The sequence below is a fragment of the Nonomuraea sp. NPDC049649 genome (assembly GCF_040675175.1).
Taxonomy (GTDB): Bacteria; Actinomycetota; Actinomycetes; order Streptosporangiales; family Streptosporangiaceae; genus Nonomuraea.
This window is the reverse complement of record NZ_JBFAOH010000047.1, coordinates 1-45777: the sequence shown is the minus strand read 5'-3', so window position 1 is coordinate 45777 and position 45777 is coordinate 1. Positions and strand designations below refer to the sequence as shown.

At 72.8% G+C, this 45777-nt stretch carries 46 protein-coding genes, 2 pseudogenes and 1 riboswitch; of the genes and pseudogenes, 29 read left to right on the top strand and 19 right to left on the bottom strand.

Going from position 1 to position 45777, the window contains the following annotated elements; translation table 11 throughout:
* Positions 1–195, top strand: a pseudogene (locus tag AB0J42_RS33630) (IS5/IS1182 family transposase); the annotation flags it as partial.
* An 18-nt stretch (positions 196–213) separates the two neighbouring features.
* Here AB0J42_RS33630 and AB0J42_RS33625 read toward each other — a convergent pair.
* Both AB0J42_RS33625 and AB0J42_RS33620 read right to left on the bottom strand, forming a co-directional pair.
* Complete coding sequence (locus AB0J42_RS33625) at positions 214–660, bottom strand: hypothetical protein (RefSeq protein ID WP_364301737.1); 447 nt, start codon at positions 658–660, stop codon at positions 214–216.
* Between the two features lie 45 nt (positions 661–705).
* Positions 706–1464: an alpha/beta fold hydrolase gene (locus AB0J42_RS33620; protein WP_364301735.1), complete on the bottom strand. Its 759-nt coding sequence runs from the start codon at positions 1462–1464 to the stop codon at positions 706–708.
* Positions 1465–1612: 148 nt separating this feature from the next.
* On the opposite strand from AB0J42_RS33620, the gene AB0J42_RS33615 reads away from it, so the two are divergent.
* Positions 1613–2320 carry a lysophospholipid acyltransferase family protein gene (locus tag AB0J42_RS33615; RefSeq protein ID WP_364301733.1) on the top strand — a complete coding sequence of 236 codons (708 nt, stop codon included), beginning with the start codon at positions 1613–1615 and terminating at the stop codon, positions 2318–2320.
* A 9-nt stretch (positions 2321–2329) separates the two neighbouring features.
* On the opposite strand, the gene mmuM is transcribed toward AB0J42_RS33615, so the two are convergent.
* From mmuM to AB0J42_RS33600, 3 genes are all read right to left on the bottom strand, one after another.
* Entirely contained in the window at positions 2330–3187 is an 858-nt protein-coding gene (gene mmuM, locus AB0J42_RS33610) for a homocysteine S-methyltransferase (protein ID WP_364301741.1), read from the bottom strand.
* 100 nt (positions 3188–3287) lie between these two features.
* Entirely contained in the window at positions 3288–5564 is a 2277-nt protein-coding gene (locus AB0J42_RS33605) for a VIT domain-containing protein (RefSeq protein ID WP_364301731.1), read from the bottom strand.
* Positions 5561–6508 (bottom strand): helix-turn-helix domain-containing protein, encoded by a 948-nt coding sequence (locus AB0J42_RS33600; protein WP_364301729.1) that lies wholly within the window; start codon positions 6506–6508, stop codon positions 5561–5563. Before AB0J42_RS33600 ends, AB0J42_RS33605 begins: the two co-directional genes overlap by 4 nt.
* A gap of 109 nt (positions 6509–6617) precedes the next feature.
* Here AB0J42_RS33600 and AB0J42_RS33595 point away from each other — a divergent pair, with 109 nt between their 5' ends.
* Entirely contained in the window at positions 6618–7061 is a 444-nt protein-coding gene (locus tag AB0J42_RS33595) for a DNA starvation/stationary phase protection protein (protein WP_364301727.1), read from the top strand.
* 143 nt (positions 7062–7204) lie between these two features.
* Positions 7205–8227: an alkaline phosphatase PhoX gene (locus AB0J42_RS33590; protein ID WP_364301725.1), complete on the top strand. Its 1023-nt coding sequence runs from the start codon at positions 7205–7207 to the stop codon at positions 8225–8227.
* 4 nt (positions 8228–8231) lie between these two features.
* On the opposite strand, the gene AB0J42_RS33585 is transcribed toward AB0J42_RS33590, so the two are convergent.
* On the bottom strand, positions 8232–9155 hold the full coding sequence (locus AB0J42_RS33585; protein WP_364301723.1) for a helix-turn-helix domain-containing GNAT family N-acetyltransferase: 924 nt from the start codon (positions 9153–9155) through the stop codon (positions 8232–8234).
* Between the two features lie 30 nt (positions 9156–9185).
* Between AB0J42_RS33585 and AB0J42_RS33580 the strand changes: the two genes are divergently transcribed.
* Positions 9186–10097 (top strand): beta-propeller fold lactonase family protein, encoded by a 912-nt coding sequence (locus tag AB0J42_RS33580; RefSeq protein WP_364301721.1) that lies wholly within the window; start codon positions 9186–9188, stop codon positions 10095–10097.
* Here AB0J42_RS33580 and AB0J42_RS33575 read toward each other — a convergent pair.
* Together AB0J42_RS33575 and glpK are read right to left on the bottom strand one after the other, a co-directional pair.
* Positions 10094–10813, bottom strand: coding sequence for a Clp protease N-terminal domain-containing protein (locus tag AB0J42_RS33575; RefSeq protein ID WP_364301719.1), 720 nt, complete (start codon positions 10811–10813; stop codon positions 10094–10096). The two genes, AB0J42_RS33580 and AB0J42_RS33575, sit on opposite strands and share 4 nt — an antisense overlap.
* Before the next feature lie 31 nt (positions 10814–10844).
* Positions 10845–12317, bottom strand: coding sequence for a glycerol kinase GlpK (glpK, locus tag AB0J42_RS33570; RefSeq protein WP_364301717.1), 1473 nt, complete (start codon positions 12315–12317; stop codon positions 10845–10847).
* Between the two features lie 116 nt (positions 12318–12433).
* Here glpK and AB0J42_RS33565 point away from each other — a divergent pair, with 116 nt between their 5' ends.
* Positions 12434–13459, top strand: a complete 1026-nt coding sequence (locus AB0J42_RS33565; protein ID WP_364301715.1) for a 6-phosphofructokinase — start codon at positions 12434–12436, stop codon at positions 13457–13459.
* Between the two features lie 401 nt (positions 13460–13860).
* A complete protein-coding gene (thiI, locus tag AB0J42_RS33560; protein ID WP_364301713.1) occupies positions 13861–15057 on the top strand; it encodes a tRNA uracil 4-sulfurtransferase ThiI in 1197 nt (398 codons plus the stop codon).
* Between the two features lie 60 nt (positions 15058–15117).
* On the opposite strand, the gene aroF is transcribed toward thiI, so the two are convergent.
* Positions 15118–16149 (bottom strand): 3-deoxy-7-phosphoheptulonate synthase, encoded by a 1032-nt coding sequence (aroF, locus tag AB0J42_RS33555; protein WP_364301711.1) that lies wholly within the window; start codon positions 16147–16149, stop codon positions 15118–15120.
* Between the two features lie 247 nt (positions 16150–16396).
* Between aroF and AB0J42_RS33550 the strand changes: the two genes are divergently transcribed.
* The 3 genes from AB0J42_RS33550 to AB0J42_RS33540 all read left to right on the top strand — a co-directional run bounded on the left by AB0J42_RS33550 (position 16397) and on the right by AB0J42_RS33540 (position 18976).
* Positions 16397–16993 carry a molybdopterin-dependent oxidoreductase gene (locus AB0J42_RS33550; protein WP_364301709.1) on the top strand — a complete coding sequence of 199 codons (597 nt, stop codon included), beginning with the start codon at positions 16397–16399 and terminating at the stop codon, positions 16991–16993.
* A gap of 49 nt (positions 16994–17042) precedes the next feature.
* Complete coding sequence (locus tag AB0J42_RS33545) at positions 17043–18170, top strand: histidine kinase (RefSeq protein WP_364301707.1); 1128 nt, start codon at positions 17043–17045, stop codon at positions 18168–18170.
* Between the two features lie 65 nt (positions 18171–18235).
* The gene (locus AB0J42_RS33540; RefSeq protein WP_364301705.1) at positions 18236–18976 is read left to right on the top strand and encodes a LytTR family DNA-binding domain-containing protein; all 741 of its coding nucleotides are present in this window, start codon (positions 18236–18238) and stop codon (positions 18974–18976) included.
* Positions 18977–19493: 517 nt separating this feature from the next.
* Here AB0J42_RS33540 and AB0J42_RS33535 read toward each other — a convergent pair.
* On the bottom strand, positions 19494–20336 hold the full coding sequence (locus AB0J42_RS33535) for a deoxyribonuclease IV (protein WP_364301703.1): 843 nt from the start codon (positions 20334–20336) through the stop codon (positions 19494–19496).
* A 157-nt stretch (positions 20337–20493) separates the two neighbouring features.
* Between AB0J42_RS33535 and uraD the strand changes: the two genes are divergently transcribed.
* The 9 genes from uraD to alc all read left to right on the top strand — a co-directional run bounded on the left by uraD (position 20494) and on the right by alc (position 28430).
* Complete coding sequence (uraD, locus tag AB0J42_RS33530) at positions 20494–21003, top strand: 2-oxo-4-hydroxy-4-carboxy-5-ureidoimidazoline decarboxylase (RefSeq protein WP_364301701.1); 510 nt, start codon at positions 20494–20496, stop codon at positions 21001–21003.
* Entirely contained in the window at positions 21000–21299 is a 300-nt protein-coding gene (gene uraH / locus AB0J42_RS33525) for a hydroxyisourate hydrolase (protein WP_364301699.1), read from the top strand. The genes uraD and uraH overlap by 4 nt, the downstream gene beginning before the upstream one ends.
* Positions 21300–22166, top strand: a complete 867-nt coding sequence (gene pucL / locus AB0J42_RS33520) for a factor-independent urate hydroxylase (RefSeq protein WP_364301697.1) — start codon at positions 21300–21302, stop codon at positions 22164–22166.
* A 5-nt stretch (positions 22167–22171) separates the two neighbouring features.
* Positions 22172–23032: an FAD binding domain-containing protein gene (locus AB0J42_RS33515; RefSeq protein ID WP_364301695.1), complete on the top strand. Its 861-nt coding sequence runs from the start codon at positions 22172–22174 to the stop codon at positions 23030–23032.
* Positions 23032–23502 (top strand): (2Fe-2S)-binding protein, encoded by a 471-nt coding sequence (locus tag AB0J42_RS33510; protein ID WP_364301693.1) that lies wholly within the window; start codon positions 23032–23034, stop codon positions 23500–23502. The genes AB0J42_RS33515 and AB0J42_RS33510 overlap by 1 nt, the downstream gene beginning before the upstream one ends.
* Entirely contained in the window at positions 23499–24893 is a 1395-nt protein-coding gene (locus AB0J42_RS33505) for an 8-oxoguanine deaminase (RefSeq protein ID WP_364301690.1), read from the top strand. Before AB0J42_RS33510 ends, AB0J42_RS33505 begins: the two co-directional genes overlap by 4 nt.
* Positions 24894–24939: 46 nt before the next feature.
* The gene (locus AB0J42_RS33500) at positions 24940–26082 is read left to right on the top strand and encodes a glycerate kinase (RefSeq protein WP_364301688.1); all 1143 of its coding nucleotides are present in this window, start codon (positions 24940–24942) and stop codon (positions 26080–26082) included.
* 92 nt (positions 26083–26174) lie between these two features.
* Positions 26175–27485: an allantoinase AllB gene (allB, locus tag AB0J42_RS33495; protein ID WP_364301686.1), complete on the top strand. Its 1311-nt coding sequence runs from the start codon at positions 26175–26177 to the stop codon at positions 27483–27485.
* Complete coding sequence (gene alc / locus AB0J42_RS33490) at positions 27486–28430, top strand: allantoicase (RefSeq protein WP_364301684.1); 945 nt, start codon at positions 27486–27488, stop codon at positions 28428–28430.
* A gap of 4 nt (positions 28431–28434) precedes the next feature.
* Here the strand turns inward: alc and pknB are convergent, their stop codons facing one another.
* The 5 genes and pseudogenes from pknB to AB0J42_RS33465 all read right to left on the bottom strand — a co-directional run.
* Positions 28435–30345 carry a Stk1 family PASTA domain-containing Ser/Thr kinase gene (pknB, locus tag AB0J42_RS33485; protein ID WP_364301682.1) on the bottom strand — a complete coding sequence of 637 codons (1911 nt, stop codon included), beginning with the start codon at positions 30343–30345 and terminating at the stop codon, positions 28435–28437.
* Positions 30346–30548: 203 nt separating this feature from the next.
* Complete coding sequence (locus tag AB0J42_RS33480) at positions 30549–31304, bottom strand: thiazole synthase (RefSeq protein WP_364301680.1); 756 nt, start codon at positions 31302–31304, stop codon at positions 30549–30551.
* Positions 31297–31497, bottom strand: coding sequence for a sulfur carrier protein ThiS (thiS, locus tag AB0J42_RS33475; RefSeq protein WP_364301678.1), 201 nt, complete (start codon positions 31495–31497; stop codon positions 31297–31299). The genes AB0J42_RS33480 and thiS overlap by 8 nt, the downstream gene beginning before the upstream one ends.
* Positions 31494–32570, bottom strand: a complete 1077-nt coding sequence (locus tag AB0J42_RS33470) for an FAD-dependent oxidoreductase (protein ID WP_364301739.1) — start codon at positions 32568–32570, stop codon at positions 31494–31496. The genes thiS and AB0J42_RS33470 overlap by 4 nt, the downstream gene beginning before the upstream one ends.
* 255 nt (positions 32571–32825) lie before the next feature.
* A pseudogene (locus AB0J42_RS33465) lies at positions 32826–33029 on the bottom strand (FAD-dependent oxidoreductase); the annotation flags it as partial.
* A riboswitch (TPP riboswitch) is annotated at positions 33019–33135 on the bottom strand. Its footprint overlaps the pseudogene before it by 11 nt.
* A gap of 119 nt (positions 33136–33254) precedes the next feature.
* Here AB0J42_RS33465 and AB0J42_RS33460 point away from each other — a divergent pair.
* The 3 genes from AB0J42_RS33460 to thiE are packed head-to-tail and all read left to right on the top strand — an operon-like array spanning position 33255 to position 35439.
* Positions 33255–34418, top strand: coding sequence for an FAD-dependent oxidoreductase (locus AB0J42_RS33460; protein ID WP_364301676.1), 1164 nt, complete (start codon positions 33255–33257; stop codon positions 34416–34418).
* A 30-nt stretch (positions 34419–34448) separates the two neighbouring features.
* The gene (locus AB0J42_RS33455; protein WP_364301674.1) at positions 34449–34823 is read left to right on the top strand and encodes an Rv2175c family DNA-binding protein; all 375 of its coding nucleotides are present in this window, start codon (positions 34449–34451) and stop codon (positions 34821–34823) included.
* Entirely contained in the window at positions 34801–35439 is a 639-nt protein-coding gene (gene thiE, locus AB0J42_RS33450) for a thiamine phosphate synthase (protein ID WP_364301672.1), read from the top strand. The genes AB0J42_RS33455 and thiE overlap by 23 nt, the downstream gene beginning before the upstream one ends.
* Before the next feature lie 34 nt (positions 35440–35473).
* On the opposite strand, the gene AB0J42_RS33445 is transcribed toward thiE, so the two are convergent.
* The gene (locus AB0J42_RS33445) at positions 35474–36541 is read right to left on the bottom strand and encodes a polyprenyl synthetase family protein (RefSeq protein WP_364301670.1); all 1068 of its coding nucleotides are present in this window, start codon (positions 36539–36541) and stop codon (positions 35474–35476) included.
* Between the two features lie 84 nt (positions 36542–36625).
* Here AB0J42_RS33445 and metF point away from each other — a divergent pair, with 84 nt between their 5' ends.
* Complete coding sequence (gene metF, locus AB0J42_RS33440; protein ID WP_364301668.1) at positions 36626–37549, top strand: methylenetetrahydrofolate reductase [NAD(P)H]; 924 nt, start codon at positions 36626–36628, stop codon at positions 37547–37549.
* A gap of 31 nt (positions 37550–37580) precedes the next feature.
* On the top strand, positions 37581–38183 hold the full coding sequence (locus tag AB0J42_RS33435) for a DsbA family protein (protein WP_364301666.1): 603 nt from the start codon (positions 37581–37583) through the stop codon (positions 38181–38183).
* Positions 38184–38550: 367 nt separating this feature from the next.
* Here the strand turns inward: AB0J42_RS33435 and AB0J42_RS33430 are convergent, their stop codons facing one another.
* Positions 38551–39114: a GNAT family N-acetyltransferase gene (locus tag AB0J42_RS33430; protein ID WP_364301664.1), complete on the bottom strand. Its 564-nt coding sequence runs from the start codon at positions 39112–39114 to the stop codon at positions 38551–38553.
* A 19-nt stretch (positions 39115–39133) separates the two neighbouring features.
* The gene (locus AB0J42_RS33425; RefSeq protein WP_364301662.1) at positions 39134–39610 is read right to left on the bottom strand and encodes a YbaK/EbsC family protein; all 477 of its coding nucleotides are present in this window, start codon (positions 39608–39610) and stop codon (positions 39134–39136) included.
* A gap of 89 nt (positions 39611–39699) precedes the next feature.
* On the opposite strand from AB0J42_RS33425, the gene AB0J42_RS33420 reads away from it, so the two are divergent.
* The 4 genes from AB0J42_RS33420 (at position 39700) to AB0J42_RS33405 (ending at position 43343) form a co-directional block, all read left to right on the top strand.
* Complete coding sequence (locus tag AB0J42_RS33420; RefSeq protein WP_364301660.1) at positions 39700–40500, top strand: L,D-transpeptidase family protein; 801 nt, start codon at positions 39700–39702, stop codon at positions 40498–40500.
* Positions 40501–40599: 99 nt separating this feature from the next.
* A complete protein-coding gene (locus AB0J42_RS33415) occupies positions 40600–41898 on the top strand; it encodes a hypothetical protein (protein ID WP_364301658.1) in 1299 nt (432 codons plus the stop codon).
* Positions 41899–41942: 44 nt separating this feature from the next.
* Positions 41943–43142, top strand: coding sequence for a cytochrome P450 (locus AB0J42_RS33410; protein WP_364301656.1), 1200 nt, complete (start codon positions 41943–41945; stop codon positions 43140–43142).
* Positions 43143–43151: 9 nt separating this feature from the next.
* Complete coding sequence (locus AB0J42_RS33405; protein ID WP_364301654.1) at positions 43152–43343, top strand: (4Fe-4S)-binding protein; 192 nt, start codon at positions 43152–43154, stop codon at positions 43341–43343.
* A gap of 203 nt (positions 43344–43546) precedes the next feature.
* On the opposite strand, the gene AB0J42_RS33400 is transcribed toward AB0J42_RS33405, so the two are convergent.
* Complete coding sequence (locus AB0J42_RS33400) at positions 43547–43933, bottom strand: SdpI family protein (protein WP_364301652.1); 387 nt, start codon at positions 43931–43933, stop codon at positions 43547–43549.
* 770 nt (positions 43934–44703) lie between these two features.
* On the opposite strand from AB0J42_RS33400, the gene AB0J42_RS33395 reads away from it, so the two are divergent.
* Positions 44704–45150: an SAV_6107 family HEPN domain-containing protein gene (locus AB0J42_RS33395; protein WP_364301650.1), complete on the top strand. Its 447-nt coding sequence runs from the start codon at positions 44704–44706 to the stop codon at positions 45148–45150.
* Positions 45151–45777 lie beyond the last annotated feature (627 nt).

Here is a 45777-nt window from a genome sequence, read left to right as displayed (position 1 = left end):
AAGCCGATCATCGCTCGCCGGGGCACCCCGCACGGCAGCGGCCTGGGCGTGCATCGCTACGTGGTCGAGCGGACGATCGCGCTGCTGCACTGGTTCCGCCGCCTACGCATACGCTGGGAGATTCGCGATGACATCCACGAGGCCTTCATGACGCTGGCCGCTGCCATCATCTGCTGGCGCCGCCTCGTTCGCTGATCATTCTGTTAGGAGTTCTTAAAGCCGGGCTCCGTCGTCCCAGCCCGAGTCGTTGGGCGGGCCGTCGCCCATACGCACCACCAGCGCCACGAACCCGCCGATGAACGCCGCCACCGCGGTGAACAGCACCCAGCCCTCCAGGTTCCAGCCGATCAGCGCGGCGAACAGGAGGTAGGCGGGGCCGCCGAACAGCGCCAGCCAGGCCAGCTTGGCCGGCAGGTCGAGCTTCGGCAGCGGGGGAGGCGGCGGCGGCACGTAGTGGCCCTCGTCGTCCTCCTCGCGGGCGTCGTCCTCGTGCTCGTCGTCCTCGGCGAACTCCTCCGGCGGCTTCACCACCCGCCGCGACGGCTCGACCGGCACGTTCTCGCTGTCCGGCCAGGGCTGATCCGCCGAGTCGCGCTCGGCGGTTTCGTTGAAGGACGCGACGATCTGCCGCCAGACCTCGTCCTCACTCTGGGGCGTCACCTAGATGGGCCTCTCCACGTGATCGCGACTTCCCCCTGGGTGCGATCAGTCCCTCTGCAAGGGTACCGAGGCATGGGTCCGGATGAAGTCGAGGCTCCCGGCAAAGATCCTGTCGGCATCGTTGTCCAGCGTCGCAACATGGTAACTATCGGCAAGCTCCTCGATCACGGCCTGCGGGACCTTCTCCCGGATGACGGCCACACTGGCGGGTTTCACCACGTGGTCCTCGGTGCTGTGGAACACCAGCAGCGGCTGCGTCACCCGGTCCAGGTCGGCCTGCACCAGTGACCAGAGCCCGGGCAGCGACGCGGCCGCCTTCACCGGCGTGCGAGTGTAGGCCAGCTCGGTGACCCCCGGCTTCTTCACGTCCCCGGCCACCCCGGGCACCGACGGGACGAACCACTTCAGCAGCGGCGCCAGCTTCAGCAGCCACACGTCGTTGGTGATCGACGGGTTGACCAGCACCAGGCCGCGCACCCCGTCGCCGTGCATCTCGGCCAGCCGCAGCGCCAGGCAGCCGCCCAGCGACAGCCCCCCGATGAACACCTCCTCGCAGCGGCCCCGCAGGTCCTCGAACGCCTTCTCCACCTCGGCGTACCAGTCCTGCCAGCGAGTGCGGTTCATCTCCTGCCAGGTGGTGCCGTGCCCGGGCTGCCGGGGCAGCGACACCGTGATCCCGTGCGCGGCCAGATACTCGGCCCACGGGCGCAGCGACTGCGGGCTGCCGGTGAAGCCGTGGCAGAGCAGCACGCCGACCGGACCTGCTCGGTGGTAATAGGGCTCGGCGCCTGGCATGAGCGGCATAACAGCTCCTCCACGCTTTTTCATCCCGGAACTGCCCGATCGTCGCACGATCCAGGGCATTTGTGCGAGAGGTGGTGTAGGAGCATCCATCGCGGGATGGGAAGATGACTACGCGTTGCCGACCGTCGCATGAGGAAGAGGTGGCCGGGTGTTCTACTGGGTGGTCAAGGCCATCTTGGGGCCGATCCTCCACATCGCCTTCCGCCCCACGGCAGAGGGCGTCGAGAACGTGCCCAGGGAGGGGCCGGCCATCCTCGCCGGCAACCACCTGTCGTTCGCCGACCATTTCTTCGGCCCGCTCCACCTGCCGCGCAAGGTCATCAGCCTGGGCAAGTCCGACTACTTCACCGGGCGCGGCGTCAAGGGCTTCTTCACCCGCCTGTTCTTCAGCGGTGTCGGCACCGTCCCCATCGACCGCTCCGGCGGCAAGGCCAGCGAGGCCGCGCTCCGCACCGGGCTGCGCGTGCTGAGCGAAGGCCACCTGCTCGGCATCTATCCCGAGGGCACCCGCTCGCCCGACGGCCGCCTCTACAAGGGCAAGACCGGCGTGGCGCGGCTCGCCCTGGAGTCGCGCGCGCCGGTCATCCCCTGGGCCATGGTCAACACCTTCGAGATGATGCCGCCCGGCCGGCCGCTGCCCAAGCTCGGCATCCGGCCCGTGGTGCGGTTCGGCAAGCCGCTCGACTTCTCCCGCTACTACGGCATGGAAGACGACCGCCTGGTGCTCCGCGCGGTGACCGACGAGATCATGTACGCGCTGATGGAGCTGTCGGGCCAGGAGTACGTCGACAAGTACGCCGCCAGCGCCAAGGTGGAGATGGAGCGCGCGGCCAGGGCCGCCGCCAAGGGCGAGTGACGGCGCACGTCAGGCCAGGTGGGCGCGGATCTGCCTGATGTGCTCGGGAGTGGTACGGCAGCAGCCGCCGATCAGCGAGGCCCCCGCCGCCTGCCACTCCTTGGCCGCCTGACCGTACTCGATCGGATCCGTCAGGCCGCGCCAGCGGCGGCTCGCGGCGTCCCACGTCTCACCGGAGTTCGGGTAGACGACCACGGGCAGGCCGCCGCGGAGCTCGCCGATGAGACCCGGGATGTGCCGCGGCGCGGTGCAGTTGACGCCTGCCGCCACCACCTGCGGGTTGCCCGAGAACAGCGCCGCGGCCTCCGCGATCGGGGTGCCGTCGCTGATGCGGGCCGAGTCGCGGCAGGAGAAACTTACCCATACCTTGACCGACGGCGTCTCGTCCAGCAGCCGGGCCAGCGCCCGCGCCTCCGCGAACGACGGGATCGTCTCGCAGGCCAGCAGGTCGGCCTCCGAGGCGGCCAGGAGCTCCCAGCGGGGCCGGTGCCAGGCCACCAGGCCGTCCTCGTCGAGGTCGTAGTCGCCGGTGTACTCGGCGCCGTTGGCGAGACAGGCGCCGTAGGGGCCGACCGAGGCGGCCACCAGCCCGCCGCCCGCCTCGTCGCGGGCCTGCGCGGCCACCTCCACCGACAGGCGGATCAGCCGCTCGGCCTCCCCCCGATCGAGACCCTTGCGCAGGAAGCCGGGGATGGACGCCTGGTAACTGGCCGTCGTCGCCACGTCGGCGCCGGCCGCGAAGTAGGCGGCGTGCGCCTCCCGGATCAGCGCGGGGTCCTCCAGCAGCAGCCGCGCCGACCAGAGCTCGCCGCCGAGATCGGCGCCGAGCCTTTCGAGCAGGGTGGCGAGCCCGCCGTCCAGAACCATCGTGGTCACGCGTCCAGGATATGACCCGTACGCGCGACCCGAGATCCCCGGTGACGTGCCCCCACGGCCTGCTCTCCGCGGGCCTGCCTGCGGACGGGCGTCAGGCTCGCTTCCAGAACGGGCGGCGCTGCCCGCCCCCTTCGCCGGGCCCGGAGCTGCCGGTCAGGGAGGTGAGCACCTCGACGGCCCGCCGCATGAGCGCGCCGAGGTCGGCGCCCGGCCGCCCGGCCTCCTCCAGCTCGCGCGCCAGCGCCGCCAGCTCGGTGTGCCCCCCGAGGTACGCCGAGAGCGTCGCCAGCCGGGACCCGAGATCGGCGAGATAGATGGCGTCCGGCGCGGGCAGCGCCTTCAGCCGGTCCAGCTCGGCCACGAGCTGCGGCTTGACCGTGTCCAGGCTCCGCATCGCGCGCGGCGCGGGCGCGGGCCGCGCGAACATCGGCCCCCGCGCCATCCGCGGCGCGGCCGCGTCCTCGCCGCCCAGCAGGGCCGCGAAGCCGCCCGCGGGCGCGATGCCGGTGAAGGTGTCAGGGGCGGGCGCGGGCGAGGACATCGCGGCGAGACCGAACGCCATCGGCGACGCCGGCTGCTCCCACCCGCTGGGCAGCTCCACCGGCTGGATCACCTGGTGCTCCGGCCCGCCCTCGGCCACCTGCCGGGTGTCGGCCGCGACGTAGGCGGTGAACCGGCAGAGCACCCCGTTGTCCAGCGAGACCCGGACGATCTCCTGCTCCAGCTCCCGCTCGCCCATCGCGTACCGGTCCTCCAGCTCGCGCAGGTGGGCCCGCGCCCAGACGGCGCGCAGAGCCGGGTTGTCCACGACGGCGCCGGTCACCCGCTCCTCCCACGGGGCGCCGGACGCCAGCCCGCGCACCGTGGCCGACGAACCGCCCCGGCATCGCCCGTACACCCGCAGCGGCACGCCCGGGAAGATCGAACCGAGGTGGGTGACCGTGCCGGGCTCCACGTCCAGCCCCTTCAGCGACAGGTCCGTCACCAGCGGCGCGCCGATCCGGCGGTGGATCTGGTCCATCGCCGCGTCCAGCCGGTCCTCGGACTCGACCAGCTCGCTCCGGCCCGCGCCCAGGCTCGCCAGCCTGCCCAGGAACCCGGCGTTCACCGCCCGGTCGATGCCGACCGTGTGGACCCGCATCGCCGACAGCGCGCCGCCGGTCAGCTCCAGGATCTGGTCCTCGTTGCCCACCTGCCCGTCGGTGACCAGCACCAGGACGCGTTCCCTGCCCTGCTCGCCGTCCAGCAGCGCGATCGCCCGGCGCAGCGGCTCCAGCAGCTCGGTGCCGCCGCGGGCGTCCACCCTGGACAGGTGCTCGACGGCGCGGTAGCGGTTGCGGTCGGACCCCTCGGCCAGGCCCTCGAACGCCTCCTCCACCACCGAGTCGAACGCCAGCACCGCGAACCGGTCGCGCGGCGTCAGCGTGTCCACGATCCGGGCCGCCGCCCGGCGCGCGGCGACCATCTTCCAGCCCGTCATGCTGCCCGAACGGTCCAGCAGGAGTACGAGGTCGCGCGGCTGCCGGTCCGTCTCCAGCTCGGGCGGGACCACGAACAGGGCGAACGTGCCCGCCCCGTCGAACCGCAGGGACGTGGAGGCGGCGAACGACAGCCGCAGGATGAAGTCCCGGTCCAGCCGCTCACCCGGGCGCAGCCGTACCGTGCCGTTCTCCTCCTCGACCACGTGCAGGCTGGAGGCCAGCTCGCGCAGCTCCAGCCCCGCCGCGTCGACGTCGGCCGACAGGGACAGCCGGACCGGGTTCGGGAAGCCCGGCAGCAGCACCGGCGGGGTGATGCGGGAGGCGTCCGGCACCGCCCCGGTGTCGGGCGCGGTGCCCGAACCGGCCGGCGGGCCGTCGATCGGCTCGCCCGGGATGTAGCGCGGCGCCACCACCAGCGGGAACCGGAACGTCGCCGCCCCGTCCTCGTACGGCAGCGGCTGGCTCATCGTCAGCCGGACCGTCACCCGCTCACCGGGCAGGATGTTGCCCACCCGGATGGTGAACACGTCCGGCCGGTCCTCCTCGGCGATCGCCGCCCGCCGCCCCTCGCGCAGCGCCCGGTCGTAGTCGGCGCGGGCCTGGCCGCGCTCCTTCAGCACGCCCTCGACGACCCGGTCGTCCGCCTCCATCCGGAACCCGGTGACGGCCGCCCGGTCGGGCAGCGGGAAGACGTAGGTGGCCTCCAGCGTGACGTCGTACGGGTTGCGGAAGCCCTGCGCCACCTCCACCCCGGCGATCAGGCCCGAGATCGCGGCGTGCACGTCGACGCTCTCCAGCGGCAGGTTGCCGCGCTCGGTCCGCAGCGCGCCCAGCCCCGCGTCGGGGTCGGGCACGCAGCGGGCGGGCTCGAGCGATGTGATCTTCATGTGAGTCCCCTCTGTTCGAGCACCGCGAGCAGCGGCGCCGCCGCCTCGAGTACTGCCCGCACGTCGTCTTCTCCGGGCGCCCGGCCCGTCCCGTCGAGCACCAGCACCGCGCCGTCCGCCAGCCGCACCCCGTGCACGGCGCCGGGCACCTTCTCTTGTACGGGCTCTTGTACGGGCCGGCCCGCCTCCTGCGCGGCCCGATCCGCCCAGAACCTTTCCCGGCCCGTCGCCTCCCCGTCCCCTGGGTTCCCCTTTACCTGTCCATCCCCAAGGTTTTCCGGTGCTGCTCCGTCCCTGAGGTCCGGCGGGGGAGCGGGCGGAACCGTGCCTTCACGGCGGCGGCCCGTCTTGAGACCGGAGCGCACCCCAGCACGCGTCACCCCGGAGACCTGCGGGGTGCCGGGGTCCGAAGCGTGTGTCGCCGGGCCGCAGGGTGCGGCGGGTTCCGGGATGTTCGGCGAGTCCGTTCCCGGGCCGTGCGGTGGGCCGTGGTCCGGGATGTCCGGCGAGTGCGTTCCCGAGTCGTACGGCGTGCCGCCGTCCGCGACGGGCAGGCGGTCCGTTCCCGTGTGCAGCGAGGTGCCGGGGTCCCCGATCTTCGGTGAACGTGGAGCAGGGGCGGCGGTCCGATGGCCGGGCAGGCCGACGGTGGCTTCGAGCGCGGCGTCGGTGGCGCCGGCGAGGGCGACCTGGATGCGGGCGATCGACATGCCCTGCGCCTGGAGCCGTTTGACGGCGACCAGCTGCAGCAGGTGGCGCCGTCCGTAGCGGGCGATCCGGCCGCGGCGGGTCAGCGGCGGGTCGACCAGCCCGATCGTGGTGTACCACCTGATGAGCCGCGCGCCCGGCACCTCGCGGACCCGGCCGTTGACGGGCTGCGCGTGGCCGCGCAGGGCGTCGGCCGCGCGCTCGGCGAGTTCGCCGATGGTCCAGGTGTCGCTCATACCTCGACGATGACAGTGTCAAAGTTACAGTGTCAAGGAATTGGGTACGACGAATGAAGGTTGGATTCACGGGGAGGAGGACACCATGGCTACAGTTACCGGCCCACTTATGGGTGATGCTAAGAACACGACCGCGACGGCCCTGCAAGGCGCCCTCGTGGACCTGATCGACCTGTCCCTGGTCGCCAAGCAGCTGCACTGGAACGTCATCGGGACGAACTTCCGCTCGGTCCACCTGCAGCTCGACGAGGTCGTCACGCTGGCCCGCACGTACACCGACACCATCGCCGAGCGCCTGTCCGCCCTCGGGGTGAACGCCGACGGCAGGTCCGCGACCGTCTCCAAGAACACCAAGCTCACGCAGCCGGAGTCCGGCTGGATCGAGTCGGGCAAGGTGGTCGCCACGATGACGGACATCCTCGGCGGCATCAGCGCGAGGATGCGCGAGCGCATGGACCTGACGGAGAAGTCCGACCAGGCGACTCAGGACATCATCATCTCGGTGATCCAGGACATCGAGAAGCAGCACTGGATGTTCCAGGCCATGAGCTGATGGGTGCGGCGACGAGCCCGGGAGCCCGGCGGCCCCGGGCTTTCGCATGCCCAGAGCAATTTGCGCACTGTTTGATCTCGGGAGTCCTCCCCATTCATGTCGGTGCGGTCCACTAGCGTGGCACCCAGAGGGAGGCCCCAACGATGTCCCGCAAGACTCTTGTCCGTACGGGCCCGCTCTGTGAGGGCGGCCCGAGCCCGTACGGCCCGATCGAGGAGCCGGGCGACGGCGGGCTGGTCCTGCCCGCCGGGTTCCGTGGCAGGGTGGTGGCCCGTTCCGGGAGCAGGGTGGCCGGGCTGACGTGGCACGCCGCGCCCGACGGGGGAGCGTGTTTCCCCGACGGCGACGGCTGGATCTACGTGTCCAACTCGGAGTTGTCGCTGCTCGGCGGCGCGGCCGCGATCCGGTTCCGGCCCGACGGCTCGATCGCCGACGCCTACCGCATCCTGTCCGGCACCGAGCTCAACCGGGCGGGCGGCGCCACGCCGTGGCACACCTGGCTGTCGTGCGAGCTCGGCCACCGGGGCCAGGTGTTCGAGTGCGACCCGTACGGCGCCCGCGCGGCGCGGCCCCGGCTGGCGATGGGCCGGTTCCGGCACGAGGCGGCGGCCTGCGACCCCGACCGGCAGGTCGTCTACCTGACGGAGGGCGAGCACGACGGCTGCTTCTACCGGTTCCGCCCGCACGACTGGGGCGACCTGACCGAGGGCACGCTCGAAGTGCTCTGCGACGGGGGCCGGTGGGAGCCGGTGCCGTGGCCGGCGGCGCTGCTCAAGGGCACCCGTCACCAGGTGCGGGGGGCGTGCAGGTTCGACCGCGCCGACGTCTGTCACTACGCCGGCGGCGTCTGCTTCTTCACCACGAGGGGCGACGGCGCGCTGTGGGCGTACGACGCGCAGACCTCGGCGCTGGAGCGGCTCTGCGACGGCGTGCGGGCGGTCACCGCCGCGCCCTCCGGCGATCTGTACGTGGCCAGGCGCACCACGAGGATCGACGTGATCACTCCTGATCGGGAGATGGTCCCGTTCCTCCGCCTGAGCGGCCATGCGGGAGCCGAGCTGACCGGGCTGGCCTTCGCGCCGTGCGGCGACCGGCTCTACTTCTCCGCCCGGCAGGGGTCGGCCGCGGGCCAGACGTTCGAGGTCGCCGGCCCGTTCCGCGGGTAAAGCGTCAGCCGGTGGTTGTGAGGTCGAGCGACCACATCTGCTCGGTGACCTCGATCCCGTTCTCCATGCCCTTCTCCTCGGAGTCGAGCCGGAACCCGGCGGCCTGGTAGATGCGGCGCGCGCTGGTCAGGCAGTCGCGCGTCCACAGCACGACCCGCTCGCGCCCGTCCGCCCTGGCGTGCCGCAGGCACTCGTCGACCAGCAGGCGGCCCAGGCCGAGGCCGCGCGCGAACGGCTCCACCAGCAGCATCCTGAGCTGTCCCGTGGTGTCGTCCTTGCGCACGTAGAAGACGCAGCCGGCGCGCCGCCCGTCGACCTCGGCGATCCAGCCGGTGTCGCGCGGCGGGTCGTAGTCGGCGGCGATGCGCGCCACGGTCTGCTCGAACTCCCTGCCCCAGCCGTACTCCTGGGAGTAGAGCGCGCCGTGCCGGTAGACCGCCCAGCTCAGGTCGCCGTCCCGGAGCGGCCTGATCAGGCAGGACCGGGGACCGGCGGGCGGGCCGAGCACGTCCCTGATCGCGCGCATGCCCGCGACCAGCCGGTCCCTGCCCTCCTCGGGCAGGCCGGCGAGCAGGCGCGCGACCTCTTCGGACGAGGTGCGGTCGAGCGCTCCGAACGCCTCCCGGCCCGCGGGGCTGAGCCGTACGACGTGCTTGCGGGCGTCGGTGGCCGAGCGTTCCCGGACGATCAGCCCGTCGTCTTCGAGCTTGGCCAGGACGCGGCTCAGGTAGCCCGCGTCCAGGTCGAGCAGCGCCCGCAGCTCGCCCGTCTCCATTGGCTCGGCGTGCGCGACCTCGTACAGCACCCGTCCTTCGGTGAGCGAGTAGGGGGACTGGTGCACACCCGCCTGCAGCACCCCGATGACCTTGGTGTAGAAGCGGTTGAAGGCGCGGACCTCCGAGATCGTTGCTTCCGTCAATGAACTCATTGCCCCAGTCAACCATGAGAGGATGACGGGGTGAAGAGGCACCTCTACGTAGGCGGCTACGGCCCCGGCATCATCGAGCCCGGCGGTGAGCTGACCCGCCTCGCCGCCCCGTCCTTCCTGGCGCGCCATCCCTCGCTGCCCGTGATCTACGCGGTGGGGGAGCTGGCCCAGGGCTGGATCACGGCCTTCGGCGCCGGGGGCGACCGGCTGTCGCCGTGGGACGAGCGCTCCAGCGGGGGCGACAGCCCCTGCCACGTGGCGGTCCACCCGTCCGGGGAGCTGCTCGCGGTGGCCAACTACGGCGACGGCACCGCCAGCCTGCACCGCCTCGACGCGCGCGGCGTCTTCGACGGCGACCCGATCGTGCTCCGCCACCGGGGCTCCGGGCCGCACCCCGAGCGCCAGCGCGGCCCGCACGCCCACCAGGCCGTCTTCCACGAGGACCTGCTGTACGTCTCCGACCTCGGCACCGACCAGATCCGCCGCTACACCCTGGAGGGGAAGGCGCTGGAGCCGATGGCGCTGCCGCCGGGCACCGGCCCGCGCCACTTCGCCTTCGCCGGCCCGGCCCTCTACGTGGCGGGCGAGCTCGACGGCACCGTCACCCGCTTCGCCCCCGGCGCGGCCCCGATCCGGGTGCGCGCCTCGACGTCCGTGACGGAGAACTTCCCCTCCCACCTGGAGCTCGCCGGCGAGCTGGTCTACGTGGCCAACCGCGGCCCCGACACCATCGCGGTGCTGCGGGCCGATGACCTGTCCCAGGTGGCGGAGGTGCCCTCGGGCGGCGCCTGGCCGCGCCACTTCGCCATCGACGGCGACCATCTGTACGTGGCGAACCAGAACTCGGGGACCGTGGCGGAGTTCGCGCTCGCCGGCGGCGTCCCCGAGCCGACGGGCGAGACGATCGAGGCCGAGAGCGCGGCCTGCGTGCTGCCCGCCTAGGCGGTCCCGCCGGTGATCTCCGCCAGCATCCGCTTGACCTGCTCCTCGGTGGCCTCCTTGGTGAGGCCGAGCCCGGTCAGCGCCTGCGCGGCCGGGTCCTCCTCCAGCGAGAGCAGGGCGAGCAGCAGGTGCTCGGTGCCGACGTAGTTGTGGCCGAGCCGCAGCGCCTCGCGGAGCGTCAGCTCCAGCACCTTCTTGGCCTGCGCGGAGAACGGCGTGGTCGCCGGCGCGGTGTCGCCGCCGGGGCCGAGCGCGCTCTCGGCCGCCTGCCGCACCTCGGCGAGCGGCGCCCCGAGCGCGACCATGGCCTTGGCCGCCAGCGCCTCGGGCTCGTGCAGCAGGCCGAGCACGAGGTGGCCGGGTTCGATGAGGCCGTGGCCGAGGCGGCGGGCCTCCTCCTGTGATTTGACGATGACCACCCGGGCGCGCGGGGTGTAGCGGGTGTAGGTGCTCAGGTCGTCGGCGAGCGAGCCCTCCTTGGGCACGAACCGCTTCTGCGCGGCCTGCTTGGAGACGCCCATGCTGCGGCCGATCTCGGTCCAGGACGCGCCGGAGCGGCGGGCCTTGTCGACGAAGTGGCCGATCAGGTGATCGGCCACCTCGCCCAGGTGCTCGCCCAGGGTGACCGCGTCGGACAGCTCGCCGAGCGGGTCGCCGTCGGGGTGGCGGCTCTTGATGGCCTCGATGAGGTCGTCGAGACGGACGGTGTGTTCCATGCGTCAACCATAGGTTGACGTGCAAGGCTCGTCAACCGGCGGTTGACGATCCACGCATGGCCAGCGCCACCGCCTCGCGCCAGCGGTCGTAGGCCGCGTCGTCGCGCTCGCCCGGCTCGAACCGCCGATCCAGCCGCCAGGTCTTGCGCAGCTCGTCCGGCGAGGCCCACACCCCGGCCCCCAGCCCGGCCAGGAACGCCGCGCCCAGCGCCGTCGTCTCCTGGATCACCGGCCGCTCCACCGGCGTGCCGAGCTGGTCGGCCTGGAACTGCATGAGCAGGTCGTTGCCGCTGGCCCCGCCGTCGGCCCGCAGCGCCGTCGGCCACCCGTCGGCGGAGGCCTCCACCACGTCGCGCACCTCGAACGCGATCGCCTCCAGCGTCGCCCGCACCAGATGGGCCCGGGTGGTGCCGCGGGTGAGGCCGGTGATCAGCCCGCGCGCGTCCGGATCCCAGTGCGGCGCGCCCAGCCCGGTCAGCGCGGGCACGAACACCACCCCGCCGCTGTCGGGCACCGTGCGCGCGATCGCCTCCGACTCCGCCGCCGTGCCGATCAGCCCCAGCCCGTCGCGCAGCCACTGCACCGCCGCGCCGGTCACGAACACCGACCCCTCCAGCGCGTAGGTGCGCTCGCCCGACGGCGCCTGCCAGGCCACCGTGGTCAGCAGCCCCGACTCCGACCGGACGATCTCCCCGCCGGTGTTGGTGAGGATGAACGAGCCCGTCCCGTAGGTGCACTTGACCTCGCCCACCGCGTAACAGGTCTGCCCGAACAGCGCCGCCTGCTGGTCGCCCGCCACCCCGCTGATCGGCAGGTCGAGACCGAGAAAGGCCTCCGGGTCCGTACGTCCGAGCTCCCCGAAGTTGGGCACCACCTCCGGCAGCGCCGCCTCCGGCACCCCGAACAGCTCGCACAGCTCCGGCTCCCACGTGCCGGACTCCAGCCCGTACAGCAGCGTGCGCGAGGCGTTGGACGGGTCGGTCACGTGGCGCGCGCCCGCCGTGAGCCGGGCGATCAGGTAGGAGTCGACCGTGCCCACGACCACCCGGCCCGAGGTGACGCCCTCCCACGCCCGCGGGTCGTGCTCGGCCAGCCAGGTGAGCTTGGATCCGGTGAAGTACGGGTCGAGCCGGAGCCCGGTCAGCTCCGACACCCGAGGTTCGTGCCCGGCCGAGCGCAGCCGCTCGCAGACGCCGGCGGTGCGGCGGTCCTGCCACACGATCGCCCGGCGCGGCGCGGCCAGCGTCCGGCGGTCCCAGAGCACGGCCGTCTCCCGCTGGTTGGTGATGCCGACGCAGGCGGGCGTCCCCCGCGTGCCGCGCAGGGCGGCGGCGCAGGCGCTGAGGGTGGCCTGCCAGATGTCCTCCGGGTTGTGCTCCACCCAGCCGGGCCGCGGGAAGTGCTGGGCGAACTCCTGGTAGCCCCGGGACTCGATCCGGCCGTCCTCGGTGACCACGAGCGCCGTGACTCCCGTCGTTCCCGCGTCGATGGCCAACACACTCACGAAATCGCCTCCTGAAGCGGGTTTCGGCCGCTACGCTCTGTTTGGTCTAGACCAATGCCCGCTAGGACGGGCACAATGCGATTCTGGTTGTGAAGCTCATCGGGAGGAAACCCGCCATGCGTATTGGAGTGCTCACCGGGGGCGGCGACTGCCCCGGCCTGAACGCCGTGATCAGGGCTGTCGTCCGCAAGGGGGTGAGCGTCTACGGTCACGAGTTCGTCGGCTTCCGGGCCGGCTGGCGCGGGCCGCTTGAGGGCGAGACGATGCCGCTGGACATCCAGGCCGTGCGGGGCATCCTGCCGCGCGGCGGCACGATCCTCGGCTCGTCCAGGACAAACCCGCTCAAGATCGACGGTGGCGTCGACCGCATCAAGGAGAACCTGGCGGCGTCCGGCGTCGACGCGCTGATCGCCATCGGCGGCGAGGACACGCTCGGCGTCGCCAAGCAGCTCTTCGACCGCGACGTCAAGGTCGTCGGCGTGCCCAAGACGATCGACAACGACCTGTCCGGCACCGACTACACCTTCGGCTTCGACACCGCCGTCAACATCGCCACCGAGGCCATCGACCGGCTCCACACCACCGCAGAGTCCCACCACCGGGCGCTCATCTGCGAGGTCATGGGCCGTCACGCCGGGTGGATCGCGCTGCACGCCGGCATGGCCGGCGGCGCCAACGTGATCCTCATCCCGGAGAAGCCGTTCGACATCGACCGCGTCTGCGAGTACGTCGAGTCGCGGTTCCGCACCCGCTTCTCGCCGATAATCGTCGTCGCCGAAGGCGCCCACCCGATCGAGGGGCAGATGCAGGTCCAGACCGGCGAGCTCGACGCGTTCGGCCACGTCCGGCTGGGCGGCATCGGCGAGACGCTGGCCAAGGAGATCGAGAAGCGCACTGGCAAGGAGGCCCGCACGACCGTGCTCGGCCACATCCAGCGCGGCGGCACGCCCTCCGCGTTCGACCGGGTGCTCGCCACCCGGTTCGGCCTGCACGCGATCGACGCGGTGCACGACGGCGACTACGGCAAGATGGTCGCGCTGCGCGGCACCGACATCGTCCGGGTCGGGCTCGACGAGGCCACGGCCGAGCTCAAGACGGTGCCGGTCGAGCGCTACGAGGAGGCCGAGGTCTTCTTCGGCTGATTGTTTCCGGGCTGTAAGCGGCCTGCAAGCGGGTCGCCGTAGCTTCTGGAGGTAGCGGGGTCACCTGCTACAACCCCTTCAGGGTACGGCTTGCGCCGCGGCGAGTCGGCGGCCCACCACGCGTCGCAAGCCGTACCCCGGAGATAGCTCAGCGCGGGGCGCGCCGGAGAGATCGACCTCCGGCGCGCCCTCGCCGCGTCTGGGGGAGCTCCGCTCCGGAGCCGGCCTCCCGTTCCCGCGCGGGCCGGGCGTACGAACAACGATTTCGTCTACAGCGGAAGCGCCGCGCGACCGTGAGAACGAGGGCGTTCGCGGCATTCCGGGGTGCTCGCCAGGACTAAACTCGATGCCCCGAGGCGTTCTTCCTACCGCGCGTCCCCTGTTTCCCCGGAGGTTCCACCATGACGATGTCGGCCCTGGGCGAGCCGTGCGTTCTGCTCAAGCTGGGCGAGATCGTCCTCAAGGGCAAGAACCGCGAGCTGTTCGAACGCCGCCTCATCGGCAACATCCGCAACGCGCTGAAGGACACCGGCCCCAAGGTCGACGTCCGCAGGCGTCACGGCGTCATCGCGATCTTCCTGCCCCAGGGCACCACCGCGGAGCAGGCGAACGCCGTCGCCGAGCGGGTCGCCGACGTGCCCGGCCTGACGTGGATCCACCCCGCCTGGCGGGTGGCCAAGGACGCCGACACCGTGCTCAAGGCGGGCCTGGAGCTGTTCGCCGAGCGCGAGGAGGTCAAGCGCAAGGCCAGGTTCGCGGTCCGCGCCCGCCGCCGCGACAAGCGCTTCCCGATGCGCTCCAACGAGCTGGAGCGGCTCGTCGGCGGCGCCATCAACGACGAGTACGGCCTGCCGGTCGACCTGAAGAACCCGGAGCTGACGCTCTTCATCGAGGTCGACAAGGACGAGGTGTTCGTCTTCACCGACGGGCTGCCCGGCCAGGGCGGGCTCCCGGTCGGCAGCAGCGGCCGGGCCCTGGTGCTCATGTCGGGCGGCATCGACTCGCCGGTGGCCGCCTACCGCATGATGCGGCGCGGCCTGCACGTCGACTTCCTCCACTTTTCGGGCATCCCGTTCACCACGTCCGAGTCGATCTACAAGGCCTACGCGCTGGTCCGCAGGCTCGACCGGTTCCAGGGCGGCTCGCGGCTCTGGGTGGTGCCGTTCGGCAAGGCCCAGCAGTCGATCCGCAACTCCGGCCAGGACCGGCTCGCCATGATCGCCCAGCGGCGGCTGATGCTCAAGACGGCCGAGGAGGTCGCCCACCGCATCAAGGCGGGCGCGCTGATCACCGGTGACGCGCTCGGCCAGGTGTCCTCCCAGACGCTGGCCAACATCACCGCCCAGGACCACGCGGTCGACCTGCCCATCCTGCGCCCGCTGGTGGGCTGGGACAAGACCGAGATCATGGCCGAGGCCCGGCGCATCGGCACGCTGGAGATCTCCGAGCTGCCTGACGAAGACTGCTGCTCGCTCCTCGCCCCGCGCCGCGCCGAGACCCGCGCCAAGATCGAGGACCTGAAGCAGATCGAGAAGCGCCTCGACGCCGAGGAGCTGGCAGTGCAGCTCGCCGACTCCCTCCAGGAGTACACCATCTGAGGCGGCGGGCTGAGGCGGCGGGCTGAGGCGGCGGGGCCCGCAGGCCCCGCCGCTCCCGCGTCAGACCGCCAGCGCGGCCGCCGCCGTCTTGCCCAGCAGCGGCGGGAAGTCGCGCATGACCTGGGCCAGCTCGCCCAGGTCGGCGTCGACCAGCGCCTGCGGCCCGTCACACAGCGCCTGCTCCGGCTTCGGGTGCACGTCGACGATCAGCCCGTCGGCGCCGGCCGCGATGGCCGCCCGGCTCAGCGGCAGCACCAGGTCGCGCCGGCCGCCCGAGTGGGACGGGTCCACGATCACCGGCAGGTGCGACAGCCGCTGCGCCACCGGCACCGCCGAGACGTCGAGCGTGTTGCGGGTGGCCGTCTCGAACGTCCGGATGCCCCGCTCGCAGAGCACCACGTCGAGGTTGCCGCGCTGCGCGATGTACTCGGCCGCCATCAGCCACTCCTCCATGGTGGCGCTCATGCCGCGCTTGAGCAGCACCGGCTTCCCGGCCGCGCCGACCGCCTGCAGCAGCCCGAAGTTCTGCGCGTTGCGGGTGCCGACCTGCAGCATGTCCACGTACGAGGCCACCAGCGGCACGTCGTGAGCCTCCACCACCTCGGCCACGACCGGCAGCCCGGTCTCCTCGCGCACGTCCGCCAGGATGCGCAGCCCCTGCTCACCCAGCCCCTGGAACGCGTAGGGCGAGGTGCGCGGCTTGTAGGCGCCGCCGCGCAGCAGCGTCGCCCCGGCGGCCTGCGCCATCCGGGCCGCCTCCAGCGTCTGCTCCGGCGTCTCCACCGCGCACGGCCCCGCGATCAGCGTCACCGTGCCGGGCCCGATCGGCACCCCGCCCACGTGCACCGTCGACCGCTCGGCGTGGTTCTCCCGGCTGACCAGTTTGTACGGGGACGAGATCCGCATCACGTCCCGTACTCCGGCCATGCCCCGCAGGCTGGCGGCGTCGAGCTGGGTCACGTCGCCCACCAGGCCGACGATCGTGCGCTGCACCCCCTTGCTCACGAACGCCTCCACCCCGGCCGACTGCACGACGTCGACGATGCCGGAGACCTCGTCGGAGGTGGCCTCCGGGCCCATGACGATGACCATCTGTACTCCCTTGGAAATGCAGAAGGCCCCGGGTCCTGTAGTGGACCCGGGGCCTTCGTGCTCGCCTGTGCCTGCTAGCGCAGCGCCAGATGGCGAACGGTCCGACCGATGGGTCCGTCGCCATACCAAAACAGGAACGCGGTGCGCATAGTGCGCTCATAGTACCCCACACCGACCCGCTGCCAGGCCACGAGGCCGCCGGTGGGAGGATGGCTCAAGACCGCGTTCGGCGAGGGGAGCAGTAATCGTGGAGGAGACGCGCCTGCCGCCAGGCCAGTACGTCCCTCGCGGCCTGCCTGTGATCCACTACGGCCGGGTGCCTCCGTTCAAACCCGGATCCTGGGACCTGAAGGTGTTCGGCGCCACCGCCTCGGGCGAGGAGCACGCCTTCGGCTGGGACGACTTCACCCGCCTGCCCCGGGTGACCCGCGTCGCCGACTTCCACTGCGTCACCAAGTTCTCCGTCCCCGGCCTGCACTGGGACGGCGTCCCGCCGTCCGCCCTGGTGGACGCCGCGCCGCCCGGCCCCGGCGTGCGGCACGTGATGGTCTGGGCCGAGTACGGCTACAGCGCCAACCTGCGCTGGTCCGACTTCACCGCCCCCGGCACCCTGCTCGCCACCCACCTCGACGGGGAGCCGCTCTCCCCGGACCACGGCGCCCCGGTCCGCCTCGTCGTCCCCCACCTGTACGGGTGGAAGAGCGTCAAATGGGTGCGCGCGATCGAATACCTCCTGGAGGACCGGCGCGGCTTCTGGGAGGACCGCGGCTACCACAACGTGGCCGACCCGTGGCGCGAGCAGCGCTACTCCTATCAGGAGGAGCCGGGCGAGGGCCCGCCCTGAGTGCGGGTTTCCGCACGCCAGAGGGCGGATGTTGGCTAAGTTTGCCCGCATGCTGACCACCGCGTGCGTGGTGCTCCCCTGTCTGGCCTTCGTCCTCGGCTACGCCTTTGCCCGGCGCCGGGCCGTGCCGGAACGCCCGCGAGACCGGGAGGCGGCCTTCACCACGCTGCACCTCGCCGCCCTGGCGGCCCCCGCGCTGCGGGCCGGGCTCAACCGGGACTCCGCGCGCAAGGCCGTGCGCCACCTGCACGCCCTGCTCGGCACGTACGCGGTCGCGATCACCTCCACCGAGGCCGCGCTGGCCTGGGACGGCCCCTGCACCGACGAGGTCCTCACCTACGCCAGGTCGGCGCTCGCCTCGGGGCGGGCGCAGGTGTTCGCGGCGGAGCCGTACGGTGCGGTGGTGGCGCCGCTCACCGTCGACGGCAGGGTCGTCGGCACGCTGGCGGCCTTCGACGACGAGGTCAGCGCGGGCCTGGTCCGCATGGTCGGCCAGGTGGCGGGCTGGATGTCGGGCCAGCTGGAGCTGGCCGAGCTGGACTCGTCCCGGCGGCGCGCGCTGGAGGCCGACATGCGGGCGCTGCGCGCGCAGATCTCGCCGCACTTCGTGCACAACGCGCTGACCACCATCGCCTCGTTCGTCCGTACCGACCCGGCGCGCGCCCGCGGGCTGCTGCTCGACTTCGCGGACTTCGCCCGGTACGCGCTGCGCCGCAAGCACGACTTCACCACCCTCGCCGACGAGCTCACCTGCGTCGACCGCTACCTGCTGCTGGAACGTGCCAGGTTCGGAGACAAGCTGCGGTTCAGCCTGCAGGTGGCGCCCGAGGTGATGTCCGTGCCCGTCCCGTTCCTGTGCCTGCAGCCGCTGGTCGAGAACGCGATCAAGCACGGCATGCGGGGCCGCGCCGGCGAGGTCCGGGTGGTCGCCCGCGACGCCGGTCCCGAGGCGCACATCACGGTCGAGGACGACGGCGCGGGGATGGACCCGGAGCGTGCCCGGCGCCTCCTCGACGACGAGCCGGGCCGCGAGGGCACCGGCATCGGCCTGGCCAACGTGGACCTGCGGTTGCGCCAGATCTACGGCGACGGCTACGGGCTGGTGGTCGAGACCGCGCTGGGCGCGGGCACGAAGGTGCGGCTGCGGGTGCCCAAGGCTCAGTTGACCTCTCTGTGATGCAACTGTGACTCAATGTGTTCCTGGGCCTTGTGAGCTCGGCGTTTCTGGTGCAGCGTAGTGACATGCTTCGTGTTCTGGTCGTCGACGACGAGGTGCCCGCGCTGGAGGAGCTGGCTTACCTGCTGCGCCGGGACGGCCGCATCGAACACGTGCTGACCGCCTCCGACGGGGTCGCGGCGCTCAAGGACATGGTCCAGATGGTGTCCGCCGGCGAGCGGCTGGATGCGGTCTTCCTCGACATCGGCATGCCCGGCCTCGACGGCCTCGACCTGGCCCGGCTGGTCGGCGGATTCCCCAGCCCGCCGAAGCTGGTGTTCGTCACCGCCCACGACGAGTGCGCGGTGCAGGCGTTCGAGCTGGAGGCCGTCGACTACGTGCTCAAGCCCGTCAGGGCGGAGCGGCTGGCGGAGGCGGTGCGCCGGTTGGAGGTCGCCTCCTCGGCGCCCCCGGAGCCCGGGCAGGACGACGTGATCGCGGTCGAGCTGGCCGGCCGCACCCGGTTCGTGCCGCAGCAGTCGGTCCGCTTCGCCGAGGCGCAGGGCGACTACGTGCGCCTGCACACCGTCGACGGCAGCTACCTCGTCCGCATGTCGCTGGCGGCGCTGGAGCGCCGCTGGGCGGACGCCGGGTTCATCCGGGTCCACCGCAGCACGCTGGTCTCCAGCCGCCATGTGAGCGAGCTCCGCCTGGAGGGCGGCCGGGTCACCCTCACTGTCGGCACCGAGACGCTGCAGGTCAGCCGGAGGCACAGCAGGCAGGTGCGCGAGCAGCTGGTCCGCCAGCACCGCGGCGCCCTGTCCTGACGTCCGCCCGCCGATAGGCGGGCGTGAAACGCGTTCGCCGCACACCCGCCCGCCGGTCCGCCACGCGCCTGGCAGAGATCGCGAATTCCCAGGTCACACGGCCTCGCGCGGCCTCGGGCCGGTCCGGCGTGGAAGCCCAGGGGAGACCTCCGGCGCGCGCGGATCGACCGCTCGTCGCGCCCCGATGACCGCTCGTCGTACGAATACGCTCCGTACATCGACGGCTACGCACCGTTCAGCGAGCTGCCGGGCAAGAGGGTGTCCCCGGGTAGATCGCGACCGTAATGTTGCGGCAACGGAAGCCACCCGGCGCATCCGGGGGGACGGGCTCCAGGGCTCGCCGCATGCGCCGGACTCCACGGTGACCTCACCGGTCACCACGGTCGCCGGGCCCCTGACCGGGGGGTTGGGCTCGGCGGCCGGGCACGTGCAGGGGCGCCCGCCGGGGCCGCGGCAGACCGCGATCCGGCCACTACGGGGGCGGCCGGATCCCGCCGGCGGGCGCCCCTCGCACGGATCACTCCTCGTCGCGCAGCCGCTTCAGAAGCGCGATGTCCTCACGGTGCTTGTCGGCCTTGCCGGGCGTCTCGATGCAGAGCGGCACCCCCGCCGCCGCCGGATGACGCATCAGCTCGGCGAACGCGCGGGCGCCGATGTGGCCCGCGCCGATGTTCTCGTGACGGTCCTTCTTCGACCCGCACACGTCCTTGGAGTCGTTGGCGTGGATGAGCCTGAGCCGGCCCGGCGCGATCTTGTGGAGCAGGTCGAGCGTGTCGCGGACCCCGTCGTCGGCGGCCAGGTCGTGACCGGCGGCGAAGGCGTGACAGGTGTCGAAGCAGACGCCGGCCCGCGGATGCCACTCCAGCGCCTCCAGGTAGGGCTCCAGGTCCTCGACCCGGGCGCAGAGCATCGCCCCCTGCCCCGCCATCGGCTCCAGCAGCAGGTCGGGGCCGCCGTCGGGGATCTCGTCGAGCAGCGGCAGCAGGTGCTCGCGGACCTGGCGCATCGCGTCGTCGCGCGGCTGCGACACCGCCGACCCGGTGTGGACCACGACGCCCTTGGCCGCGATGTCGGCGCCGCGCCGCAGCGTGTGGCGGACCACCTCCACCGAACTGGCCAGCGTCTCCGGGTTCGGCGAGCCGAAGTTGGCCAGGTAGGGGACGTGGATGTAGGTCTCGACGCCGGACTCGGCCAGCAGCTTGTCCTGGTCGGGCTTGCCGGGGGTGAGCGCCCAGCCGCGCGGGTTGGTGACGAACACCTGGATCATCTCGGCGCCGATGTCGGCCATGTAGGCGAGACCGCCCTTGGCCAGGCCGCCGGCGACGGACACGTGGCCGCCGATGAGAGAGCGTGGGGTCATGGTGGCCCCCAGTCTAGAGCCACCGGGTGTCCGCCCAGGTCACGGCAGCGGAGCCGCGGCGGCTTGGAGCATGACACGAAAACACTTGGCCAACCCGGGGGCCGGTTCGGAGCTTGCGCGGGTGGACCGGGCGCGGCCGCCTGTGTGTACTCGTCTCATGCCGCACACGCCCGGCGGCCTGGCCGCCTTCAACGCCTGCGACCGGGAGGACGCGGAGAAGGAGCTGCTCTCCTGCTGCGCCTCCCGCGCCTTCGCCGGGGCCGTCGCCGCGGGCCGCCCCTACCCGGACCTGGACCGGCTGGCCGACGCCGCCGGGCGGGCCGTACAGGAGCTGAGCTGGGCCGAGGTGCTGGAGGCGCTCGGCGCGCACCCGCGCATCGGCGAGTGCCCGGACGGCGCCTCGCGCGAGGCCGCCTGGTCCCGCCGCGAGCAGGCCTGCGTCGAGGACGGGCTGCGCGCGGCCCTGGCCGAGGGCAACCGCGCCTACGAGGACCGGTTCGGCCACGTCTACCTGATCTGCGCCACCGGCCTGACCGGCGCCGAGATGCTCCGGCGGCTCCGCGAGCGCCTCGGCCACGACGACGAGACCGAGCGCCGCACCGTACGCGAGGAACTCGCCGAGATCACCCGGCTCCGGGTGGCCAAGCTGCTGGAGGGCGGCCGATGAGCTTCTCGACGCACGTGCTCGACGCGACCACCGGCCGGCCCGCCGCCGGGATGCGGGTACGGCTGGAGCACGAGGGCCGCGTCGTGGCCGAGGGGGTCACCGACGCCGACGGCCGGATCGGCGGCTGGCAGCCCGGGGCCGGCACGCACCGGGTCGTCTTCGACACCGGCGCCTACCTGGCCGACACCTTCTACCCCGAGGTGGTCATCACCTTCACCGTGGCCGACCCGGGCGACCACTACCACGTGCCCCTGCTGCTCAGCCCGTACGCGTACTCGACCTATCGAGGGAGCTAGATGGCGATCGTGCTCGGACCCAACCGCTACGGCAAGGCGGAGACCAGGCTGGTGCGGGTCGTCAGGGACGGCGACGTCCACCACGTCAAGGACCTGAACGTCAGCACCGCGCTGTCCGGCGCCATGCGGGAGGCCCACCTCACCGGCGACAACGCCGCCGTGCTGCCCACCGACAGCCAGAAGAACACCGTGTACGCGTTCGCCCGCGAGCACGGCGTCGCCCAGATCGAGGACTTCGCCCTGCTGCTGGCCCGCCACTTCACCGGTACGCACGACACCATCCACCACGCCCGGGTCGCGATCGAGGAGTACGCCTGGGACCGGATCGGCGGCACCGGCCACTCCTTCGCCAGGAACGGCGGCGAGGTCCGCACCTGCGTGGCGCACCACGACCGCGACGGCCGGGCGAGCGTGGTCTCCGGGCTGACCGGCCTGGTGGTGATGAAGACGACGGGCTCGGAGTTCCACGGCTTCGCCACCGACCCGTACACCACGCTGAAGCCCACCACCGACCGCGTCCTCGCCACCGCCGTGGACGCCCGCTGGCGGCACACCGGGACGAGCGCCGACTTCGGCGCCTCCTACGCGCTCGTCCGCGACGCCCTGCTGGAGGCGTTCGCCGGCACGCACAGCCTGTCGCTGCAGCAGACCCTGTACGCGATGGGGGAGCGGGCGCTGGCCGCCTGCCCGGACGTCTGCGAGATCAGGCTCGCGCTGCCGAACCGGCACCACTTCCTCGTCGACCTGTCCCCGTTCGGGCTGGACAACCCCGACGAGGTCTATTACGCCGCCGACCGTCCGTACGGCCTCATCGAGGGTACGGTCACCCGCGACGACGCACCCGACGCCGGATTCGCCTGGGAGTGAGAGCGATGGACTTCCTGCGCCCCGCCACGTGGGCCGAGGCCCTGGCCGTCAAGGCGGACCGGCCGGACGCGCTGCCCGTCCAGGGCGGCACCGACGTCATGGTGGAGATCAACTTCTCGGTGCGCCGCCCGCCCGCGCTGCTCGACCTCACCGCCGTGCCCGAGCTGGCCACCTGGTCCCTGGACGGCGGCCGGTATCGGATCGGCGCCGCCGTCCCGTACAGCACGATCATCACCGAGCTCGGCGGCGCGCTGCCCGGGCTCGCGCAGGCCGCGCGGACGGTCGGCTCGCCGCAGATCCGCAACCGCGGCTCGGTCGGCGGGAACCTCGGCGCGGCCTCGCCCGCCGGCGACAGCCACCCGCCGCTGCTCGCCGCCGGGGCGGCCGTGGAGGTGGAGTCGCGCGACCGCGGCGCCCGGATGATCCCCGCCGAGGAGTTCTACCTGGGCGTCAAGCGGTCCGCGCTGCTGCCGGACGAGCTGATCAAGGCCGTGCACGTCGCGCCCGCGGCCGGGCCGCAGTACTTCGCCAAGGTCGGCACCCGCAACGCCATGGTGATCGCCGTCTGCTCGTTCGCGGTCGCGCTCCACCCGGAGGAGCGGCGCGTCGGCACCGGTATCGGCTCGGCCGCGCCCACCCCGCGCCGGGCGCCGGAGGCCGAGGAGTTCCTGGCCGCCGAGCTCGACTGGTCGGCGCCGCTCCGCCCGGAGCTGCTGGCCCGCTTCGGCGAGCTCTGCGCCGCCGCCACCGCGCCCATCGACGACGTGCGCGGCACCGCCGGCTACCGCCGGCACGCCATCGCCGTGCTGGCCCGCCGCACGCTCACCTGGGCGTGGCACGACCACCTGGAGAGGAGGGCGGCCTGATGAGGGTGACGTTCACGGTCAACGGCCGCGAGGAGACGGCCGAGGACGTGTGGGAGGGAGAGAGCCTGCTGTACGTGCTGCGCGAACGGCTGGGGCTGCCCGGCTCCAAGAACGCCTGCGAGCAGGGCGAGTGCGGCTCCTGCACGGTCTACCTGGACGACGTGCCGGTCTGCGCCTGCCTGGTCGCCGCCGGGCAGGTCCAGGGCCGCCGGGTGCGGACCGTCGAAGGCCTCGCCGAGCAGGGGCTGGACCCGGTCCAGGAGGCGTTCGTGGAGGCGGGCGCGGTGCAGTGCGGCTTCTGCACGCCCGGCCTCGTCGTGCAGGCGCACGACCTGCTCCGGCGGGTCGAACGGCCGTCCGACGCGGAGATCCGCGAGGCGCTGGCCGGGAACCTGTGCCGGTGCACCGGCTACGAGAAGATCCTGGACGCTGTCCGGCTGGCGGCCGAGCGCAAGGCGGCGGCCCGGTGAGGCTGCTCATCGAGAACGCCCACATCGCGCCCGTCGCCGGGCCGGAGATCGAACGCGGCTGGATCCTCGTCGACGGCGACCGGATCACCGCGCTCGGCCCCATGGACCGCGCCCCGGACGCCGCCGGCGCGACCCGGATCGACGCCACCGGCTGCCTGGCCACCCCCGGCCTGGTCAACACCCACCACCACCTCTACCAGTGGGCCTCCCAGGGGCTCGCCCAGAACGCCACCCTGTTCGAGTGGCTGGTCGCGCTCTACCAGGTGTGGGCCGCCATGGACGCCGAGGTGGCCGGGGGCGCCGCCATGGCCGGGCTCGGCTACTTGGCGCTGTCCGGCTGCACCACCTCCAGCGACCACCACTACGTCTTCCCCAAGGGCCGCGGCGACCTGCTCGCCGCCGAGATCGAGGCCGCCCGCGCGCTGGGCATCCGCTTCCACCCGGCGCGCGGCTCCATGGACCGCGGCCAGTCGGCGGGCGGGCTGCCGCCGGACGTGGTCGTGGAGGAGCTGGACGAGATCCTCGCCGCCACCGCCGACGCCGTGGACGCCTACCACGACCCGTCCCCGTCCTCGATGCTGCGGATCGCCGTCGCCCCCTGCTCGCCGTTCTCCGTCAGCGGCGAACTGATGACCGAGGCCGCCCGGCTCGCCCGCGACAAGGGCGTGCGGCTCCACACCCACCTGGCCGAGACACTCGACGAGGAGGAGCACTGCCTGGCCCAGCTCGGCATGCGCCCGGTCGACTACATGGACAAGCTCGGCTGGCTCGGCCCCGACGTGTGGGTGGCACACGCCGTCCACCTCAGCGACGCCGACATCGCCAAGCTCGCCGCCACCGGCACCGGCGCCGCCCACTGCCCGTCGTCCAACGGCCGGCTCGGCGCCGGCATCGCCCGCGTGTCGGAGATGCTGCGGCGCGGCGCCAACGTCGGGCTCGGCGTCGACGGCAGCGCCTCGTCGGAGCTGACCGGCCTGGCCGGGGAGATGCGCCAGGCCCTGCTCTTCCAGCGCGCCCGCTACGGCCCCGCCGCGCTCACCGCCCGGCAGGCGCTGGAGATCGCCACCCTCGGCGGCGCCCGCAACCTGGGCCGCCAGGACGACCTCGGCACCCTGGAACCCGGCAAGCTCGCCGACCTGGCGCTCTGGCGGGTCGACGGGCCGTTCACGGCCGCGGTGACCGACCCGGTCTGCGCGCTCGTCTTCGGCCCGCAGCCGCCGCTGGCCCGGCTGCTGGTGGGCGGGCGCACCCTGGTCGAGGACGGCGAGCTGCGCACCGTACCGCATGACGCCGCCGGGCGGGCCGGCGCCGACGCGCACCGCCGCCTGCTGCGGGCGGCCCGGGAACGGGGCTTCGCCGCCTCGCGTGAGCTGCCGGACACGCGGATGTGATGATGGGTGGATCTCGCCGCCATGCCGTCCCAGACAGGAGTTCCCAGTGGTCCAGCACGTCCTCGTCGCCCCGGACAAGTTCAAGGGATCGCTGACCGCGGCCGAGGTGGCCGCCACGGTCGCCGCCGCCCTCGGGGTTCCCGCCGTCGAGCTGCCCGTCGCCGACGGCGGTGACGGCACCGTGGACGCCGCCGTGGCCGCCGGGTTCGACCGCGTCACCGTACGGGTGACCGGGCCCACCGGCGAGCCCGTCGAGGCCTCCTACGCCAGGCGCGGCGGCACCGCCGTCGTCGAGCTGGCCGAGGCGTCCGGCCTGCGCCGCCTGCCCGGCGGGCTCGAACCGCTCACCGCCACCAGCTACGGCACCGGCGAGCTGATCGCCGACGCCGTCAAGCAGGGCGCCACCCGCGTCGTGCTCGGCCTGGGCGGCAGCGCCTGCACCGACGGGGGAGCGGGCATGGTCCAGGCGCTCGGCGCGCGCCTGCTCGACTCCGCCGGGCGCGACCTGCCGCACGGCGGCGCCGCCCTGCGCGACCTCGACCGCATCGACGTCTCACACTTCCTCGACGTGTCCGGCGTGGCGTTCGTGGTGGCGAGCGACGTCGACAACCCGCTGCTCGGCCCGCACGGCGCCGCCGCCGTCTACGGGCCGCAGAAGGGCGCCACCCCCGAGCAGGTCAAGCTGCTCGACGCCGCGCTGGGCAGGCTCGCCGCCGTCGCCACCCGTACGCACGGACTGGCCGGGGCCGTCGAGCACGACGACACGCCCCGCGCCATGGGCGTCGCGGGCGCACCCGGCGCGGGCGCGGCCGGGGGCGTCGGCTTCGCCGCGCTGGCCTTCCTGCACGCCGACATCCAGCCCGGCATCGACTACCTGCTCGACCTGCTCGGCTTCCACGAGCACGTCCAGGGGGCCCGGCTGGTGATCACCGGGGAGGGCTCGCTCGACGAGCAGACCCTGCGCGGCAAGGCCCCCGCCGGCGTGGCCCGGGCCGCCGCCGCGGCGGGCGTCCCCGTGGTGGCCGTCTGCGGGCGCCGCACCCTCACCGACGAACAGCTGCGCGAGGCGGGCATCGAGACGGCGTACGCGCTCACCGACCTGGAGCCGGACCCCGATCGCTGCATGGCCGAGGCCCGCCCGCTCCTCGAACGCCTCACAACCCGCCTGGCCGCCGAACGGCTGGCCTGAGCCGGACAAGGAGTACGAAGACGTACGAAAAGGGCCGGGGAAGCACTGAGGGAGCAAGGAGTACGAGGAGAGCCCGGGACAGCGCTGAAGGAGTGACGCCCGTGTACGACCTGGTGGTCCGATCGCGCAGGACCGTCACCCCGGAAGGGGAGCGGCCGCTAGCCGTCGCCGTCCGCGACGGGCGGATCGCGGCGCTGCACGACTACGCCGCCCCGCTGGAGACCGGAGAGGACGTCGACCTGCGCGGACTCGCCCTGCTGCCCGGCCTCGTCGACACCCACGTGCACGTCAACGAGCCCGGCCGCACCCACTGGGAGGGGTTCGCCACCGCCACCAGGGCGGCCGCCGCCGGGGGCGTCACCACCATCGCCGACATGCCGCTCAACGCGCTGCCGCCCACGACCGGCGCCGGCGCGCTGGAGGCCAAGCTGCGCGCCGCCGCCGGGCAGTGCCACGTCGACGTCGCCTTCTGGGGCGGGGCCGTGCCCGGCAACCTCAAGGAGCTCCGGCCGCTGCACGACCGGGGAGTGCGCGGGTTCAAGTGCTTCATGTCGCCGTCCGGGGTGGAGGAGTTCCCGCCGCTCGGCCTCGGGGAGATCCGCCGGGTGATGACGGAACTGGCCGGGTTCGGCGCCCTGCTGGTCGTGCACGCCGAGGACCCCGCGCTGCTGGCCGAGTGCGCCGGGCCGGGATACGCCGCCTTCCTGGACTCCCGGCCGGAGGCGGCCGAGCGCAGTGCCGTCGAGCGGATCGTCCGGATCGCCCGCGAGACCGGCGCCCGCGCGCACATCCTGCACGTCTCCGCCGCAGGCTGCCTCGACGTGCTGGAGGCCGCCCGCGCCGACGGCGTCCCCGTCACCGCCGAGACCTGCCCCCACTACCTGACGCTCACCGCCGAGGACGTGCCGGACGGCGACACCGCCTACAAGTGCTGCCCGCCGATCCGCTCCGCCGCCAACCGGGACCGGCTCTGGGACGGGCTGGCCCGGGGCGTGCTGGACTGCGTCGTCACCGACCACTCGCCGTCCACCGCCGACCTCAAGGTGCCCGACTTCGCCGCCGCCTGGGGCGGCGTCTCCTCGCTCCAGCTCGGGCTGCGCGCGGTATGGAGCGAGGCGTCCCGGCGCGGGCACGGGCTCGGCGACGTCGTCCGCTGGATGTCGGCGGCCCCGGCCCGGCTGGCGGGCCTGCGCGGCAAGGGCGGCATCGTGCCCGGCAACGACGCCGACCTGGTCGCCTTCGACCCGGACGCCGCCGAAGCCGTCGACGCGCACCGGCTGCACCACAAGAACCCCGTCACCCCGTACCAGGGCCGCCGCCTGCGGGGCGCGGTGCTCACCACCTGGCTGCGGGGCCGGCCCGCCGACGGCGTCCCGCACGGGACCTTCCTGCTGGGAGCGTAGATGCACGACCACACCCGCCTGCCCGACCTCGCGCTCCGCGGCCACGGCGGAGCCGTCGTCGCCGCCAGCGACGAGTCGTTCGGCGAGAAGGAGAGCCTCATCCGGCCCGGCCGGCCCGCCTTCCAAGCCGGCACGTTCGGCGGCAAGGGCCAGGTCTACGACGGCTGGGAGACCCGCCGCCGGCGCGGGCCCGGCCACGACTGGGCGATCGTCCGCCTCGGCCTGCCCGGCGTGATCCGCTGGGTGGTCGTCGACACCGCCTGGTTCCGGGGCAACTATCCGCCGTACGCCGCCGTCGAGGCCGCCGAGATCACCGGATACCCGCCCGCGGACGAGCTGGAGCGGGCCGGCTGGGTGACGATCGTGCCCAGGAGCCCGCTCAAGGGCGACAGCGAGCACGTCTTCGCGGTGGCCGGCGAGCGCCGCTTCACCCACGTACGGCTGAACATCCACCCCGACGGGGGGATCGCGCGGCTGCGGGTGCACGGCGAGGCCCGCCCCGACCTGTCCGTGTGGGACGGGCTCGGCCTCGACCTGGCCGCCCTGGAGAACGGCGGGCTGGTCACCGCCTGCTCCGACGCGTTCTACTCCGCCCCCAACAACGTCATCGCCCCCGGGCTGCCCCGCAACCAGGCCGAGGGCTGGGAGACCGCGCGCCGCCGCGACGACGGCAACGACTGGCTCGTCATCCGGCTGGCCGGGCGCGGGCGCGTCAGCCTCGCCGAGATCGACACCACCCACCTGATCCACAACGCGCCCGCCGCGGTGACGCTCACCGGCCTCGACGGCGACCGCGAGGTGCCGCTGCTGCCCGCGACGCCGCTGCTGCCCGACACGCCGCACCGCTTCCGCCTGGACGCCCGCGAACCCGTCGACCACGTACGCGTCGACATCCACCCCGACGGCGGCCTGGCCCGGGTGCGACTCTGGGGCCACCTGGCCTGAGGCGCTAGTGCCAGAGGTGGACCTCCGAGCCCGGGGGACGCTCGGCGTTCGGGCCCGGGCGCTGGAACCGGACCACGCCGCTGTTGGACAGGTTGTGGACCCGCACCCGGAAGCCCTGCGCCTGCAGTTCGTTCCTGGCGTCGTTGATGCCCTTGCCCATCACGCCCGGCATGACCCGGAACTCCTGGTCGTCGCGGCCCTCCTGGTCGCCGCGGAACCAGTGCCAGAAGTCGGTCTGGCAGCGCGCGACCGTGACCATCGCCGGAGTGCCCTGGTCGACCTCGGACTTGGCCTTCGGCGTCTGCGCGATCACCGTGCAGGGCTCGGCGTCGTCGTCGACCTCGTTCACCTGCACCTGGAAGCCCTGCTCGGTCAGGAACGCCGCCGCCTCGTCCTTCGGCATGCCCGCCACGTCCGGCATGACCAGACCGGCGCTCACGTAGATGTCGACCTTGGCGCCTTCCTTGAGCTTCTCGCCCACCTGCGGCGAGGTGCGGATCACGTGGTTCCGCGCCACCTCCAGGTTCTTGATGCGGCGCATCTTGCCGACCGTCAGCCCGGCCTCGGCGATCGCCGCCCTGGCGTCGTCCTGGGACATGCCCGCCGTCTTCGGCACCAGCACCCGCTTCGGGCCCAGCGACGGCACCAGCGTGATCGTGGCGCCCGCCTCCACCTCGGTGCCGGCGTCCGGCTCCATGGCCAGCACCGACCCCTCGGCGACCTTCTCGTCGTGGCGGCCCTCCACCTTGATCACCTTGAAGCCCTGCGCCTTCGCGCTCCGCTCGGCCACGGCGAGGTTCTTGCCCACCAGCTCGGGCACGGTCTTGTAGCTCTTCTGCGAGAACAGGAACCCGGTCGCCGCCACCGCCGCCACCATGATCACGGCCAGGCCCGTCAGGAACCAGACCGGCTTGAACCGGCCGCGCCGCGCCCGCGACGGCCGCCGCTCGCCGATCTCCTCGCGGGGCTGGATCAGCGTGTGCGCCGGCGCCGCCGGCGGGCTCGTGAACGACGGCGCGGGACTCGCGAACGCGCCGGACGGGCGGGCCGCGTGGGGACCCGACAGCCTCGGCAGCGTCCGGTGCGCCTCGACCGCCCGCACCAGCATCGCCGTCGCGTCCGCCGGGCGGTCGTGCGGCTCGCGGGCGGTGGCCTGCGCCACCAGATCGTCGATCAGCGCCGGCACCTCGGCCACCAGCGACGACGGCGGCGGCACCGTGTCGTGCACGTGGCGGTAGGCCACCGACATCGGCGTCTCGCCGTCGTACGGCTGCCGGCCCGTCACCAGCTCGAACAGCATGATGCCGCAGGCGTACACGTCGCTGCGGACGTCGGCGCCGCCGGTCGTGACCTGCTCCGGCGACATGTAGCCGATCGTGCCGATCATCACGCCGGTGCGCGTCTGGTTGGTCGCCTCGATGGCGCGCGCCAGGCCGAAGTCGACCACCTTGATCCGGCCGTCCTCGGCCAGCAGCACGTTCTCCGGCTTCACGTCGCGGTGCACCATGCCCGCCTGGTGGGCGGCGCCGAGCGCCGCCAGCACCGGGATCAGGATCTCCAGGGCCTCGCGGGCGGGCAGCCGGCCGCGGTCGCGCAGCACGTCACGGAGCGTCCTGCCGGGTACGTACTCCATCGACAGGTAGACCACGTCGCCGTCGGTGCCCTGATCGAACACGTGCACCACGTTCGGGTGCGAGAGGCTGGCCACCGACTTCGCCTCGCCGATGAACCTGCGCACGAACGCTGGGTCGTCGGCGAGCGAGCGGTGCATCACCTTCAGCGCGACGGTCCGTTCAAGCCGGATGTCGAGCGCCAGGTAGACAGTCGCCATGCCACCCCGGGCGATCCGGGACTCGACGCGGTAGCGCCCGTCGAGCAGCCGACCTACCAGAGGGTCCGCAGTCGTCGTGTCCACCCGGCTGAGTTTACGGGCGTTTCGCCCCCGGGAGGGCCTGACCACCCGAAACCGATGCCGAGCCGTGCCGTTCCGTGACGTGAACGTACTCCTGAGCCACCGGAGAGCCCGCCGGCGTGGGGCTCGGGGAGTCAGGAAGGTGGGAGCCCGCCTTCGCGGGCGGGCTCCCACCCGGGCCGGTCACGTTTCCGGCCCCTGAGGCGTCAGGGGGACATCGGGGATGACGCCTCCGCATAGCGGCGCCGGGGGATCCGGCCGGCCAGCCGGGCGGCCCGCCCCGCCTCCACCGCCGACCGCATCGCCGACGCCATGAGCTCCGGCCGCTGCGCCCGGGTGACCGCCGTGGCCAGCAGGACCGCGTCGCACCCCAGCTCCATCGCCTGAGCGGCGTCGCTGGCCGTGCCGATGCCCGCGTCCAGGATCACCGGGACCCCGGCGGCCTCCACGATCAGCTCGATGCTGTGCGGGTTGCGGATCCCCAGCCCCGAGCCGATCGGCGAGCCGAGCGGCATCACCGCCGCGCAGCCTACCTGCTCCAGCCGCCTGGCCAGCGCGGGATCGTCGCCGATGTACGGCAGCACCACGAAACCCTCCGCCACCAGCCGCTCCGCCGCGTCGAACGTCTCGATCGGATCCGGCAGCAGCGTCCGCTCGTCGGCGATGACCTCCAGCTTGAGCCAGTTGGTCTCCAGCGCCTCACGGGCCAGCCGCGCCGTCAGCACCGCGTCGCCCGCGGTGTAACAGCCGGCCGTGTTCGGCAGCACCTTGATGCCGCGCTTGCGCAGCACGTCCAGCACGGACCCGCGGGCATGCGGGTCCAGCCGGCGCATCGCCACCGTGGTCAGCTCCGTGCCCGACGCCTCCAGAGCCTGGTCAAGGACCTCCAGCGACGGGGCGCCGCCGGTGCCCATGATCAGCCGGGAAGAGAACTTCTCGCCGGCGATGACCAGGTCATCCACCTTGGACCGCCGTCAGCACCTCGACCCGGTCGCTGTCGCGCAGCGGCGTCGTCTCCCACGCGCTGCGGGTGACCACCTCGTCGTTCACGGCCACCGCCACTCCGGTGGGGGATTCGGTCAGAGTCAGTACGGCCTGCGCCACCGTCATGTTCTCCGCCACTTCACGGGCCGCGCCGTTGATCAGCACCTTCATGGAACCTCCCGAAATCTCGCCGGTGAGCACAGTGTCGCGAGGTCGTTCTCCTCGCCCTCCAGAATCGCGACGGTGAGCGGCGTCAGCAGCACGCCGCCGCGATAGTGGCCGGTGGCGAGCACCAGCCCTGGAGTTCCGTCCGGTCCGATGACCGGCAGGTTGTCCGGAGTGCCGGGCCGCAGTCCCGCGACCACGTCGGCCACCTCCAGCTCCGTGACGCCGGGCACCAGCTCCCTGGCGTCACGCAGCAGCTCGTAAACCCCGCCCGCGGTGACCCTGGTGTCGAACCCCAGCTCCTCCTGGGTGGCCCCCACCACCAGCTCCCCGTCACCCCGGGGCACCAGGTAGACGGGGTTGCCGTGCACCGTCCCGCGCACGCACCGGCCCAGCAGCGGCTGGGGCGAGCGCAGGCGCATGATCTGCCCCTTCACCGGCCGTACGGGCACCTCGGCCAGCTCCCCGCTCCACGCCCCCGCCGCCAGCACCACCCGCTCCGCGAGCAGCACCTCGGGCACGTCGGGGGCGGAGTCGTTCACCGCCGGGCCTTGAGAGACCGCAGCAACGCCGGACATCGCCGGGACCCCGCGGGCGGAGTCGCCGGTCACCGTCGGGACCCCGCGGGCGGAGTTGCCGGTCAGTCCCGGGCCCTCGGAGGCCGGGGGAGCTCCGGCCATCGCCGAAACCCGGCTGGCTGGCCGGACGTCAGGCAGCCCGTCCCGTCCCGTCTCTGGGGGAGCGAGGCGTACACCTGTCACCCGCCCGCCGTCACGCAGCAGCTCGGTCACGCGGGCGCGCAGCACCGGGACGCCGAGCCGCTCCAGCGCGGCGAGGAGCGCCGCGGTCACGCGGCGCGGGTTCACCCAGGCATCGGTACGAGCCAGCAGCCCGCCGCTGACGGAGGGCGCCAGCATGGGCTCCAGCCGGCGGCACTCGCGCCCCGTCAGCCGTTCGACCGGCAGCCCCAGCTTCTCCATGAACCGGGCCTGCTGGTCGAGCAGCGCCATGTCATCCGGCCCGAACGCCACGTCGAGCGTCCCGTCGTCCCGCAGATCCAGCCCGGCCCGCGCGGCCATCAGCCACTCACCGCCGGGCTCCTCGCCGCCGCCCCCGAGCCCGCCCTCGGTCCCGTGGGCTGTACCGCCCATCCCTGAACCGGTAGCGGGAACGGCAGAGCCGGTGCCCCCGGTTCCGGCGACACCTTCACCGGTTCCCGTGGGAGAAGCGGCCCCGTGAGCTGTGCTCTCCTCGGTTCTGGCAGGAGAGGCGGACGCGGTGGTCTCGGAGCCGGTGAGGCCGGCGTCGGCGGCCAGGGCGGCGGCGAAGGCGGGCCAGCGGCGCAGGGAGGCGACGCCGAGCCGGAGCAGGGGCTCCTCGGTGTAGACGACCTCGCTGATCGGCGCCAGCATGCCCGCCGCCGCGTACGAGGCGCCATGAGCGGGGGAGGGGTCCACCACCACGACCTGGCGCCCGCGCCTGGCCAGCCGCCAGGCGATCGACAGGCCGACGACCCCGCCTCCGACGACCACTTCCATGTCCGCTCCCTTCGCCGGCATGATCCGGATCAGGTGTCTTGCGGTCGAAGACCCGATGAAGCCTTCCTCTCAGCCCGGTGACGGCCGGACTCCCGCGCGTCGTGCACCCCCACCATACGACCTTCCGCAAACGTCACCCCATTAGGGATATATCCGAAACGCCGGGACAACCCGGAATTGGGCCTCGGGACGACCCCGCGGGCGGCCCCCGTTATGGTCATTCACGTGAATCATGTCGTGGTGGTGGGAGCCGGGCTGGCCGGTGTGCGGAGCGTCGAGGCGCTGCGCGCACGCGGGTTCGGCGGCAAGATCACGCTCATCGGGCAGGAGCGGCACCGGCCCTACGACCGGCCGCCCCTGTCGAAGGCGGTGCTGATGGGCGAGACCGACTCCAGCTTCGTCGGCTCCGACCTGGCCGCGCTGGAGACGGACTTCCGCCCGGGCGTCACCGCCACGGCGCTGCGCGCGGGCGCCGTGGAGACGACCGAGGGCGAGCTGGGCTACGACGGGCTGGTCATCGCCAGCGGCGCCGACCCGATCAGGCTCCCCGGCGACGGGCCGCAGCACGTGCTGCGCACCCTCGACGACGCGCTGGAGCTGCGCGCCCTGCTGGTGCCCGGCGCCCGGGTGGCGATCATCGGCGCGGGCTGGATCGGCGCCGAGGTGGCCACCGCCGCCCGCCGCAAGGGCTGCGCGGTGACGGTGATCGAGGCCGGGCCCGCTCCGCTCACCCAGGCGGTCGGCGCCGAGCTGGGCGCCCGCACCCTGCCCTGGTACGAGGGCATCGACCTGCGCCTGGACACCATGGTCAGCTCGGTCGACGAGGGCGGCGTGACCCTGGTCGGCGGCGGAACCGTGGCCGCGGACGTGGTGGTGACCGGCATCGGCGTCCGCCCGGCCGTCGAGTGGCTGGCCGACGCCGACCTCGACCTGCACAACGGCGTCGTCACCGACGAGCACCTGCGCACCTCCCTGCCGAACGTGGTCGCCGTGGGCGACTGCGCCGCCTGGTGGTCGCGCCGCTACGGCAGGCGGCTGCGGGTCGAGCACTGGGACACCGCGCTGGGCGCGCCCGAGGTCGCCGCCGCGACCCTGCTGGGCGAGGAGGCGGTGTACGACCCCGTCCCGTACTTCTGGTCCGAGCAGTTCGGCCACATGGTCCAGTACGCCGGCCACCACCCGGCAGGGGAGCGGGTGATCTACCGGGGCGAGGCGACCGGCAAGTGGTCCGCCCTCTGGCTCGCCGCCGACGGCACCCTGGCCGCGGTCATGGCCGTCGACCGGCCGCGCGACCTCGTACAGGGAAGGCGGATCATCGAAGCAGGTCACCGGCTGGACGAGGAACGCCTGGTAGATCCGGACGTACCCCTACGGGATTGTGTTGTTTGAGCAAGCGCGGCATGTGGTAGTTGTGGTTTCGTGACGCTTTCTGTTGCACAGATCGACAGGGAGACCGATGCCCTCGTCGACGAGTGGCTCACCCTCCCCGAAGTGGCCGAGCGCATGGGTCTCACGATCGGCCGCGCCAAGCAACTCCTCAAGGACCACAAGCTCTTGGGCGTGCGCCGGGGCAGCGGCGGGCCACAGGTGCCCGCCGTGTTCCTCGACGGACGCGATGTCATGAAGGGCCTGCCCGGCACGCTCACCGTCCTGCAAGACGCGGGTTACAACGACGTCGAGGCGCTGCGCTGGCTCTTCACTCCCGACGACTCGCTGCCGGGCTCGCCCGTCGAGGCGATCAAGGCAGGTCGTCACACCGAGGTCAAACGACGTGCCCAAGCCCTCGCTTTCTGACGCCCGCCTCTACCTCTGCACCGACGGCCGGCGCGACCGGGGCGACCTCGCCGAGTTCCTCGACGCGGTGCTCGCCGGCGGCGTCGACATCGTCCAGCTCCGCGAGAAGGGGCTGGAGGCGCGCGAGGAGCTGCGGCTCCTGGAGGTGTTCCGCGAGGCCTGCGACCGCCACGGCAAGCTGCTGGCGGTCAACGACCGCGCCGACATCGCCTACGCCGCCCGGCCCGACGTGCTCCACCTGGGGCAGGGCGACCTTCCCGTGCCGGTCGCGCGGGAGATGCTGGGCGACGACATCCTGATCGGCCGCTCCACCCACGCCGCCGAGGAGGCCTCCGCGGCGGCGGCGGAGGAGGGCGTCGACTACTTCGTCTGCGGCCCGATCTGGCCCACGCCGACCAAGCCCGGCCGTCCCGCGCCCGGCCCGCCGCTGCTGCGCCACGCGGCGTCGCTGCGCACGGACCGGCCGTGGTTCGGCATCGGCGGCATCGACCTGGCCAACCTCGACGAGGTCATGTCGTACGGGGTCACGCGGGTGGTCGTGGTACGAGCGATCACCGAGGCCGAGGACCCGGGCGCCGCGGCGGCGGAGTTCGCCAAGCGCCTGGCCCCCGGCTGACCCCGGCCGCAGGGCCCGCCGGGGCTGATCGGCGTCAGGTCCGGCGGGAGGTGGCCGCCACGGCCAGTTCGGACAGGGCCGTGCGCGCCTCCGCCGTGACCGGCGCCTCCCGCAGCGAGGCGAGGGCCTCACCGAGATAGTCGGCGATCATGTCCTCGCACTCCCGGAGCGCCCCCGTACCCTCGATGATGTCGCGCAGGGCGGTGACGCCGCCGCTGTCGAGGTCGGGGTCGCCGAGCAGGCGCCGCACGGTCGCCGCGTCCGACGGCGAGGCGGCGGCGAGCGTGCGCGCCACGAGCATGGTCCGCTTGCCCTCACGCAGGTCGTCACCGGCCGGCTTGCCGGTCGCCGCCGGGTCGCCGAACACGCCGAGGATGTCGTCGCGTAGCTGGAAGGCGATGCCCACCCGGGTGCCGAAGCCGGTGCAGAGCTCGTCCACCCACGGCTCCAGACCGCCCGCCGCCAGCACCAGCCCCAGCCGGAGCGGGTGCTCGACCGAGTACTTGCCGCTCTTGTAGAGGGCGACCCGCAGCGCCGAGTCGAAGGTGTTCTCGCCGTTGGCCTGCTCCAGCAGGTCGAGATACTGGCCGCACATCAGCTCGGTGCGCATGTGGTCGTGCACCGGCTGCGCCGCGGCCAGCGCCTTCGGGGGCAGCCCGCTGGTGCGCCACATCTCGCCCGACCAGATCAGCAGCAGGTTGCCCAGCAGGATCGCGGCGCCCTCGCCGAACTGCTCGGCCGACCCGTGCCAGGCCGACTTCTCGTGCAGGGACTGGAAGCGGCGGTGCGCGGCCGGCATCCCCCGGCGCAGGTCGCTCTTGTCCATCACGTCGTCGTGCACCAGCGCGCTGGCCTGCAGCAGCTCGAGCGAGGCCGCGGCGGTGAGCACCGAGGGCTCGTCGCCGCCGCCGGCCGCCCGCCAGCCCCAGTAGCAGAAGGCGGGACGCAGCCGCTTCCCCCCGGCCAGCAGGTCCTCCGCCGCGGCGCGGAGCGGCTGGAAGTCGGGTTCGCCATCGGAGGGGAGGCGCCGATCGACGAACTCCCTGAGGCGCCGGTCCACCTGGGTGCGCAGGTCGTCCATTCTCGCGGCGTCAATGGTCATGCCTTGAGACTAGTGGTCCGCGCCGAAAACGCCATCGACCAGGTTCGGTCCGGTAGCGGAGGGGGCTGAGGGTACCCTTGGGGCATGGCGCTTGGTCAACCCTCCATCATGCCCGACCGTGTCCCCACCGTCCGCGAGCTCCTCGCCTCCGGGGGCCGGTCGTTCTCCTTCGAGTTCTTCCCGCCGAAGACCGACGAGGGCGAGCGGCAGCTGTGGAAGGCGATCAGGGAGCTGGAGTCGCTCAGGCCGACGTTCGTCTCCGTCACCTACGGTGCCGGGGGCTCGACCCGTGACCGCACGGTCGACATCGTCGAACGAGTGGCCCGTAACACCACGCTGACGCCCGTCGCCCACTTCACCGCGGTCGACCACTCGGTGCGCGAGCTGCGCCACCTGATCGGCCGGTTCGCCGACGCGGGCGTGCGCAACATCCTCGCCGTGCGGGGCGACCCTCCCGGCGACGTGACCGGCGAGTGGGTGCCGCACCCCGAGGGCGTCATGTACGCGGAAGACCTGGTCAGGCTGATCCGCCAGTCCGGCGACTTCTGCGTGGGCGTGGCCGCGTTCCCGTACAAGCACCCGCGCTCACCGTCGATCGAGTCCGACACGAAGTACTTCGTGCAGAAGTGCCGTGCCGGAGCCGACTACGCGATCACCCAGATGTTCTTCCGCGCCGAGGACTATCTGCGGCTGCGCGACCGGGTGGCGGCCGAGGGCTGCGACACCCCGATCATCCCGTGCATCATGCCCGTCACCAAGATGAGCACGATCGCCCGATCGGAGCAGCTGTCCGGGGCGCCGTTCCCGCCCGAGGTGGCCGCCCGGTTCGAGAAGGTCGCCCACGACCCGGCCGCGGTGCGCGAGCTCGGCATCGAGCACGGCGCCGAGCTGTGCCAGCGGCTGCTCGACGAGGGCGCGCCCGGCATCCACTTCATCACCTTCAACCGGTCGAGCGCCTCCCGCGAGGTGTTCCAGCGGCTCCAGCCGGCGTCGGCGCTGTCGGCCTGACGCGCTCGCGCGGCGGGTGTTGACTGGACGTGTGATCGCAGATTTCTGGTTCGACCCGTCCTGCCCGTACACCTGGGTGACCTCGCGCTGGCTCCTGAAGGTCACCGAGGTCCGCCCGGTCGAGGTGCGCTGGCACGTGCTCAGCCTGTCGGTGCTCAACGAGGGCCGCGACGACGACCCCGAGGGCGACCCGGAGGGCTACCTCTGGGTGCCGGTCCGGATCGCGGCCGTCGTGGCGGACCGCTACGGCCAGGAGGCGCTGGGCCGCTTCTACACCGCGCTGTGGACCACCGGCGGCGGCGAGCAGCACTGGATCGGCGACCCGGCCACGGCGCTGACCGCCGCCGGGCTGCCCGCCGATCTGGCGGAGGCGGGGTCGACCGACGAGCACGACCACCTGGTGCGGGCCTCCCACGCCGAGGCCATGTCGCTCATGGGCGGCGAGTCCGGCACCCCCGTGATCGCGGTCACCGGCGCCGGCCCCGAGCCGGTGGTGTTCTTCGGCCCGGTCATCTCGCAGGTGCCGGACGGCGAGCAGGCCGGGCGGCTGTGGGACGGCACGCTCCTGGTCGCCGGCACCCCGCACTTCCACGAGCTCAAGGGCCCGAGCCGCGAGAAGCCCCGCACCCCATGACCTACGAGCCGACGCTCCCGCCGGAGCATGTGGAGCGCATCCGCCGCCGGCACGAGCGGGCGCGGCCGTCGAGGGCGAGTTCGGCCTGGTCGTCTTCGATCCGCCGTTCCGCTGGTTCGCCCCCTGGGGAGGGCCACGGCCGATGCGGGTTACGTCACGCTGAGGACGTTCTTCCGAGAGGTGCGGGGTCGTCTGCGGCCGGGTGCTGATGTCGGGTGACCTGTCGTACGTGCGACGGCCGATCGGGGGAGCCACCCGCTCGCAGGGGGACCGAGCGGGTGGCGTTGGGGATGGGTGTGCGGAAGGTAAAGGGTGAATCACCATCCGTAACGGTGATGCCCTCTGTAATGGCCCGCAAAACCTCAGGTCATGAGGGGGTCAGCGGGAGGCGCCGGCCGACGATCGCGTACTCCTCGTAGCCGCCGGGGAAGACGAAGCGGCTCAGCAGGTCCATGAAGCCCATGGCGGAGTAGAGGTGGCGGGCGACCGTGGGGCGGTCGTGGGTCGAGAGGACGGCCGTGCGCTCCGGCCGGCCCGCGCAGAGGGTGTTGATCATGGCGCGGCCGATGCCTTTGCGCTGGTGGTCGGGGTGCACGTGGATCTCGGCCAGCTCGAAGGCGTACCCCAGCCAGGCGTCGGCCGCGTCGGCGCCGGCCCGGTCGGCCAGCGCCCGGTAGACGACGTCGTGCCACCACTGGCCGGGGGCGCCGCGGAAGCCGTAGGCGAAGCCGACGATCCGCGGACCCCCGGGTGCGTCGCGCCACTCCGCGAAGTAGCACTGGAACTTGGGGTAGGTCCCGTGGTTGCGCATGATCGCGCTGCGGCCGGGGATCTGGTCCGCGGGCGGGCGCATGGCCGCGGTGTAGATGTCCATCACCGTGTCCAGCCGTTCGGCGAACTCGGCCGGTCCCGCGCCGCGAAACTCGATCACCCTCGCACCTTGATCTCTCTCATTCGACGTCCACGGGCGTGCCTCCGGTGATCCGGACCAGTTCGTCGAATGTGGTCGGGAACACCGTATGCGGGTGGCCGCCGGCCGCCCACACCACCTCGTGCTTCTGCAGCCAGTTGTCCACCAGCGTGCGGACCGGCGCCGGATGCCCCACGGGGGCGACCCCGCCGATCGGCTGCCCGGTCGCCTCCCTCACGAACTCCGGCGTGGCCCGCCGTACCTTCGACACCCCCGCCGTGCGGGCGATGAGCTTCACGTCCACCCGGTGCGCGCCGCTGGTCAGGACCAGCAGCGGCGCCCCGTCCGCTTCGAAGATCAGGCTGTTGGCGATGGCGCCGATCTCACAATCGAGCTGGGCGGCCGCCGAGGCCGCGGTGGGCGCCTTCTCCGGCAGGACCACGATCTCTCCGGTCGCGCCGAGGCTCCGGAGCGCCTTCTCCACTCGTACCGCATTGGCGGGCAACTTCTCGGGCATGCGGACACTCTAAACAGAATGACCGCCGCGTTACCTTGTTGAGTGGTGGTGTACGTTCCCTTGACTCGCTTGTTACCTCAAAAGGGGTGATGTCGGTGCGGACTCGACGGCTTCCCGCGGTGGTCGCCCTGCTGACCGCCGCGACGGTCGCGCTGACCGGCTGCAGAGCCACCTCCGCCGAGGCGGAGCCGCCGATCACCCCCGCCGCCGCGGGCGTGCTCGCCGAGCCGCCCCCGGCCGTGGTCGCGCCCGGCGGCAGGCTGAAGCTCGGCGCCAAGGGCAAGGCCGTCGTCTGGATGCAGAAGCGGCTGCGCGAGCTCGGCTACCGGCCCGGCAAGATCGACGGGCAGTACGGCGGCGTCACGCTCGCCGCCGTCTGGGCGTTCCAGAAGGTCAACGGCATCAAACCGACCAGCACCATCGGCAAGGCCACCTGGCGCGCGCTGGAGCGGCCCCGCGAGCCCAAGGTCCTCGCCCCGAAGGGCGGCCGGACCCGCGCCGAGGTCAACCTGACCACCCAGATCATGACCATGTACGTGGACGGCGAGCTGAAACTGATCAGCCACATGTCGTCCGGCAGCGGCATCCCCTACTGCGAGACCACCGTGTGGCAGGGCAAGAAGCAGCGCTTCTGCGGCTCGGCCACGACGCCGACCGGCTCGTACCGGACCACCTGGCGGCGCGACGGCTGGCACACCTCCTACCTCGGCCGGCTCTACAACCCGATCTTCTTCAACGGCGGCATCGCCCTGCACGGCGCGCTGTCGGTGCCGCTCCACCCGGCCTCCCACGGCTGCGTGCGGCTGCCGATGAACGTCGCCCAGGAGCTGCCCGGCCTGCTGGGCACCGGAGTCCCGGTCCACGTGCGGGGCAAGTTCCGGGCGGCCTAACGTCCGCGTAACCGATTCCGGTGACGGGGGCGTTAGCACCGGCTTGGTGGACTCCGCCTGCCGCTTCCGGGACGGTCCCGGGGCGGCAGGGGGAGTCTCATGCTGTCCGCACTGGCCGCACCCGTCAGCGCGCCCGCCCGCAGGCCCCGTCACGGGCTGCTGCTGGCGCCCGCCCACCTGGTGACCGACGATCCCGTCACCGTGTACCGGCTGGTCGTCGTCGTGGGGTCGCTGGCCGCCGCGGGGGCGTTCCCGCTCATGCTGCGGCGGCTGGCGGTCGGCGCGCGGGCGGCGCTGGCGCCGGCGTTCGCGGCGGGGGCCGCGCCGTCGCTGCTGCTGTTCTCGGGGCTGGCCCTGGCCGACGCGGTGCTGCCCACCCTGCTGCTCGGCTGGCTGCTGGCGGTGCACGAGCTGGCGCGGCGCGGCTCGGTGCGCGCGGGCCTGGCCGCGGGGGCGCTCGCCGGGTACGCGGTCTCCGTGCACCTGCGCGGCACCGTGGTCCTGGCCGTGACGCTGGCCGTCGTCGCGGGGCTGCTGGCGGGACGCCGTCTGCCCCGCCGGGCCGGGATCGCCGCGCTCGGCGCCGCCGGGGTGCTATCGGCCGCCGGGCAGGCGCTCAACACGGCCCTGGCCGCCGGGCTCTACCCCCGCGGCCACCGGGACCTGAGCGGCCTGGCGTTCGACCGGTTCCTCAGCCTGGACGGGCAGGCGTGGGCGCTGGCGGGCGCCGCCGGGCAGCTCTGGTACCTGATCGTCGGCACCTGGGGGCTGGCCGGGATCGGCATGGCCGCCGCCGGGGCGATCTCCGTGCGCCAAGGGCCGTTCGCCCTGCGGGTGGCCGCGGGCACGCTGCTGGCCACCACGCTCGGCATCGCCTACGCGTCCTCGGCCGCGCTGCCGGACGAGCACCGGGCGGGCAACTACGCCTACGGGCGCTACCTCGCCTGCCTGGCCGTCGTCTGGCTGCTGGCGGGCCTGGTCGTGCTGGTGCGCGGCCGCCGCGCCGCCGTGCTCGGATGCGCCGCCGCCTCCGCGGGGCTCGCCGCCGCCTGCCTGCCCCGCTTCCGAGCCGCGGCGGTGGCGGCCGTGACGGCGGCGATCCACCTGGCCTTCGCCGCCCACCTGGCGCCGGCAGCACCTCCGGGAGGCGACGGGCTGCCGGCGCCCGTGGCCGGTGGGACGGTGGCCGTGGACGAGCGGGTGGCGTGGCGGATCAGGGTGACGCTCGCCCACAAGGTCTGGTGGACGGCCCTGGAGCGCTACGACGGCACCCGCCAGGGGCCGCCGGTCGTCTGCACCGCGATCGTGCCGCCCGAGGCCGGGCCGCCTCCGCCCGGCTGGACCGTCACCGGGAACGGCAGGTTCTGGACGGCCTGGACGGCGGCCTCCTGCCGGTGAGGCGCCGGTTCTCCGGGGGAAAGGAGTCGGAGGAGGTGCGGCACATGAGCGACCTGACCCTGACCACCGAGCGGGAACGCCCGTTCGACCCGCCCGACACGTACGCGGAGCTGCGCGAACGCGGCCCCGTACACCGGATGCGCTACGCCGACGGCCACGAGGGCTGGCTCGTCACCGGCTACGCGGCGGCCCGCACGGTGCTGGACGATCCGCGCTTCAGCAACCGTCCCGAGCTGTCCCACCCGCCCTTCGCCGCGCGCGCCAGGCTCGCCGAGGAGGTGCGGAGAGAGCGGTTCGCCGTCCCGCCCGGGTTCTTCCTGCGCACCGACCCGCCCGAGCACACCCGCTACCGCAGGCTGCTCGCCGGGCAGTTCACCGTACGCAGGATGAAACAGCTCGAAGCCCGCATCCTGGAGATCACCGAGGAACGCCTCGACCTGATGGAGGCGGCGGGCAGGCCGGCCGACCTGGTCGACGCCTTCGCGCTGCCCATCCCCTCCCTGGTCATCTGCGAACTGCTCGGCGTCCCGTACGAGGAAAGAGCCGCGTTCCAGGAGGACACCAAGATCATGGTCAGCCTGGGGGTGGAGGCCGAGGAGGCGCTCGCCGCCATCGGCCGCGTCCTCACCTACCTCCAGGGGCTCATCGGCCGCAAACGCGAACACCCCGCGGACGACCTGCTCAGCGGCCTCATCACGGGCGGCGAACTTACCGGCGACGAGCTCACCGGCGTCGCCTTCCTGCTGCTGATAGCCGGGCACGAGACCACCGCCAACATGCTCGGCCTCGGCACCTACGCGCTCCTCGCCGACCCCGCCCAGCTCGCCGCGCTGCGCGAGGACCCGTCGCTGATCGACAACGCCGTCGAGGAACTGCTGCGGCACCTCAGCATCGTCCACGTCGGGCCGGTCAGGTCCGCGCTGGAGGACGTCGAGATCGAGGGCCACCTCATCAGGAAGGGCGAGGCGGTCACCCTGCACCTGCCGGTGATCAACCGCGACCTGTCGCGCTTCCCCGGCGGCGACCGGCTCGACATCACCCGGCCCGCGTCCGGCCACCTCGCCTTCGGCCATGGCGTCCACCAGTGCCTCGGCCAGCAGCTCGCCCGCTCGGAGATGCGCGTCGGGTTCGCCTCCCTGCTGCGCCGCCTCCCCGGCCTGCGGCTCGCCGTGCCGGCCGACGAGGTGCCGCTCCGGACCGACATGGCAATCTACGGAGTGCACCGGCTGCCCGTCACCTGGTAGGCATGTCCCATGAAGATAGAAGCCGACACGACGGTGTGCATCGGCGCGGGGATGTGCGCGCTCACCGTGCCCGAGGTGTTCGACCAGAACGAGGAGGACGGGATCGTCGTGCTCCTCCAGTCCGAACCGCCGGCCGAGATGGAGGAGGCGGTGCGGCGGGCCGTGAAGCTCTGTCCTTCGGGCGCGCTGAAAGCCGTCTGAAGGAGCCGCAGCTCGCTGAAGGGCTGCTCGCGCTGTTACAGCGCGAGCGGCTGTCTTCGTTGTCTGCGTACGAATCGTGCGGGATCGGCCGAAGCCCGGGCCGCAGGGGAGTGGCGGCGCCTCCGCGGGACCGCCGGAGCCTGGGTCGTAGGGGCGCCTGCGCGGGACCGGCCGGATCTGCTGACGTCGGCGGCGACCGCTGATCAGCCGGACTGGTCGGCGAGTTCGCGGTTCACCCGCGCGGCCACCTTGTGGGCTCGCCAGCCGATCACGCCCAGCCCGGTCATGAAGATCGCGGCCTGTGCCAGGACCACCGCCCCCTGGACGATCTCCGAAAGCCCGAAGGCGAACTCGGCCGCGATCGAGACCCCCAGCACCCCGGCCATGACAAGCACCAGCCTGCGCATCGGGGCCTTCGCCCAGGCGTGCGCCGCGTCCCAGGCCTCGCGTGAGGCGAGCGTCTCCTTCGTGCGCAGCCCGGCCATCCCGTTGCGGCTGTCGAAGGCGCCGGTCTCGTCATAGAAGGGGACGAAGGCGAGCAGCAGCAGCGTGGGCAGGGTCAGAATCGAGGTGATCAGGATAGGCCCCATGGCCGCCATGCTAACGATGATCCCCGTTTGTGCCGCTTTCGGTCCTTAGTGGGGCCATCCTCGCCTCCCTCCGTTCCTCTGTCCGTGCGTCCCGTTTCATCCGCTTCTGGTGCCGCATGTTCCGGTCTTCGCCGGCCCGCCTCCGCGCGTCGTATCCCGAGTCCGTACGTCCCTGTGCGCGCCTCCCGCGTGCCCGCGTACCCCCACGTGTCCCCGCGTTCTCGTATCCGCGTGTCCGTACGTCGCTGTGTCCTCGCTTCCGGTTTCACCCGTCCCCGAGTCGCTGCTCGCGGACCCGGAAGGCAGACCTGCTGGATCGGCGACGGCGGCCTCCTCCTGTGATCAATGTCACCGCTTGAGCCCCGGGAGGAACGCGTGCGCGAGTCGCATGCCCCGCTGCCGGACCGGTCCTCATCCGTAAGGGCGGGGTGTCTTTGTGGTCATAGTCATCGAACCTGTGTTCGTGGATGAGGTTGACACCGAGCGTGGTCGAAATTATGTTCGACCATGTGACGTGAGGCTCGCGGCTCACGTCGGAAGGACCTGGTCGCGGGCCACGCGCTTCCCCCAGCGCCGACCCGCGATCAGGGTCCGAGGGCGAAGGGCGCGTCCTCGTCGTCGGCGGAGACGAGCGGGCGCGTCCTGGCCGGACGGGGAGAGGGGAAGCTCCTCGTCCGGCCTGCCCGGCGGAAATGTCAGTGGGGTCTGCGATCGTTGACCTCAACGGCGGACACGCCGGGAGTCGCCCACGACTCTAGGAGGCGAGGAAGATGGCACCACGGCCCAGAGACACGCCCGGGCCCCGGCTATCACCCGCGGTTCGGGCACACCTGGCCGACTCACGCTCCTGCCTGGCGGAGGCCGCGACGGCTCGCGCACCGGCATCGCGCTACGTGTCGGCCCACCTGGCCGCCCTGCGCGCCGCCGCGGCGATCCTGGCCGCCCGCCCGCAGCCCACCCAGGGCCGGAGACGCAGGCTGCGCAGCGCGTGGGAGCTGCTGCCCGAGACCGAACCCTCGCTCTCGGAGTGGGCGGCCTACTTCGCCGCCAGCGCCGCCAAACGCGCCTCCGCCGAAGCCGGGCTGGTCCGCCACATAAGCGCCGCCGACGCGGACGAGCTCCTGGCAGAGGCCGAGACCTTCGTCTGCGAAGTCGAGAACATCCTGGGGGTCCCTTCCCAGCCCCAGCTCCCCGCAGACGTCCCTTTGGCGGGCTGACCTCCCATCCGCCGCCACCTGAGACGTGATCGCCCCAGTTCAGAGCGGCCTCGACTCCGCACTCCGGCACTCCCCACAACCGGAGTTTCCGCTGGGCCAACCAGCGAAGGTGGGGGTTCCGCGACCGGCCCAGGTGGGGGTTTCTGCGGCCAGTTTTCGGTGGGGGTTCCGCGACCGGCCCGCGTAGGCGTTCCGCGGCCAGCCCAGGTGGGCTTCCGGTTTTGCGGCCGGTCTGTTCAGTCGGGGTTCCGGCTTCACGTCGTTGCTCAGACGTGGTTCCACCTTCCCGCCGACCAGTCCAGGTGGGGTCGATCACGGCCGATCAGTTCGGGTCGGGTTCTGTCTTCACCGCCCGCCAGCTCAGATGGGTTCCGGCTTCTGCGCCGGCCAGCTCAGATGGGTTCCGGCTTCTGCGCCGGCCACTCCAGGTGAGGTTCCCGCCGCTAGACCGCCCGACCGTAGGGGATTTCCGCACTCCACAGGGCTTGGGGCCAGCGCCGCCCGGACGCTGCGCCGACTTACGCCGCCGCCGTTGTCGACGACGCGTGAATACTGACCCCCAGGCGACGGCCGAAATCTGACCCCCCTTGCAGTTCACTCTGGAGGGTGATCAAGGTGGAGGACTGG

What these genes read in the sequence shown, in the direction of transcription:
- AB0J42_RS33585 (WP_364301723.1), bottom strand. Translation starts at nt 9,155, where the DNA reads ATGAGTTCATTGACGGAAGCAACGATCTCGGAGGTCCGCGCCTTCAAC.
- AB0J42_RS33420 (WP_364301660.1), top strand. Translation starts at nt 39,700, where the DNA reads ATGTCGGTGCGGACTCGACGGCTTCCCGCGGTGGTCGCCCTGCTGACC.
- AB0J42_RS33515 (WP_364301695.1), top strand. Translation starts at nt 22,172, where the DNA reads ATGGACTTCCTGCGCCCCGCCACGTGGGCCGAGGCCCTGGCCGTCAAG.
- AB0J42_RS33400 (WP_364301652.1), bottom strand. Translation starts at nt 43,933, where the DNA reads ATGGGGCCTATCCTGATCACCTCGATTCTGACCCTGCCCACGCTGCTG.
- AB0J42_RS33620 (WP_364301735.1), bottom strand. Translation starts at nt 1,464, where the DNA reads ATGCCGCTCATGCCAGGCGCCGAGCCCTATTACCACCGAGCAGGTCCG.
- alc (WP_364301684.1), top strand. Translation starts at nt 27,486, where the DNA reads ATGCACGACCACACCCGCCTGCCCGACCTCGCGCTCCGCGGCCACGGC.
- AB0J42_RS33415 (WP_364301658.1), top strand. Translation starts at nt 40,600, where the DNA reads ATGCTGTCCGCACTGGCCGCACCCGTCAGCGCGCCCGCCCGCAGGCCC.
- uraD (WP_364301701.1), top strand. Translation starts at nt 20,494, where the DNA reads ATGCCGCACACGCCCGGCGGCCTGGCCGCCTTCAACGCCTGCGACCGG.
- AB0J42_RS33510 (WP_364301693.1), top strand. Translation starts at nt 23,032, where the DNA reads ATGAGGGTGACGTTCACGGTCAACGGCCGCGAGGAGACGGCCGAGGAC.
- AB0J42_RS33575 (WP_364301719.1), bottom strand. Translation starts at nt 10,813, where the DNA reads ATGGAACACACCGTCCGTCTCGACGACCTCATCGAGGCCATCAAGAGC.
- AB0J42_RS33535 (WP_364301703.1), bottom strand. Translation starts at nt 20,336, where the DNA reads ATGACCCCACGCTCTCTCATCGGCGGCCACGTGTCCGTCGCCGGCGGC.
- AB0J42_RS33595 (WP_364301727.1), top strand. Translation starts at nt 6,618, where the DNA reads ATGGGTGATGCTAAGAACACGACCGCGACGGCCCTGCAAGGCGCCCTC.
- AB0J42_RS33540 (WP_364301705.1), top strand. Translation starts at nt 18,236, where the DNA reads ATGCTTCGTGTTCTGGTCGTCGACGACGAGGTGCCCGCGCTGGAGGAG.
- AB0J42_RS33545 (WP_364301707.1), top strand. Translation starts at nt 17,043, where the DNA reads ATGCTGACCACCGCGTGCGTGGTGCTCCCCTGTCTGGCCTTCGTCCTC.
- metF (WP_364301668.1), top strand. Translation starts at nt 36,626, where the DNA reads ATGGCGCTTGGTCAACCCTCCATCATGCCCGACCGTGTCCCCACCGTC.
- AB0J42_RS33405 (WP_364301654.1), top strand. Translation starts at nt 43,152, where the DNA reads ATGAAGATAGAAGCCGACACGACGGTGTGCATCGGCGCGGGGATGTGC.
- aroF (WP_364301711.1), bottom strand. Translation starts at nt 16,149, where the DNA reads ATGGTCATCGTCATGGGCCCGGAGGCCACCTCCGACGAGGTCTCCGGC.
- thiS (WP_364301678.1), bottom strand. Translation starts at nt 31,497, where the DNA reads ATGAAGGTGCTGATCAACGGCGCGGCCCGTGAAGTGGCGGAGAACATG.
- AB0J42_RS33470 (WP_364301739.1), bottom strand. Translation starts at nt 32,570, where the DNA reads ATGGCCGCGCGGGCCGGGCTGGATCTGCGGGACGACGGGACGCTCGAC.
- AB0J42_RS33395 (WP_364301650.1), top strand. Translation starts at nt 44,704, where the DNA reads ATGGCACCACGGCCCAGAGACACGCCCGGGCCCCGGCTATCACCCGCG.
- mmuM (WP_364301741.1), bottom strand. Translation starts at nt 3,187, where the DNA reads ATGGTTCTGGACGGCGGGCTCGCCACCCTGCTCGAAAGGCTCGGCGCC.
- AB0J42_RS33410 (WP_364301656.1), top strand. Translation starts at nt 41,943, where the DNA reads ATGAGCGACCTGACCCTGACCACCGAGCGGGAACGCCCGTTCGACCCG.
- pucL (WP_364301697.1), top strand. Translation starts at nt 21,300, where the DNA reads ATGGCGATCGTGCTCGGACCCAACCGCTACGGCAAGGCGGAGACCAGG.
- uraH (WP_364301699.1), top strand. Translation starts at nt 21,000, where the DNA reads ATGAGCTTCTCGACGCACGTGCTCGACGCGACCACCGGCCGGCCCGCC.
- AB0J42_RS33565 (WP_364301715.1), top strand. Translation starts at nt 12,434, where the DNA reads ATGCGTATTGGAGTGCTCACCGGGGGCGGCGACTGCCCCGGCCTGAAC.
- thiI (WP_364301713.1), top strand. Translation starts at nt 13,861, where the DNA reads ATGACGATGTCGGCCCTGGGCGAGCCGTGCGTTCTGCTCAAGCTGGGC.
- AB0J42_RS33425 (WP_364301662.1), bottom strand. Translation starts at nt 39,610, where the DNA reads ATGCCCGAGAAGTTGCCCGCCAATGCGGTACGAGTGGAGAAGGCGCTC.
- AB0J42_RS33590 (WP_364301725.1), top strand. Translation starts at nt 7,205, where the DNA reads ATGTCCCGCAAGACTCTTGTCCGTACGGGCCCGCTCTGTGAGGGCGGC.
- AB0J42_RS33600 (WP_364301729.1), bottom strand. Translation starts at nt 6,508, where the DNA reads ATGAGCGACACCTGGACCATCGGCGAACTCGCCGAGCGCGCGGCCGAC.
- AB0J42_RS33605 (WP_364301731.1), bottom strand. Translation starts at nt 5,564, where the DNA reads ATGAAGATCACATCGCTCGAGCCCGCCCGCTGCGTGCCCGACCCCGAC.
- AB0J42_RS33445 (WP_364301670.1), bottom strand. Translation starts at nt 36,541, where the DNA reads ATGACCATTGACGCCGCGAGAATGGACGACCTGCGCACCCAGGTGGAC.